Consider the following 57671-nt stretch of genomic DNA (forward strand, 5'->3'; position numbering starts at 1 on the left):
CGAAAGAACTTTTACCGCTTTCAGTTTATTTTTTGAAGAACTTGTTCTGGGTTCCATTTTTCTTCGCAAATCTTCGTTCATGGTGGGAATGCTTAACGAAACGGAAACCAGATTTTGTTCAGCCAAAGGTTTTAAAATATCCAAATCTCTTAAAACAAGAGCATTTTTTGTCAGAATATTCACCGGATGTCTGTAATCTAAACATATCTGCAGCATCTTTCTTGTAATTTCAAATTGTCTTTCTGCAGGCTGATAACAATCCGTATTTCCGGAAAGTAAAATAGGTGCCGGTTTATACCCTTTTTTACGGAAAAATTTCTCTAATAATTCCGGAGCATTTTTCTTGACCATGATCTTTCTTTCAAAATCTACTCCTGCACTATATCCCCAATATTCATGCGTTGGTCTTGCAAAACAATACGAACATCCATGCTCACATCCCTGATAAGGATTCATAGAATACTCCATCGGCAAGTCTTCACTTTTCACCTGATTCACAATGGTTTTCGGAAACACTTCGGTAAAAGTAGTTTTAACCGTTTCCAACTCTTCATCATCAGGTTCAAAAGTATATCTGTCGAAACGGTTGATAACATTTCGCTGCGCGCCTTGACCTTTTATACTATTTTCGTTCTGCATTTCAGATGTAAAATTAGAATGGAAGTTTTTGAAAATAATGAGTTTTAACACTAAAGTTTTCCACAAAAAAACCGACCCTTTCAAAAGGACCGGTTTTAAACATAATTTAAATATATTCTTTTACTACTTCAATGCATAAAACTCTACCCCATGATAATCCTCATCATGATTTTTTCCATCAAAATGTCTGTGATAATCTGAGTAGGTGTCACTATATTTTTTATCTTTTTTTGTCAATATTTTTTTAATACTTATTAAACTTAATACTGCCAAAAAGCCAACTCCTCCTGCCAGTAATACTCCAACTTCTTTTTTCATATTCTCGTTTGATTTATTTTACTAATTCTTACAAAAAGTATACCTATTATTATTTTTAAATTATAAATTTTGTTAACATTGCTATCCGTTAAAGTATGGGTTTAATAACTACCTAATAGATATAAATGGTTTAATTCTTGTAGTAACTATAAAAAAATAATTATGGAAAACGCAGACAACATAGACAGAATGGCGACCCTGAGTCAGGTCATGACAAAGCTCAAAGAAAGGGGCATAGACAAAGAGTTAAGAATGAATGAGCAGGGTGAAATGAAATTTGAAAACTCTGACAGAAATTATGTGTCGTCCGATTTAATTATCCTAAAAACGTATCGTTTCGAAGGAGACAGCAGCCCGGATGACAATGCTGTTCTTTATGTGGTAAAAGATAACATGGGAAATCAGGGTATGATTATTGATTCTTACGGAGCAGACAGCAACTATTCCGGTGAAAAATTCGATAATTTTTTAAGAAATATTCCTGTAGAAGAAATTGATGATTATAATTTTTAAAAGATATACAACTCCTGAAATTATTCTGTTTCGGGAGTTTCTTTTTTCTTAAACACATTCTTTAAAAATCCTTTTTTCTTCCCTTTAGGAGGAATGTCTTCTTTGTGTTTTTGCTCTTTTGAGTTGTTAACCTCCTGCTTCAATTCATTTACAGAATGCTTCATATCCTTAACTGCAGAAACAGTCTTCTTTACTTTAGCTTCTGTTTTATCTGCATTTTTCCCAATTAAGGTTTTCTTTAATCCATCTTCAATTCCTCTCCAAAAGAGATTAAAGAATGATTTCGTAGGATCTCTTTCTATATTTTCAACAGCAACCTCTTCCGGGAATTTTCCGGAATTAGACTTGATAAATAAATTGGCAACAGCGGTAAGAACTCCTTTCTTTTCATGATTATGCTTATTCAGAATAGCGATCTTAAGATCTTTATGTTTTAAATTGAAAGTCCCGTTCAGTTCTTTAGGATTCCCTTTGAAATTAAAAAGCATCTCTTGAATGGTTCCGGAAGTCGCTGTCACATGTAAATAGGGTCTGATAAAAGGGTTTATTCCCTGAACCGGAAGATTAGTTGTCCTTCCTGAAATAGCAAAAACATCATTCGGATTCGCAACATCGAAATTCCAATTGACAGCCAATGGCGAAAGGTTCATAAATGAACAATTGATCTTAATATCTACCCGTGATGATTTCCCTTTTGTTTTTGCTGAATTCAGATTTTTAACATTCATATTAAAATTGCTGAAAGTAAGCTTTCCCGGACCTGCACTTTCTGGAGTATCTTCTTCGTATACCAAAACCGAATTCTTTACATCCAGATTATTGATTCGCATAGGAAATTTTATGGATCTTAGCATTTTAGAGTACAAAGCTTTTTCTTTCGGATCATCGTTCGGTATTTTACTCCTGAAAATATTGGCATCTGCAGACTGAACCAGCATGTTAGAAGCGTTGATAAATTTATCCTTTGAAAATAGACCCCAGCTTCCGTTCGCCAAAATTTGCGTTACTTTTAAGTCATACAAATCTCTTTCCACCGGAATCATTTTGATAAACTTCGCTCTGGAGACCAAAGGTTTCATCGCAAAATGATCCAATTTAATTTTATCACTCCCCAATTCAACATTAGCAACAGTCATGTTATAAAATTGGGTTTTGTATGCAAAATTCTTTGTTGAAATGGCATATGTTTTTACATCAAACGCCAATCCTGAGCCATCCGTTTTTTGTTTGATTTCCAATTGATGTATAGAGGCATTCAAATCATTGAATTTTAAAGGCTGATTTCCTTTTTCATAGACAATATTTGAATTCTTTAGTGTTACCTTCTTTACCATGAGAGGAAACTGGATTCCTTTTATCTCTGACTTTTTTTGTCCTGTTTTTTCCTGTGCCTTAACGAATCCACTGACGCGATCGATCAATGCGTCATTGACATCAAGATTTAATTTTTTATCAACAACTTCCCATTTACTAATTATAAAAGCAAGCTGATTTACTTTCAAATTTGTAGCCGTTTTAGCGGATGTAATTGCAAGATTTCTAAATGTGCCTTGTTTAGGAGTCAATCCAAAACTTTCACAAACAATGTTTTCAGCATTAGAATAAGCAATACCTCTTCCTGTAATGTTAAAATCTTTATATCGTACAGGAATCATTTCTTCCGAAGTTTCTTTACTGAATTTTAATTGTGTTACATTAAGGTTCAGTTCTTTAGCAGAAAAAAGCTTATTTCCATCAGGTTTTAAAACCTGAACGGTTGCATTCTCCAGCTTGATTCCGTTGAGATTAACGTCAAAATCGATTGGCTTTTTAGGGTTTGCTTTTGCCGCATTGGCTGTATAAATAATCAAATCAGGATCCTGAAAAAAAGCTTGAGAAAGTGAGATGGTATTCTTTTTTAAAACAACATCTTTAAAATCCATTTTAGGAATATTGAACTGAAAAAGCTGTTTTTTCTGAGGATAATTTTGTGTAAACTGATCAAAGGTAATCATCGGATCCAACCTGAAATTTTCCACAGACATTTGCCCGTTTGATGTCGTGATCTTATCTATTTTCAGGGCATAAATATCATCCGGCTGAAAGAAAAAATCTGTTCCTTTAATACTATAACGGTCAAACACTACCGGAAGTTTATTTTCAACGGATTCTTCTGTCATTTGTAGGTTTTCAACGTACAGATCAAGTTGACTCACCTTCAAAAACGGCTGTTTTGTATGTCTGAAAATGGTAATTGTTCCTTTATTAATTGTTATATTCTCAAACATGACGGGATTTTTCTTTTTGCCCGTCTTTTTATCAATAGGTTTAGCCAGAATAATATTAAGATTAGGCTTTCCCAACAAAAGATCTGTTGAACTTATCTTTTTGTTAAAAACAGCATCAAAAATTCCAAAACGGCTTATTTTTAAGGTATCGACTGTTCCCTGAATTCCTATAACTTCAGTATTTTGAGGATTTTTATTATTAACCGTAATTCCAGTCACAAAAATATTCCCGGTGGTAAGATCCACATCCAATGTTTTATAAGTAACCTTATAATCCGTATTTTTTTTGATATAATCGGGAAGCTTGTTTTTAAGCCAAAAATTAAACCCGAAGTTAGCTAGCAAAACAATCCCAAGTAGTATTGCAGTTGTCATCAAAAACTTTTTTACCCAGGATTTTTTCATAATTGTGATTTGGTTTATTCTATTTTCTTCAATTCCTCACATGCAGTTCTATTACATACCCTTCATGACCTCTTACATTAATAAAATTTCCACCTTCAAAACCAAGATACTGCCCTTTAATTCCAGTCAGTTTTCCAGTGAACTCAGGTTTTTTATCTAAAGTAAATGAACTTACTTTTCCCGGTTTTTCGAAAGGGTAATCGAACTTCCAAAGTTCTTCTCCTTCACTGTAGAATTTTTGAAAATCCTCAGGGAAATATTCTTTTATTTTTTGCTGAAAATTTGCCAGATCTATTTCATCTTCAAAATCATCCTGAAGCATTTTTCTCCAGTTGGTTTTATCAGGAAGATGTTCTTTTAATGCAACTTCTATCATTCCGGCTTCATAGCGGTTTTCCGTTCTTGCAATAGGCAGTGCAAAAGTTGCGCCCTGATCGATCCATCTCGTAGGAATTTGTGTATTTCGGGTTACTCCAACTTTTACATCTCCTGTATAAGCTAAATATACGGTGTGCGGCTGTAGCTGTATTTCTTTTTCAACCTCAAGATCACGTTCTGCAATTCCTAAATGCGCTGTTGAAAGCTCAGGACGAATGATTGTACCACTTGCATAAGGACTTTCAAAAAAACAGCTTTTACAAAACCCCATTCTGTAGATAGGTTTATTTTCACCGCAATTGACACACTGAAAACCCGTATGTTTTATCGTTAGTTCTTTACCCAACAATTCATTCATGTGAATTAAATCTCCGGAAAGATTAAGATAATATTGAATCGGCTCATCATTGAAGCTCGTCATTTTTAAAATTTGCCCTTGAAACTGCATAATATTTAATAGTATTACTTTTTTAAGTAAATTTAATGATTTAAAATTTGAAAACTTAAATTTATAGTTTTGTAAAAGTAAAAAAACGCAAATGAATTATCTTGTTACAGGAGGAAGTGGTTTTATTGGTTCTCATTTGGTTGAACGATTATTAAAAAATGGACATTCTGTCATAAACATTGACAACTTCGATGATTTTTACGATTATAAAATAAAAATCAGGAATACTTTAGAATCTATTGGCAATAATTCTGATTTTAAGTTTTCAGATAAGAAAAGTGATTTAATAAAGCTTGCATCCATTACCGAATCTCCTAATTATAAGATTTACATTGAAGATATCCGTAATAAAGATACGTTAAAAACCATATTTAAAGACCATTCCGTTGATCTGATCATTCATTTAGCCGCTTTGGCTGGAGTTCGCCCTTCAATAGAAAGACCTCTAGACTATGAAGAAGTGAATATCAAAGGAACAATGAATCTTTGGGAACTTTGTAAAGAATTCAATATCAATAAATTCATTAACGCTTCTTCATCAAGCGTCTATGGAAACAACGAAAAAATTCCTTTTGCAGAAACCGACAATGTTGACCATCCGATATCTCCTTACGCAGCTACCAAAAGATGCGTGGAGGTTCTTGGGCACGTCTATCATAATTTATACAATTTAGATTGCATTCATCTTCGTTTTTTCACGGTGTATGGTCCAAGACAAAGACCGGATCTTGCCATCTATAAATTTACAAAACTCATCGTTGAAGGGAAAGAAATACCTTTTTACGGGGAAGGAAATACTTCCAGAGATTATACTTATATCGATGATATTATCGACGGAATTACCAAATCTGTCAATTATATAGAAAACAATTCAAATATCTACGAAATCATCAACCTTGGAGAAAGTGAGGTCGTTAGTTTAAGCGAGATGCTTTCTACCCTAGAAAACACGCTTAAAAAATCTGCCATTAAAAAAAATCTGCCAATGCAACCCGGCGATGTCCTCAAAACTAGTGCAGATATTACAAAAGCTAGGACATTAATTGACTATAAACCTGACACCAACTTCCAAAATGGCATAAAAAAATTTGTGGAATGGTTTTTGAGAAATGACATCCCATAAGTCTTCAATAACGATTGGAAAGCAGTCTATACAAAGGAGAATGAACAAAAATTAATAAAAAGAGTTGAAAATCAAGTATAAAAAAGCATATAATATAAGCTATTTTTATACTTTTGCAAAAAATTAGAAAATTATGTACTGGACATTAGAATTAGCTTCTTACTTAAGTGACGCACCTTGGCCGATGACAAAGGCAGAGCTTATCGACTACGCGATCAGAACTGGTGCACCGATGGAAGTAGTGGAAAATCTTCAAGCGATCGAAGATGAGGGAGAAATTTATGACGCAATCGACGAAATCTGGAGCGATTATCCTACGGACGAAGATTATCTTTGGAACGAAGACGAATATTAATTAAAGCATTGAGCTTTAAGCAATAGCTTAGAGCTTTTTTGCCCTTTTTAAATATCAATTTTGCACGATAAGTGTTATTAAAACGCTTAAAGTATATCGCTTTAAGCATAAAGTAAAAATTTATGAGTTTTTTAAATAAAGTTCTAAAAGGGTTTTTGGGAGACAAAAAAGCGCAGGACCTAAAAGAAGTAAAAAAAGTTGTAACAAAAATCAAAGCTGTTGAACCGTCTATTCAGCAATTATCTGACGATGGTTTAAGAGAGAAAACTGCTGAGTTTAAAGAAAATATTAAATCTGCAACCAGCAAAATCACAGCTCAGATAGAACAGATTCAAGAGCAGATAAAAAATTCGACAAATGTTGACGAAAAAGAAGCTCTTTTTTCAAAGATTGAGACTCTAAAGAAAGAATCATACGAAATTGAAGAAAAAGTTCTACTCCAAATTCTTCCTGAAGTTTTTGCTTTGGTAAAAGAAACAGCAAGAAGATGGGCTCAGAATGGAGAAATCCGTATAACAGCTTCTGATTGGGACAGACAATTGGCTGCTGCAGGTAAAGATTTCGTAGAAATTCAAGGAGATCAAGCGGTTTGGAAAAACTCATGGGATGCTGCCGGAACACCAGTAAACTGGGATATGGTACATTATGATGTTCAGTTTATCGGAGGGGTTATTCTTCACAGCGGTAAAATTGCCGAAATGGCAACCGGAGAAGGTAAAACTTTGGTAGGAACATTACCTATTTTCTTAAATGCACTTCCTGCAAGAGGAGTTCATGTGGTAACAGTAAACGACTACCTTGCCAAAAGAGACTCGGCTTGGATGGGACCATTGTACCAATTCCACGGAATGTCGATCGACTGTATCGATAACCACCAGCCGAACTCAGACGGAAGAAGAAAAGCATACAACTCAGATATTACTTACGGAACCAATAACGAATTTGGATTCGATTATCTGAGAGATAATATGGTAACTTCACCTTCAGAACTGGTACAAAGAGAATTAAACTTTGCTATCGTCGACGAGGTTGACTCTGTTTTAGTAGATGACGCAAGAACACCATTAATTATTTCTGGTCCTGTTCCACAAGGAGACAGACAGGAATTTGATGTTCTTAAACCTTCTATCGACAGAATTGTTGAAGTTCAGAAAAAAACAGTTTCCACGATTTTTAATGAAGCGAAAAAATTAATCGCTGTAGGAAACACAAAAGAAGGAGGATTTAAGTTGCTTCAGGCTTACAGAGGTCTTCCTAAAAACAGACAATTAATCAAATTCTTATCGGAAAGCGGAAACCGTGCATTGCTTCAGAAAGTTGAGGCTCAGTATATGCAGGACAACAACCGTGATATGCCGATCGTAGATAAAGATCTATACTTCGTAATTGAAGAAAAGAACAATCAGGTTGATTTAACGGACAAAGGTGTTGAATACATGTCTCAAGGAAACTCTGATGCTAATTTCTTCGTTCTTCCTGATATCGGAACTGAAATCGCTGAACTTGAAGCTAAAAATTTAACTAAAGAAGAAGAATTTGAAGCTAAAGAAAGACTTTTCTCTGATTTTGCTGAAAAATCTGAGAGAGTTCACACGATGAGCCAATTGCTTAAAGCGTATACATTATTCGAAAAAGATGATGAATATGTAGTCATTGACGGTGAAGTAAAAATCGTTGACGAGCAAACAGGTCGTATCATGGAAGGAAGACGTTATTCAGACGGTCTTCACCAGGCAATCGAAGCGAAAGAAAACGTAAAAATTGAAGCTGCCACTCAAACTTTTGCAACAGTTACCCTTCAGAACTATTTCCGTATGTACAACAAACTTGCGGGGATGACAGGTACTGCTGAAACGGAAGCGGGTGAGCTTTGGGAAATCTACAAATTAGACGTTGTGGTAATTCCTACCAACCGTCCGATTTTAAGACATGACAGACAAGATTTAGTTTACAAGACTAACAGAGAAAAATATAACGCAGTAATTGAAGAAGTTGAAAAATTAACAGCTGCAGGAAGACCAGTATTGGTTGGTACGACTTCAGTTGAAATTTCACAGTTATTATCAAAAGCTCTTCAATTAAGAAAAATTAATCACCAGGTTCTTAACGCGAAGCTTCACAAAAAAGAAGCGGAAATCGTTGCCGGAGCAGGACAACCTGGAGTTGTAACTATTGCAACCAACATGGCAGGTCGTGGTACGGATATTAAGCTTTCTAAAGCGGTAAAAGAAGCAGGAGGTTTAGCAATTATTGGTACCGAAAGACACGATTCAAGACGTGTTGACAGACAGTTGAGAGGTAGAGCGGGACGTCAGGGAGATCCGGGAAGTTCTCAGTTCTATGTGTCTTTGGAAGACAACTTGATGCGTCTATTCGGTTCTGAAAGAATAGCTAAAATGATGGACAGAATGGGTCATAAAGATGGTGAAGTTATTCAGCATTCTATGATCTCTAAATCTATCGAAAGAGCTCAGAAAAAAGTAGAAGAGAACAACTTCGGAACAAGAAAGAGACTTCTTGAGTATGACGACGTAATGAACAAACAGCGTGACGTAATCTATAAGAGAAGAAAGAATGCTTTATTTGGAGATCACTTGAAGTATGATATTACAAATATGATCTTTGATGTGGCCAATTCTATCGTTGCGAAAGGAAAAGCTACAGGAAGCTTTAAAGATTTCGAATACGAAATTATCAAGACTTTCACAATGGAATCTCCTGTTTCTGAGAATGACTTCAAGGGTAAAAATATTCAGGATTTAACGAATATTTTATTCAAGGCTGCTCAGGAAGATTATCAGATGAAACTGAACTTATTGAAAGAAAAATCATTCCCTATCATTGAGAATGTTTATCAAAACCAAGGTTCAATGTTCAAAATGATTCAGGTTCCTTTCACAGATGGCCACAAAACGATGACCATCGTAGCAGATCTTAAAGAAGCATATGACACTCAGTGTGAAAGTTTAGTTAATGATTTTGAAAAGAATATCACTTTATCCATCATCGACGAAAACTGGAAACTTCACCTTCGTGAGATGGATGATCTAAGAAGATCTTCTCAGGGAGCTGTTTATGAGCAAAAAGATCCGCTTGTTATTTACAAACAAGAATCTTTCCACTTATTCAGTGAAATGATCGACAAATTGAACAAAGAAATTATTTCGTTCTTATATAAAGGAGAAATTCCAGCGTAAGAAACTACTTAATTCACAATACAAAAACCGCATCAACACAGTTTGTTGCGGTTTTTTGTTATTTATTGTATAATAATTTTATGATAAATATCAATATTATAATTTATTTAGAATAATTAAAAACAATATATTTGCAGAAAATTTTTGTTTCATGAAAAATGTACTGATCTGTGCTTCACTGTTAGGTTCTATGCTAACTTTTGCTCAGGAAAAAGATTCAATAAAATCTAATGATATTGAAGAGGTAATCGTAAACGGGAAATATTATCAAAAATATAAACTGAATGAAGTTTCAGGATCTTTAAGACTGCAAACTCCAATTATTGAACTTCCTCAAAATGTTCAATCGATAAGTGCGGGAATTTTAGCAGATCAGATCACATTAAATATGTCCGAAGGTATCGTAAGAAACGTAAGTGGAGCAAGAAAAGTAGAACATTGGGATAATGTTTATTCGAATGTATTTATGAGAGGAGCAAGTATTGCAACTTACATGAACGGAATGAATGTTACCTCTACTTGGGGACCAATAAACCCCGATGCTTCAATCATTGACAGGATAGAATTCGTGAAAGGCCCGGCTGGATTTATGGGCTCTATGGGAGATCCTGCAGGCTTCTACAATATTGTTACAAAAAAACCAACTGGAAAGTTTCAAAATTCTGTAAGGTTCACAACGGGAAGTTACAATCTTTTTAGAGGTGAAGCTGATTTAGACGGAGTCCTTGTAAAGAATGGAGTTTTAGATTATCGTCTCAATGTAATGGGCAGTACAAACGGATCTTGGGTAGAAAATGATAAAACAAAAAAAATCATTGTGGCTCCTTCCATTACTTTTAGACCAACTAAAACCACAACACTTACTGCACAATATAATTACCAATTTTTAAAATTTTCTCAACCCGGAGCTTACTTAATGTCTAAAGATGGATACGCTTCTTTAAACGTTCATACCAACTTTAATGACAAAAACTTTAAAGAAACTGAAGTAAGAGATCAAAGTTTATTCCTGACATTAGATCAAAAATTATCCAAAGACTGGCTGTGGAGCACGCAGTATGCTTACATGGATATGAATTATGACGGTGGTTCTTGGTGGGGAAACTTCGACACTCAAAACAGCAACATTTTTAACAGAACATTAAGCAATTGGCAAGCTGTCGGAAAAAATCATATTTTCCAAACCTATATTAGAGGAAGTTTGAAAACAGGCAATATCACTCACAAAATTATTGCAGGATTTGATTATGGAGACAGAAAATATAATGCTGATTTCTCAGGATACGCAAATGGTGTTTATCCTATAAATATTTACAACCCTCAATACGGTGTAGATCCTTCAACATTGCCTTCTAATGATTTTTACACACTAAATCCATCTGCAGCTTTTTATAATGATCAGGGAGTAAAATACACATCATATTATGCTCAGGATCAGATTGAAATGTTCAACAACAAATTACGTTTAACATTAGGAGGAAGATATACAAACGGGACAACATACGCCGGTTACCCGTATTATTCTGAAAACAATATTGTTCCGAAAGATAAAGCTGATGAATTCACCCCTAGAGTTGGTCTAAGCTATTCTATTAAAGACGATTTTTCTGTATATGGGGTTTTTGATAAAACGTTTGCTCCTCAATCAGGATTAGGTAAAAACAATACTTCAATTACAGATCCTTTCAAAGGTCAAAACATTGAATTCGGAATGAAAAAGGACTGGTTCAATGGAAAATGGAATACAACAATTGCATTTTACGAAATCAGAAGAAAAAACATTTTGGTTGCAGGAAACTCTAACGAGAATAATGGCATAGGTTTTCAAGTTCCAACAGGAGAACAACGAGCTAGAGGTTTTGAAACCGATATTAAAGGAGAGATCATAAAAGGATTAAATGTAGTAATCAATTATGCTTACACGGATGCCAAAACAGTGGAAGATACAGATCTTACAAGAATTGGTGTTCAATCTCCAGGTAACGCAAAAAATGTCCAAAATACATGGTTAAGCTATAGATTTGAGAATGGCAAACTAAAAGGATTCGGTATTTCAGCAGGTTATCAATATCAAGGCGGGAGACAGTCTTGGTTTGGAACAACAGCTAAATATGACCAACGTTTAGAAGATTATTTCGATACTAACTTCGGAATCTCTTACGCTGCCAAAAAATTTGACATTAATTTCCTATTAAATAACACCTTAAACCGAAAGTTATACAGCGGCTACAGATCAGATGATGGTTCATATGCATGGATTTATAATGCTCCAAGAAACTTCAGATTATCAATCGGATACAAATTCTAAAAAAGCAAAAGCTAGCCACTCAAATGGTTAGCTTTTTACCATGAAGAAGAAACATCACCATAAGAAAAAACCTTCATTGATAAAAAAATGGTCTGCCAAACTGCATTTGTGGTTTGGCTTATCCGTAGGTCTCATTGTTTTTATTGTTTCCTTATCGGGTACAATGTATGTTTTCAAGGATGAAATTCAGGACATCCTTCGAAAAGATGCCATTTATATCAATCCCCAAGCGAAACAAAATCCCTTGTCTATAGACGTTCTTAAAGAAAAAGTTTCGTTAGAGATCAATGAAAAATACCCGATAAGTTCTGTTGAAATTCCTTTAGCTCCAAACAAATCTTACGAATTCTTTATTTATGAAAAAGATAAAAAAGGATGGAATTATTTCAACGAGGTAAAGGTTAACAAACTGATTTATGTAAACCAATACACCGGGGAAATTCTAGGGATTTACAATGAAAAGTATGACCTCTTCCCTATTTTAAAATCAATTCACTGGGGTTTATTGTTGAAATCAGATTGGGGGAAATATACCGTTGGAATTCCGGTGATATTGTTCATCATTATGCTTATTACAGGAATTGTACTTTGGTGGCCTAAAAATAAAAAAGCAAGAAAAGGACGCTTTTCATTTGACTGGAAAAATGTAAAAACATGGAAGCGAAAAAACTATGATCTTCATAATGTTTTGGGCTTTTATGTTTCTTTTATTGCTTTATTGATGAGCCTTACAGGAATTTACTTTGCTTATCCTTGGGTTAAAAACACATTTAACGTCACTTTATCAGGTTCTTGGGAACTTCCAAAAGAAAAAGAAATCAAATCACCGGATTCACTTTTGGCAAAAAGCAATTCAGTTTATGATTTTACAGTTCAGCAGACTAAAGCATTATATCCGGGATCATCAAGTTTCAGAATTCCTTTGAATGGAAAAAACAAAAAAGGAAAAGAATTAAAAAATATCCCTGTCACCGTTTATCAGAAAGACGGAAGATTCAGTGAAAGAAATCTGCTTGCTTTTGACAAATATTCAGGAAAACTATTATCAAATAAACCTCATCAAAGCTTAACCAACGCCGAAAAATACTCCAATGCCAATTATGACGTTCATACAGGTTCATATTTTGGATTGTTTGGAAAAATCATTTGGTTTTTAGCAGGATTAATTTGCACGTCATTACCCGTTACAGGATTTTTGATATGGTGGGGAAAACAAAAAAAGGAAAGAAAAAAAATATCATGAAAAAGGCTCTTTTATCAGTAGCTTGCCTAGGATCAGTTACTATTTTTGCACAGAAAGCAGACAGCGTAAAAACATCTAATGTAGAGGAAGTAGTACTTACCGCTTCACGAAAAAAAGAAAACATTAAAGAAGTACCCAGCTCTATTACCATTGTAGGCGAGAAACAAATTCAGTCTCAATTGTCGGTAAATTCTGACATTTCCAGTATTTTACAATATACAGTTCCTAGTTTAGGTCCAAGTTCAGGACAAACATCAAATTCAGGACAAACCTTAAGAGGAAGACAGGTTCTGGTATTAATTGACGGCGTTCCACAATCTACTCCTCTAAGAAACGGAGCAAGAGATATTCGTTCTATCGATCCTTCTGTAATTGAAAGAATTGAAGTTATAAAAGGAGCTTCTTCTATCTACGGAAACGGTGCAGATGGAGGTATAATCAATTACATCACCAAAAAAAACACATCTGACAAAAAAATAATGGGAGTTTCTCAGGTTGGTATTACAGGACAACCTTATGGAGGAACTTTGGGAGCAAGAGCCAGCCAGTTTTTAGCCGGAAAATCCGGAAAGTTTGATTATGCCCTTTCATTAGCCTATGAAAGAACAGGTAATATGAAAGACGGGGACGGAGTACATCTTACACCTACATACAGCCCGGCAAAAATGGATAACTATAATGGAATGCTGAAGATTGGTTTTGATATTAATAAAAACCAGAGAGTAGAAGCTTCTTACATTGGATATGCTTCAAAATCTGACCTCAATCTGGGTCTTAAAACCGGAAAATATGGTGTTACCCCTTCCATTGGTGAAGGCGAAGGTCAAGGATTAGAAACTACTCCGCAAGGAACCCCTAGAAATCACAATTTCAGACTGACTTATGACAATAGCCAAATCTTCAGAAACACCTCTTTAAATATTAATTTATACTCTCAGGATTTCAGAACGGTATATGGATACAGCAATACTTTTCTAAATGGAGGACAATCTAATATTATCTCCAAGAAATATGGAGTAAGAGCCAATTTTGACACTCAAATTTTTAATCATCAAAATGCTCAGCTTGAAGTGATGTACGGAGCGGATATCCTGAATGACCAAACCGTTCAGAAACTTGAAGACGGAAGATATTGGACACCTGACATGAGCATGACCAATATTGCTCCTTTTGCCTTAATTAAATTAGATTTATTTAAAAAATTAACCATTAAAGGAGGTTTGAGATATGAAAACATGAAGGTGAATGTAGGCGATTTCAACACTTTACCCAGCCTGAAAGCAGATAATACTTTCACCAAGAGTATTTTTGTAAAAGGAGGAGATTTGGAATACAATGCTCTTGTAGGAAATATCGGAGTACGTTATAATATTAACAACGCATTGAATCTTTTCTCCAGTTTCTCACAGTCATATTCAATTAATGAATTAGGGCGTATTTTAAGAACTTCCACAGAATCTACAATTGCCAACCTGGAAACAAAGCCTATCATTGTCAACAACTATGAACTAGGTGCTACTGGACAAATTACAAAATGGTTGAACTATGAAGTGACTTCTTATGTAAGTACTTCAAAACTTGGAGCCTCTTTCATCCAAAGCGCAGACAGAGCAATAACCATTCAGCGCTCTCCGGAAGTTGTATATGGTGTTGAAGGATACCTTCACTTCTCTCCATCCAGATGGATTAATTTCGGAGGAAGCTACAGCTGGCTGGAAGGGATCACTTCTCTTAATGATGATGGTGATTACTCTGCAAAAATCAACAACTCCAGAATTTCAGCTCCAAAAATACTTGCCTACGTACAAGTACGTCCGACTAAAGCACTTTCTTTAGGTCTAGATATGCTTCATTCTTTCGAACAAGACCGATTCACTCCAAATGCTAAAACAGGGCTTTATACGTATGGAGAAGGATATGTACCTGAAACTACCATTTTTAACTTCAGATCGTCTTACCAAATCAATTCTAACTGGAAAGCTTCTTTAGGAATAGAAAACCTATTTAACAAGACTTATCAGCCTGCAATTGCATGGTGGAATGCAAGAGATACAGAATTTGTGAATGCTTTAGGAATGAGAGGAACTTTCATGGTTGAATATAAATTTTAATTAAACCAAATAAAAATTTAAAACTTACCTTTATTGAACTTACAATAAGCATGAGGAAAAAACATCATCATAAAAAAAAGTCAGGCACATTCAAAAAATGGACTGGAAAACTGCATTTGTGGTTCGGTTTGGGGATCGGATTCCTAATCTTCATCATCTCTATTACAGGAGCATTATATGTTTTCAAGGACGAAATTGAAAACGTAACGAGAAAGGATGTAATTTACCACAACGAACAGAATATAGATCAGAAACAAATTCTTCCCATTCGCGTCTTAGAAAAAGCAGTGGTGGAACAGGTGAAAGAGAAATACCCTGTTCATTGGGTGAATATCCCGATTGATAAAAAGATGTCTTATCTTTTTTATTGGTATGAACACAATCCGAAAGGCTGGAATTATTTTGATGAATTTCCTATTTATAAAGTAGCGTATGTCAACCCTTACAACGGTAAAGTGTTAAGAACCTACGATGAAAAAAACGGATTCTTCCAGATCGTGAAGATGATTCACTGGAGCTATCTTTTAAAACAGGAATGGGGAACCTATCTTGTCGGAATTCCGGTAGTTATTTTTGTGATCATGCTCATTTCCGGGATTATCCTTTGGTGGCCAAAAAACAAAGCAGCAAGAAAGCAACGTTTCTCATTCAAATGGAAGAACGTAAAAAACTGGAAAAGAAAGAATTATGACATTCATAATATTTTAGGATTTTATGCCTCTATTTTTGCTTTAATCTTTTCATTAACAGGGTTATTTTATGCATTCTTTATTGTTCAGGCTGCGTTTTATTTCATTTTTTCAGGAGGAAAAACCGTCTATCCTGACTTTTCATCAATTAAAACCAAAGCTCCTATTGAATTAAGAACAGAAGGAACTTTAGACAAGATCAGCAATACCGTGAAAGCAAAATACCCTGATTCTTATGGTTTCTCTATTGATTTGGGTCATGAGCATATGGACGATCACGAACATCCTAATTTTGAAGTGTATGTAAAACATCTGTCCTATTCTTATCATAAAAGCAGTAGCCTTATTTTTGATGAAAATTCAGGAGAATTGCTTCATACTCACGATATGAAAGACAAAAATTTCGGCGAAAAAACAGTGGGAGCCAACTATGACATCCATGTTGGGTCTATTCTTGGCCTTCCTACAAAGATTATCGCTTTCATTGTAAGTTTGATATGTGCCTCATTACCAGTAACCGGCTTCATGATTTGGTGGGGAAGAAGAAAAAAGAAAACGATCAAAACGGTTTAAAAAGTTTTTTAAATAATTGTTTAATTAATAAGTTATTAATACAATCTTTTTTATAATTTTAACGTTTTAGAATTTTAAAAATAGAAATGTCATTAGTAGATTTGTCAAAACACGTTGCGCTGGGAATTGATATTGGCGGAACAAATACAAAATTTGGGGTAGTAAACCACCGAGGTGAAGTCCTTGAAAAAGGAAATATCCGAACCGATGCCTATCCTACTGTAGAAGAATATATTGATGCTTTATACGAAGCTGTTCGCCCACTGATCGACAGCCACGGGAAGGAGAAAAATTTTGATGGAATAGGTGTAGGAGCTCCAAATGCCAACTACTATACAGGTACTATAGAACATGCACCCAATTTACCATGGAAGGGCATTATTCCTTTTGCAGAATTGATGAACGCTAAATTTGGACTTCCATGTACCATAACCAATGATGCTAATGCTGCTGCTATAGGAGAAATGCTTTTCGGAGCAGCCAGAGGAATGAAAGATTTCATTATGATTACTTTGGGAACAGGAGTAGGAAGCGGAATCATTGCCGGAGGTAAATTAATCTACGGACATGATGGGTTTGCAGGAGAATTAGGACATACCATTGTAAAACCAGGCGGAAGAAAACATTGGAGCACAGGTTCTGAAGGTTGCCTTGAAGCTTATGCTTCTGCAACAGGTATTGCCATTACTGCAAAGAAAATGCGTGCTGAATTTCCGGAATCTATGCTCAATCAATATCCTGAAGAAGTAATCAATTCTAAAACGGTACATGAATGTGCTCTGAAAGGAGATCCTATTTCAATGGAAGTTTTCAGATATACAGGGCAGAAATTAGGAGAAGCATTAGCAAATTTTGTTATGTTTTCTTCTCCGGAAGCCATTCTTTTATTTGGAGGAGTAATTAAAGCAGGCGATTTTATTTTAAAGCCCACCAAACTTCATATGGAAAGAAACCTTCTTCCTATCTTCAGAAATAAAGTAAAATTGGTTTTCAGCGAACTGGACGAAGCAGACGCTGCCATTCTGGGAGCAAGTGCCTTAGTTTGGGAAAAGTAATTAAAAACTATTTTAATAATATTAAGCATCCTTTTCAGGGTGCTTTTTTGTTTTTCCTCGGATTACACTGATCTCTGTATTTTATTCTTTTAACGCAAAGTTTTAACTTAAAATACAATCTATTCAATTTGGCAAAGAAGAATCAACAAGTTGATTTGATGAAGCTATAACGTTAGCTTTGTGTAGCAAATTTATTTGTCTTTTCTTTCTTAAAATTAGAAGTTTAATAATAAACATCTTTGCGTTAAAAATTTCTCACAGGTTTTGTAGATCTCTCAAATGTTTATTTTTTATTTATAATCATTGTCTTTAAAACAATTAGTCTTATCTATAACAACAATTTGTATTTGGGGAATCTCTAAGAGCATACATTGCAAAAGTTTTTCATACTTTTGATCTGCTTTTCTCGACAAATTCAAATGATAAAAGAGAAAATAGGTAAATAAAACAATCTACTAAAATGGACAACAATAATTTAGAGCAAATCACTTTTGGCGGCGGATGTTTCTGGTGCGTCGAAAGCTGTTTTAATATGCTGAAAGGTGTAGAATCTGCCCTATCCGGATATTCCGGAGGACACAAAGACAATCCGACTTATCAGGAAGTTTGTACAGGAGAAACGGGACACGCAGAAGTAGTACAAATTACTTACAATCCTTCAATGATTTCCTATGAACAGTTGATGGATGTTTTCTTCTTCCTTCACGACCCTACCCAATTAAACCGACAAGGAAATGACATCGGAACTCAATATCGTTCTGTCATCTATTATAAAGACGAGGCTGAAAAAGCAAAAGCAGAAGAAGCCATCAAAACATCTCAGGAATCCGGAAGATGGTCAGGAACTTATGTTACCGAACTTACAAAATTCAGCAAATTCTGGCCTGCTGAACAATATCATCAAGGTTATTATAATGAAAACCCGACTCAGCCTTATTGCAGTGCCGTAGTTGGTCCAAAAATTCAAAAATTCAAAAAGCATTTTGGCGAACTGGGAATGCTGAATGCAGAATAATTTCTCATTATTAATCGAAAAAACAAAAGCGAAGAGAACAACCTCCTCGCTTTTTGTTTATGTAAAATCCCCTTATTCATCTTAAAAAGATCAAAACCAGAGGAATATTCAGCCATTTTTTTCAATTGAATTTTAAAGGATAGTTACTCCTCCATTTCCGTTGTATCTTTTGGCCTTCCTGCATATTTATAAAGAATAAGAGGGGTTGATTTTCTTAATTCTCTTCCATTCTCTGGATCTACACCATCCTCTGTAAAAAACTCCACTACATTATTATATTTTGAATACCAAGTTCTCCCAAGAGCATTGACTTCATTCAAAGTATCTTTTCTCATAATTTTCTGAAAATATAGATACTTATGTTCATTCATTGCCATTACATCAAAACCAGGACCGACAAAACTACTATCCGTCGCTATATATCTTTCTCCATTCCAATACATATAATCTTTCTCAACAGCACGTTTTTTACTCGACAATAAAGTAAATGGCATTGCAGTTCCTTTGTTTGTGCTCTTATTATTCGAAAAAACAATATTGCTTGTAAGAAGTAAAGTGACTAGAAAGAAACCCATAATTCCCAAACCATTTTGCTTAATTCCATCCGGAATTTTAAATGCTTGTCCGCTATCGTTAGAATTGTTGTTGGTAATATTTACGATAACATTTGAACATTTTTCTGACAAGGTCTCACTATTATCATCGAAATCTATTTTTACTATTGTTTTACTGACTTCTTCCCCCTTTTTAATAAAAGTTCTGGAAAACTCCATAAAATTTTTGTACCCAATGTATTCACTTAGCTTATCTAATATTTGAGAATCAACATTCAAATCTTTATCATCTCTTAAAAAAGCATCATAATAACGTACTAATGTTTTATCTGCAATAACAAATTTTAAATTTTCTTCTAAATACACACATAAATAAAGAGCTTGCCCACTTTTCGATTCTTTGCCAGATTCTCTTCTTGCCTGTTCAAACACCTCATTGATTAATAGTTTCTTCTTGAACATAATTAGTTTTTAAAAGCAATTACAAAATAGGTGAATTTCCCCCGTGTCGCATTACGGTTTCCCGTAACCAATTCCTGTCCATGTTTTGTCCGTCGATGTCTATGTTTTATCTAACACATACATCACTCTTTATTACATCTTTGCTTCAGAAAATCAGTTGATAAACAATCAATTAAAACAAAAACTACAACAAATTCACAAAACTGTTTTTCAAAAAAACAACCGAAGAAAACAGAAGAAAACTTTGGGTTGGGAAGCTGATGTTTCTCTTCCGTTTTTGAAGGTTCACTTCCCAAAAAAAATTAAGAAGCGCTTCGAAATTTTAATCGTGTACAGCTCAGAATCAAGATTCTGAGAGGAAGAAGAACAATTTCAACTTCAAATTTTTACGGAAATGATCCAGTTTATTGTAATGCTATTGAGTTTAGCATTCGGACACAATAATGCAAATACTACAACATCCAATAATAATCAAACAACAGTAACCATACTGAGTGATTCTGATCCAGGAGAGGGAATAGATCCAGATGGACCAGGAAGCGGTGGCGGAACTACAGGAGACACAGGGCAACTGCCTCCGCCATTTACAAATCCATAAATAATTCAAGGATAGGTTTTATAAATCTGTCCTTTTTTATTGCTATTTTGCAAAGAAAACTAAAATGATGAAAAAGATATTATTTTTAATACTATTAATATCTCTTATATCTTGTTCAAAAAAAACACCCGAGCAACATAACACTGTAAAAAATACTTATCATAAGAAGGGTGAAAAATTTAGAGATTCTAAAGACCTTGATTCCGCATTTTATTATTACTCTCTTGCCAAAGAAAAATACATTAAGAACAATGATTCTGTTAAGTCCGCAGAATCATTAATAAACATGGCTCTCATACAAACGACAAAAGGTGATTTCTACGGAAGTCTTGAAACGTCTTTAGATGCCAATAAACTTTTGATTAATGAAAAAAGTGCAATAATAAGAAGAGATTTAGCTATTAGTTATAATAATATGGGTATTGCATCTGGTTTTTTATACAATCATAATGATGCTATCCGGTTTTATAAAAAAGCCGCTCAGTTTACATCAAATAAAGAAGATGCACTGGTTTGCTACAATAATATAGCAGTAGCTTATCTATACAAAAAGAATATTGAGCTTGCCAAAAAATATTTAAGTTTAGCCATCCAAGCTAAAAATACCCAAAACTATTCCCGAGCTTTAAATAATCTAGGAAAATTAAAATTGCTTAAAAATCCTGATTATAATCCTCTTCCCGAATTTTATAAAGCGTTGGAGATTAGAATGAGTTCAAATGATTTAGAAGGTTTAAATTCAAGCTATTCTACTTTGACTGATTACTTTAAAGATAAAGAAAAAAACAGATCATTATTCTTCGCAAAAAAAATGTTAGAAACTTCAGTAAAGGTCAAAAACCCTGAAGACCAGATGCAGGCATTACAAAAACTTATTGAACTGGATCATACAAACTACTTAAAATATTTTAAAGACTTCCAATCTCTTAATGATAGCCTTATTATTTCTAGAGGAAAAGCAAAAAACCAATTTGCCCTGATTAGATATGAAACGGAAAAAAATAAAACGAATTTTTTAAAATCTGAAGCCGAAAATTCAGAAAATAAAATTAAAATCTTAAAACTATATTTTGGATTGGCTATTTTAGGGATTTGCTTGATTGCGTTATTTTCTCTCTATAAAAGAAGACAAAAAGTTCTAAAGAAAGAGAAAGAACTCGAGATCAAAGAAACACAACTCAAAATTTCGAAAAAAATACATGATGTTGTTGCTAACGGAATTTATCTGGTGATGACCAAGATTGAAAATCAGGAACATTTTGATAAAGATAAGACGTTAGATGAACTGGAATTCGTCTACGAAAAATCCAGAGATATTTCTTACGAGAAATCAGAGTTTTTGACTGAAGAAAAAAGTTTTAATGAAAAAATTTCTGAAATGGTTAGCTCATTTAAAAATAATGAAGTCAATACTTATTTGGCAGGAAATGATGAAAGTATTTGGAAAAATTTGGATTCAAAAAAACAAAGCGAGGTCTATCAAGTGATCCGTGAATTGTTAGTAAACATGAAAAAACACAGTAAGGCGGATCGTGTTGTTTTCAGATTTGAAAGAGAAAATAATCTCATTAGAATATTCTATACAGATAATGGAATAGGGATTTCTGGAGATGTGATTTATAAAAACGGACTGTCTTCTACGGTTTTCCGTATTGAAAGTATCAAGGGAGAAATTACTTTTGACACCAAAATCGAAAAAGGATTGAAAATTAATATCTCATTTCCTGTTTTCTAAAAAATTAAAAAAATGTTCAAAAAAGTTTTAATCGCCGAAGACCACGAAATGGGCAGTTACTCTGTCCAAAAGACATTAGAAGATTTCAATGTTCCAAAAGTTGATTATGTATATTATTGTGACGACGCATTGGCAAAAGTTCAAAAAGCCATCCGTGAGAATGAACCTTATGATCTCTTGATTACAGATCTTTCTTTCGAAGAAGACCATTATAAACAAAATATCAAAGGTGGAGAAGAATTGATTCAAAAAGTAAAGGAAATTCACCCTTCTCTGAAGGTCATTGTATTTTCCGGTGAACATAAATCCGGAATTATAGATTCCCTTTTTAAGGATTATCATATCAACGGCTATGTTCGTAAAGCAAGACATGATTCAAAAGAATTAAAAAAATCCATCGCTTCCGTTTTTATTGATGAAGATTATTTGTCATTTGATTTAAAAAAAGGGGTAAAAAAGCTTAATAGTTATGAATTTACGGCTTATGATATTACACTTGTTTCATTATTATCCAAAGGAGTATTGCAGAAAAACATTCCGGCTCATCTTCAGGAAAAAGGAATCAAGCCCAATAGCTTAAGCAGTGTTGAGAAAAAACTAAACAGTTTAAAAGAAGATCTTGAGGTGACGAGCAACGAACAGTTAGTCGCATTTTGTAAGGATATTGGGATTATTTAATATGATTCGGATCATATTTAATCTAAACCTTTCATTTTTTGAGAGGTTTTTGCTTTTACGGAAATCCGTAAGGATTCTAGGTTTTATCGATCTATTTTTGAGTAATAAACAATATGTTGACAGATCTTATTGTTCTGAATGTAATTAAACTAATAACCATAAAAACACATTACATATAAAACTGTCAAAAAAAGCGAGGGAATTTATTTCCTCGCTTATCTTTTATTTTCTTAACATTTCCGTATGTGGAATGTTGTCTTCCAGATATTTTTTCCCGGTGTCCTCAAACCCGAAACCACCATAGAATTTCAATAAATAATCCTGTGCTGAAATCCTGATTTCCGAAGTATGGAAACGGTTTTCTATGGTTTCAACAGCATATTGTATTAATAATTTCCCTAAGCTTTTTCCTCGGGCTTTCTCAGTTGTTAAAACTCTTCCGATCGAAGCTTCATCATATTTTATTCCTCTGTCAAAAATCCTGCAGTTGGCCAAAACTTCCCCATCCTCTTCAGCCCAGATATGAACTGCCTTCTGATCATAATTATCCAAATCAGGATAAGGACAGTTTTGCTCGATTACAAAAACATCAATTCTCGCTTTTAAAACTACATACAATTCAGGAACGGTAAATTCATCAAAAGTTTTAATTTTCCAGATAATATTACTCATCAAAACTCACATTATTATTAAACAAAAACTCATTTGTTTTCTGAATAAAGCTTAAAATTTCGTCTCCTCCTAGTTTCTTTTCCGCAGAAGTCACATACAACTCCGGAAGATCTTCCCAGGTTTTATGAAGCTCAGCCTTATAATCCTCTACATTTTTAATCGCAATATTAGGTTTTAACTTATCCACTTTTGTAAAAACAATTGAAAACGGAACTCCGCTTTCTCCACACCATTGAATAAACTCCAAATCAATTGCTTGAGGTTTATGTCTGGAATCTACCAATACAAAAAGATTCACTAAATTTCTTCTGTTTAAAATATAATTGGTGATGAGTTTTTCAAAATCTTTTCTGATGGACTTGGAAACTTTTGCATATCCGTATCCCGGCAAATCCGTCAGATACCAACTGTCATTAACGATAAAATGATTAATAAGCTGAGTTTTTCCGGGAGTCTGTGAAGTTTTTGCCAAATCCTTATGATTCATCATTGCATTAATCAGTGATGATTTTCCAACATTAGATCTTCCGATAAAAGCATATTCGGGAAGTGTAGGTTCCGGGCAATCTTGCCATTTTCCACTACTTTTTACAAACGTTGCTGTTTTAATAACCATTTTTTAGAGTATTTTAGAAAAACAAACCATTAAGAAAAAGCTCTTAATGGTCATTTTTATTTTAATTTTAAACTTTATCTTTTATCCAGCTATAAAGAATTTCATTGAATTCATCTGGTTTTTCCATCATTGCTGCATGACCACATTTATCGATCCAGAACAAATCTGAATTTGGAATAAATTTGTGCATATCCTCAGCAACTTCAGGAGGCGTTACATTATCCTGCTTTCCCCAAATCAGACACGTTGGTGTCAGAATTTTAGGTAAATCGTTCAACATATTGTGTTTAATCGCGCTTCTTGCCAGCATTACCGTTTTGATTCCCTTCATTCTGTCATTCACCACACCAAAAACTTCATCTACCAAATCTTCCGTAGCAACAGAAGGATCATAAAAAACCTCTTCTGTTTTCTTTCTGATATAAGAACGATCATTCTTTCTTGGGAAACTATCTCCGAAAGTTCTTTCATACAAACCGGAGCTTCCTGTAAGAACAAGATTTTTAACCAAATCAGGTCTTGCTAAGGTCAAAATTAACCCAACATGGCCACCCATTGAATTTCCGACAATGGTAACAGGTCCCTGAACATGGCTCTCAATAAACTTTATTATATATTTTGCTAAAGTCGTAAGATTGGTATTGAGTACCGGCAAATCGTAGATCGGTAACTGAGGAACATATACTTTGAATCCTCTGTTTGAAAAAAAATCTACCATTTTATCGAAATTACTCAAACCACCCATTAAGCCGTGTAACAGCACCAATGAATGTCCTTCCCCCGCTTCTACAAAGGTATATTTCTTTTCTTTTTTTGTACTAAATATCATATTATGCCTGTAATAAAGCCTTGCAAAAATACAAATTAAACCTCAAAAAAATTTTGATTACCCTAATTTAAAATAAAAATAATATAATAATCCTTTTTTTAATCATTTTTTTGAAAATCTCTTTATTATGGCTTGAATAACAACAAACACAACCTTCATCATATCAAACAATTACCCCCTAAAAACTCAATCTTTAATAAAACTTATTAACATTAAGGGAAAAAGTGGGAAAAAGTGGGAAATTTTGGAAATTATTATATAAATTTGCTCCAAATGAAAAGTTTCATTGGAACATATGAGTGTAAAATTGACGACAAAGGCCGCCTAAAAGTTCCTTCATCTTTAATCAAACAGATGGAAAACTTCGACGACAAGGCGTTTGTAGTCAAAAGATCTGTGTTCCAACCTTGTCTGGAAGTTTACCCTATGAACGCATGGGATAAAGTGATGGGCAAAATTAATAAACTTAACAGATTCATTAAAAAGAATGCTGATTTCATTAGAATGTTTACGGCAGGAGTAAAAACAGTAGAACTGGACAATGCGGGAAGATTACAGATCTCAAAAGATCTGACCCACTTTGCAGGCCTTCAGAAAGATATTGTAATTACAAGTGCAGGAGAATTGTTTGAAATTTGGGACAAAGAAGCCTACGAAAAGGTAATTTCCACCAATGAAGCCGATTTCGCCAGTCTTGCCGAAGATGTGATGGGCTCTTTCGATGAAGAATAATTACGCTGATTATTAAAAGCGAAAAAAAACACAACTAAAGTATGTATCATAACCCCGTTTTGTTGAAGCAAAGTGTAGATGATTTGGTAACGAATCCGGACGGAATATATGTGGACTGTACTTTTGGAGGAGGCGGTCATTCCAGAGAAATATTGAGCAGACTTTCAGACAAAGGAAGATTGTTCAGTTTTGATCAGGACTTAGACGCTCTTAAAAATACAATAGACGATCCTAGATTTACATTAATCAATCAGAATTTCAGATTTCTGGAAAACTCTTTATTAATGTATGGAATTTCTCAGATTGACGGAGTTCTGGCCGACTTAGGAGTTTCTTCCCACCAGTTCGATGAAGCTGAAAGAGGTTTCTCAACGAGAAGCAATGCTCCTTTGGATATGAGAATGAACGTCATGCAAGGTCTTGACGCAAAAAGAGTCATTAACGACTATGATGAGGAACAGCTTGCCGACATTTTTTACTATTACGGTGAACTGAGAGAAGCTAGAAAACTGGCAAGAGACATCGTTCATCACAGAAAAACTAAAAGCATAGAAACAACAGAAGATCTGAAAAAACTATTCAGCTATCTTCCACCGCATAAAGTGAACAAGTTTTATGCACAGTTGTTTCAGGCTATCAGAATTGAAGTCAACCAAGAGCTTGAAGTTTTAAAAGAAATGCTAGTTCAGGCATATAATGTTTTAAAACCGGAAGGAAGGCTGGTTGTAATCTCTTATCATTCTCTAGAAGACAGACTGGTAAAAAGATTTTTGAAAAACGGAATGTTTGAGGGAGAACCCGAAAGAGACATTTACGGAAACTATAAAAAAGCATTTGAATTGGTAAAGAGCAAAGCGATCATTCCGGACGACCAGGAGATTGAAGAAAACTCAAGAGCCAGAAGTGCTAAAATGAGAACAGGAATAAAAGTGTAAGGATTATCCACTCTTAAAATTCCCCTCCTCCGGAGGGGTGGCGAAAATTCAGAGAATTTTTGACGGGGTGGTTAAAAACTACGATTAATAATAAAAAATCAGACAAAGTCTGTGGCAAAAAGAACAACAAATCGTCCTCAGAAAAGATTAACTTTTATAGACATTATAAAAGGAAACTTTCTGAATCGTGACGAGGTTAAAATACATTATAAGTATTTCCTCCTGTTGTTTGTTCTGATGATGGCGATGATTTACAGCAATCATCTCGTCAACAAAAAGATAAAAATTGTCAACGCTTTAAAAGAAGAAACAGAAGAATATAAATCACGAAACGCTTACGCCCAAAGTAAGCTGATAAAAGTAAAAATGGAATCGGAATTGGGGAAAGAAGTTGCACGGGATTCTTTAATGACCTTGGAAAACCATCCTCATAAACTGCTAATAAAACTGGACAGTACAGATGCAAAAGCCAAATGAATACGACAACAAACGTAAAAAAACGTTAAGATGGGGCTACCTCTTCGCAGTGGTAGCTTTGTGCGTGTTTGTAATGTTTTTGGCAAGAATTATAATCTTACAAAACACTAATGTTCAGGAAATTAAAGACGATTACATTAATAAAAATTACCGGGAAGCAACTCTAAAAGCTGCCCGAGGAAACCTTTTCGCGTCCGATGGCTCAATTCTCGCAACCACGGTAATGCGCTACGATATCTATCTTGATTTCAAAACAATGAAAGACACTGTTTACACCAACAATATTGGTGCATTAACAGATTCTTTAAGCAAAATGTTCGGAAAACCAAGAGGAGAATTCAGAAAGAAGTTTGACGAACAGAGAAAAAAGAAAAACCAGTACTATACTTTAGTAAAAGGGCTGGATTTTGATCAATACGACAGGGTTCGAAAATTCCCAATCTTTAAAAAAGGAAAAAATAAAGGTGGGTTCATTGTAGACAGAAACTACAAAAGAGAACTGGCAACTTCGGAAATCGGAGCAGGAACCATCGGAATGGATGACGGCGAACATAAAGCAGGTCTTGAAGGTGCTTTTTCAAAATATTTACGCGGAACAGACGGGAAAAGACTAGAACAAAGAATTAATTCTTCCCAATGGAAACCTATTGACTTCTGGAAAGTTCAGGAACCCGTTGATGGAGAAGATGTATATACAACTTTAGACCTTAGAATCCAGGACATTGCACATTCTGCTCTTCAAAAGCAGCTGATCAATTTCGAAGCAAAACACGGAACTGTGATTGTGATGGAAGTTGAAACAGGGAAAGTTCGAGCCATGGTTAATTTAAGAAGAAATGATGACCGAGACTATGTTGATTCTTACAATTACGCTTTAAAAGACAATATTGAACCGGGTTCAACTTTTAAAACCATTTCATTATTAGCTGCCATGGATGATGGTTTTATCGATGAAAACACAACGGTAAATGTTGGAAACGGAGTTTGGGTGTATGCAAAACAAAGAATTTCGGATGGTCACGGCGGCGGAACTTATGATATCAGTGATGTTTTAGCAAAATCAAGTAACGTAGGATCTGCTAAACTGATTACAAAATATTATGCAGACAAGCCTCAAATTTTTCTGGATCATCTAAAACGCTGGAAACTATTCGACAAAATGAGCATCGAACTTCCAGGAATTACAAAACCGAAAATCGTAACCCCGGAAAATAAAAGATGGAATGCAGCAACATTAGCATCAATCGCTTACGGATATTCATCGAACATCAACCTTTTACAATTAGCAACTTTCTATAACGGAGTTGCTAATGGTGGTAAAATGCTGAAACCTCTGTTCATCGATAAAATCATGAAAGACGGGAAGGAAATGTACGTTGCCAAGCCTGAAGTAATGGTGAACAAAATGGCTTCTGAAAAAGCGATCAAAATGATGACCAGTGCATTGACCAAAGCCGTAGAAAAAGGAACAGCAAAGAGTATTTTCACTCCTAATTTAAAAATGGCAGGAAAAACCGGAACCGCAAGATTTGAGTATTGGTTGCCTGGTCCAATGAAATATCGTGCATCATTTGCAGGGTTTTATCCGGCAGACAATCCTAAATATACCTGCTATGTAATGATTAGCGAGCCTAATACAGCAAAAGGTTTTTATGGAGCAACTGTTGCAGCACCCGTTTTTAAAGAAATTGCAGGAAAAACTTTCTTAAAAACACCACAGAATATTGAAAGAGAAATGCTTGTGAACAATAAGGTAAACCTTAATAAAATGGTTGAGCCTAATGTGAAAATAGCAGTGAACAATAAACAAATGCCAAGTGTAGTAGGATTAATTGGTAAAAATGTAATCCCGCAGCTGGAAAATTTGGGTTATCGTGTAGATTACAAAGGAGTTGGAAGAATCAAAGAACAATTCCCATTGGAAGGCACGACAATAAGTAAGAACCAGAGAATTTATTTATCTCTACAGAATTAAAAATATAAAGCATCAAAGAAATGCAATTAATTGAATTATTAAAAAGAATCCCAGTTTTAGAAATTCACGGTGAAAACACTTGTGAAGTTTCCGAATTGGTTTTCGACAGCAGAAAGATTACTGAAGGCTCTTTGTATATTGCAATGAGAGGAACGGTTGTGGATGGACATTCATTTATTGCATCTTCAGTTGAAAAAGGAGCAAAAGCAATTGTTTGTGAAGAATTTCCCGAAAGTCTTAATGAAAATGTTACCTATGTTAAAGTAAAAGATTCATCTAAGGCATTAGGACAATTAGCGTCTAATTTCTACGGAAATCCATCTGAAAAATTAAAGCTGATTGGAGTTACAGGAACAAACGGAAAGACTTCTGTTTCTACCCTGCTTTTTGATGTTTTTAAAAATTTAGGATATGATTCTGCTTTGCTTTCTACTGTTGAGATCAGAATTGGAGAACAAGTAATTCCGGCAACTCACACTACTCCGGATGTGATTACCATTAATAAAATTTTAGCTCAGGCTGTTGAAGAAGGCTGTGAATTTGCTTTTATGGAAGTAAGTTCTCACGGAATTGCTCAAAACAGAATTGAAGGACTACATTTTAAAATTGCCGGTTTCACCAATCTTACTCACGATCATTTAGATTATCATAAAACATTCGACGAATATTTAAAAACGAAGAAAAGATTTTTTGATCAATTGGAAGATACAGCCGTTGCAATCACTAATGTTGATGATAAAAACGGAAATGTGATGCTTCAAAACACAAAGGCTACAAAAAGGTCTTATGCTTTGAAAACAATGGCGGATTTTCACGGAAAATTATTGGAAGTGGATTTCAACGGAATGTTATTGAATTTCAACGGAAAAGAATTCTGGACAACATTGACAGGAAAATTCAATGTTTACAACTTATTATTAGTTTTCGGAATTGCTTCTGAGCTTGGTTTTGAGCAGGATGAAATTCTTCAGGCAATCAGTCAGCTGAAAAGAGTTTCAGGAAGATTTGAAACCTTTAAATCTGATGGCGGAATTTTCTTTATTGTAGATTATGCACACACTCCGGATGCTTTGGAAAACATCTTGGACAGCATTAATGATATCAGAACGAAAAACGAAAGATTAATTACGGTTTTCGGTTGCGGAGGCGACAGAGATCACTCAAAAAGACCTGAAATGGGAAATATTGCCACCAAAAAATCAACGTTGGCAATCATCACTTCAGACAATCCAAGAACAGAAGATCCGGCTGTAATTATTAAAGAAATTGAAACAGGTGTTGAACCTCAGAACTTCAGCAAGTATACTTCAATTCCGGACAGAAGAGAAGCCATAAAAATGGCAATAAAGTTTGCAGAACCTAAAGATATTGTTCTCGTAGCCGGAAAAGGTCACGAAACCTATCAGGAGATTAATGGTGTAAAACATCATTTTGACGACAAGGAGACAATCAATGAGCTTTGGAAATTAATGAGTAAGTAAAATTTAAATTAAAAAATTTAGGAATTCAGAGATTAAGACATTACGAATTTCTAAATACCTTAATTTCTTAATCTTTAAATTAAATAGAAAATGTTATACTATCTATACGAATATCTAACCAGCCAAGGAATTCACGTTCCCGGATTAGGAATGTTGAAATACATCTCTTTCCGAGCAGGAATGGCTGTTTTACTTTCTTTGATCATTGCTCTTGTCTATGGAAAAAGAATCATCAACTATTTGAGATCAAAACAAATGGGCGAATTGGTTCGTGATCTTGGATTAGACGGCCAGAAACAAAAAGAAGGAACTCCTACAATGGGAGGTCTTATTATTATTTTGGCTACCATTATTCCGGTATTACTATTCACAAGAATTACCAATATTTACATTGTTCTTCTCTTGGTTTCAATGCTTTGGATGGGTGCGATTGGCTTTTTGGATGACTATTTAAAGAAAATCAAGAAAAACAAAGACGGTTTAAGCGGAAAGTTCAAGATTGTAGGACAGGTTGGATTAGGATTAATTATCGGAGTTACTATGTATTTTCATCCTGATATTACAGTGAAAAGAAAATACGCAGATGCGAAAGTCGTGAACAGAAACAATGTTGAGCAAAACTTCATGCCTACAGAAAAAATCACTGTTTCTACTGTTCCTTTTGCTAAAAATAACGAATTCGACTACAGCGGAATGTTATTCTGGATGAATGATAAAGATGCTCACGAATGGGCATGGATCGTATTCATTCCTATCGTAATTTTCATTGTAACAGCCGTTTCAAACGGAGCGAATATCACCGATGGAATTGATGGTCTTGCAGCAGGAACAAGCGCTGTGATACTCCTTGTTTTAGCCTTGTTTGCCTACTTATCAGGAAACATCATTTTTGCAGATTACCTCAACATTATGTTCCTTCCGAATATGGGTGAAACCACCATTTTTGCCGTGGCAATGGTAGGTGCGGTAATTGGATTTTTCTGGTACAACACCTATCCCGCACAGGTTTTCATGGGTGATACCGGAAGTTTGATGTTAGGAGGTGTTATTGCTGTTTTAGCTATTATTTTAAGAAAAGAATTGTTGATTCCTGTATTATGCGGGATCTTCTTAATCGAAAACTTGTCAGTAATGCTTCAGGTTGTCGTTTTCAAATACAGAAAGAAAAAATTCGGGTTGGAATATGCCCAAAACAATAGATTATTCAGAATGTCACCATTGCACCACCATTATCAGAAAGGCGGTTTCCACGAAAGTAAAATCGTAAACAGGATGATCATCATTGGGGTAATTTTGGCAATTGTGTGTCTAATCACGTTAAAAATGAGATAAATTTTGTGAATAGTAAAAAGTACTTAATATAAAAAACACCAAATACACTGTACGTTTTACATTTTACATTTTACAAAAGAATACATATGAAAATAGTTGTTTTAGGAGGAGGAGAAAGCGGTTGCGGAGCTGCTTATTTGGCTAAAAAACAAGGTTTGGAAGTTTTTCTTTCAGACAAAGGTGCCATTAAGGATAACTATAAGCAGTTTCTTAAAGATCATGACATTGAGTTTGAAGAAAACAATCATGATGAAGAAAGGATTTTAAATGCAAACTGGATTGTAAAAAGTCCGGGAATTCCGAAAAAAGCAGAGATCATTCATAAAATTCATGAGAAAGGAATCAGACTTTCTTCTGAAATTGAATTTGCTTCGGAGTTCACAGATGCAAAAATCATCGCGATCACAGGAAGTAACGGAAAAACAACGACTACCTCTTTAATCTATTACATTTTAAAAAATGACGGATTGAATGTAGGTTTAGGTGGAAACATCGGATACAGCTTTGCAAAACAGGTTGCGGATGAAAACCATGAATATTATGTATTGGAAGTAAGCTCTTTCCAATTAGATGATATTCAGAATTTCAGACCTTATATTTCTTTGTTATTGAACTTGTCTCAGGACCATTTGGACCAGTACAATTACAATTATGAAGAATATGCTTTAGCAAAGTTCAGAATCACCGAAAATCAAGAAAATGATAACTTCTTCATCTACAACAAAGATGATGAAATGAGTAAAAATCTTCTTGAAAAGTTAGAAATAAAGGCAAAAATGATTCCTTTCTCCACAAAAGAAAAATTGTCTGAAGGAGGCTTTGTTAACGGAGAAAATATTGAAGTAGATTTTCAGGATAAGTTCTCCATGAAGATTGAAGAATTGTCCTTGCTAGGAAATCATAATGTTGCCAACAGCTTAGCCGCTTCAATTGCCGGTAAAATACTGAAGATCAACAATGAAAGTATCAGAAATTCATTAATGACTTTCCAGGCGGTTGAACACAGACTCGAGTTTGTCACTGAAATTGAAGGAGTTAAATACATCAATGACAGTAAAGCAACGAACGTTAATGCAACGTATTATGCATTAGAAAGTATGAAAAACCCAACCGTTTGGATTGTTGGAGGGCTGGATAAAGGAAACGACTATACCGAAATTGAGGATTTAGTTAAAAGAAAAGTAAAAACGATTGTCTGCTTAGGAATTGACAACCAAAAGATTATCAATTTCTTTAAAGGCAAAAAAGAATTAATCTATGACACATCAAGCATGGAAGAAGCCGTGAAAATTTCAAAATCTCTGGCTAAAAAAGGAGATACGGTCTTACTTTCTCCATGTTGTGCAAGTTTTGATTTATTCAAAAGCTATGAGGACAGAGGTCGTCAGTTTAAAGAACAGGTGTTAAAAAATTAATAGTTAACAATGAATAATTAAAAGTGAAATTGCTTTTTTCATTATTAATTTCTCATTATTCATTAAATAACATGAACGAACAAGACACAGAAAACAGATTTGAATTTCTAAAGGGCGATAAAGTACTTTGGATGGTCATTCTTGTGATCTCCATTTTCTCTATTTTCCCTGTATATTCTGCAAGCTCGAATCTGGAATATATCGTGAATAACGGGACCACAACAGGTCACGTCATCAAGCATATGTTCTTTGTGATCTTAGGTTTGGGAATCATGAGAGTAGTCGGAATGGTAAAATATGAGTATATAGGAAAACTTAGCAGTATTTTGCTCGGTTTAATGATTATCTTATTGGTTCTTACGATGTTTACCGGACAAACCATTGACGGAGCAAGTGCTTCAAGATGGTTGAAAATTCCAGGAACCCCAATTTCCTTTCAGCCTTCTTCATTTGCCTTTTTAATGCTGATTATTTATCTGTGCAGGTATTTAACCAAGAAAATCACCCGAGAAAGACTTCCGATTGAGAATATCATGTATATTTTCGGACCTATTTTATTGGTTTTTGTATTGGTAGCAAAAGATAACGGTTCTACCGCATTAATGATTTTAATGGTTTCCGTAGTTGTTTTGATTATTGGACAATTACATTGGAAATACATTGCAGGATTTATTTCATCATCACTTGTTGCGATCGTTCTCTTTTTATTGGTGGCTTTAAATACAAACCTCATCGGAGGGAACCGTGTTCATACATGGATGAGCCGTATTGAGACCTTTACCTCAAGCAAAGCTAAAGCTGCTGATGTGGATGACGAAAGCATAAAAGCCAAAAACTATCAGGTAATGATGGCAAAAGCAGCGATCGTTCACGGAGGAGTTACAGGAATGGGGCCCGGAAAAAGTGCCCTAAAGCAAATGCTTCCACAATCTGCATCCGATTTCATCTTTGCGGTAATTGTTGAAGAATATGGAGTAATTGGTGCCGCTTTTTTGATTAGTTTATATTTAATTATGATGATTCGTATCGTAATGATAGCCAGTAAGATGCCCGCTTTTTTCGGATCTCTGCTTGTTCTCAGTCTCGGTGTGATGATTTTCATACAACTTTCTGTAAATATTGCAGTTGCGGTTAATTTAATCCCCGTAACTGGACAACCACTTCCTTTAATAAGTTATGGAGGTACTTCAATGTTGGTAACGTATTTGCAATTGGGAATTATTTTAAATATCAGCTCAAGAATTCAGATTTATGATGAAGAAGGAATGGGCAAAAAACAGAGTATTGCTGAAATTAATGATATAGCATAAAGATGAGCAAAAAACTAAAAGTATTATTATCCGGCGGAGGAACAGGAGGTCACATCTTCCCTGCCATTGCTATTGCAGACGAAATCAAGAAAAGATTTCCTGATGCTGAGTTTTTGTTTATCGGTGCCAACGGAAAAATGGAAATGGAAAAAGTTCCGCAGGCAGGCTATAGAATTGAAGGAATTGATATCGCCGGAATTGACAGAGGAAATATGTTGTCGAATTTAGGGTTGCCTTTTAAAATCTTAAAAAGCTTATCTAAATCAAAAAAGATCATTAAAAAATTCGCTCCGGATTTTGCAGTGGGAACAGGAGGTTTCGCAAGTGGTCCTGCTCTATATGAAGCAAGCAAGCTTGGGATTCCGATTTTTATTCAGGAGCAGAATGCGCATGCAGGTGTAACGAATAAAATTTTAAGTAAAAAAGCAAAAGCCGTATTTACAGCCTATCCGAAAGTGGAAGGTTTCCCGGCTGAAAAAATAAAGTTCTTGGGTAATCCGATTCGTGAAAATATTGTTTCAGGAATGCAGGAAACAGCTCAGGCAAAGGGAAAAATGGGTTTAGACAAAGATAAACTGACCATTTTATCGGTTGGAGGATCTTTGGGCTCAAGAACATTAAACAACGGTTGGAAAGACAACTTGGAAAACCTGAAAGAAAAAGGGTACCAATTGATCTGGCAAACCGGAAAACTGGATTATAAAGAACTAAGCAACGAATCTGGAATCTCGGACCTCGGATCTCAAATTCAGTTGAAAGAATTCATCAAAGATATGGAAACAGCCTATTCTGCAGCGGATGTAATTGTTTCCAGAGCAGGCGCAATTGCCATTTCAGAATTGGCAGTAGCTCAGAAGCCCGTTTTGTTGGTGCCCTTCCCTTTTGCAGCGGAAGACCATCAAACGAAAAACGCGATGAATCTGGTTGAAAAAAATGCAGCCAGAATGGTAAAAGACTCTGAAATGCAGGAAAAATTCTGGAATACCCTTTCAGAAATCTGCGAAAATGAAAAGATAAGAAAAGAAATGTCTGACAATCTTAAATATTTTGCCAAGCCAAACGCCGCAAAAGAGATTGTGGATGAGATATTGAATAAAATAGTAATAACTAATACCCATTGAATATGAAAACAAGATTTTTAATACTCCTGCTGGTCGTTTTTTTTACTAATCTATTGACCGCACAGACTCTGGTAAAGCCTGCTGATTTTAAATTTTCTGACATCGCTTCTTATCTTAAGGGAAAAGGATATACCATTGTGGAAGAAACTCCTGAGTATATTGAGCTTAAAACAAAAAACAATGCTGATGTTTTTTTGGATATTGATGCTAAAAACCAAGCTATATACTACTCTACCAATATTCTTACAACGACTACTGCTAGTAGAGATAAAATTCAAAGCTATGTAGAGAAAGCTAATAATGACATACCTATGCTTAAAGCAATATATGTAGAAGAAAAAAAGAAAGTCATGTTTGAATATTGTTTTTGGATAAAATACGGATTTACGAAGGAAACGTTTGAGCATTCTCTTTCAGAATTTGCCCTGTATGTAGGGGATGCCTTAGGATTAGATAAAGAACAGCAGATATTACAATAATAGAAATGAAAATTTTAGAAACATATCAAACCTTTTATTTTGTTGGAATCGGAGGTATCGGAATGAGTGCTTTGGCTCGTTACTTCAATGCATCCGGTAAAAAAGTTTTAGGCTATGACAAAACCAACACCAAACTCACTCAAGCTTTAATGAATGAGGGAATTGATATTGTTTTTGAAGATACCATTGATGAAAAAATCATTTCGCTTCAGAATGAAAATACATTGGTAATCTATACTCCTGCAATTAAAAAACTAGGGATTTTAGATTATTTTATTGTTAATGAATTTGAGGTATTAAAACGCGCAAAAGTTTTAGGCTTAATCACAGAAAATACAGATTGTATCGCTGTTGCAGGAACACATGGTAAAACAACAACTTCTACCCTGGTTTCCCATTTGTGCAAAGAAGCAGATTTACCTTTCTCATGTTTCTTAGGAGGAATTTCCGAGAATTTTAAATCCAACTTTCTTTACAACGGTTCACAATATTCTGTGGTTGAAGCAGATGAGTATGACAGAAGCTTCCTAAACCTTTCTCCGGATTGGGCAGTGATCACTTCCACAGATGCAGATCATTTGGATATTTATGGTGATAAAAGCCATATTGAAGAGGGGTTCAGACAATTTGCTGCTTTAGTTCCGAAAAACAAACAGCTTTTTGTAAGAAAAGGAATTGAGATCGGAAGACCTTCTTTGACCTATGCAGTAAATGAAGTTGCTGATTATTATTCAGATAACCTGAGAATGGAAGGAGACAAAAATTATTTTGACTTCCATACTCCAACAGAAACTATTAAAGATTTTATCTGGGAAATTCCGGGTATTCACAATGTCGAAAATGCAACTGTTGCGTTGGCAATTTTAAACAATTTAGGCGTGGATTTTGAAACCCTGAAAAAAGCAATTGCCAATTTTAAAGGAATTAAGAGAAGATATACCAAACACAGATACGAAAACGGTAAAATTTATATCGACGATTATGCTCACCATCCTACAGAAATTAATGCAGTGATGAGCTCGATCCGAACTTTTTACCCTGAGAAGAAACTGTTGGTGGTTTTCCAACCTCATCTTTTCAGCAGAACAAGAGATTTTGTAGACGGATTTGCAGAAAGTTTGAGCCAGTCTGATGAGTTGATTTTGCTTGATATTTATCCGGCTAGAGAGCTTCAAGAAAATTTTGAAGGTATTACTTCAAGCTGGTTGTTGGAAAAAGTAACATTAGAAAAAAAGGAAGTATCTACTTTAGGTGATGCTTTCAGTAAAATAAAAGAAAAAGATTTTGATATCCTTCTTACAGTAGGTGCAGGAAATATTGATACCCTGTATGACCCTATTTGTGAGTGGTTGGGCAAAAATTAAAACTCGGAACCCGAAACTCAGTTATGAAAAATAAATACAGAATATTAAAAATTGCCATCACAGTAATCATTCTAGGATTCCTGTTGAGCTTCTCATTGAAGAAATTCAGCGGGCAGAAGATTACGGACAATAAAATTTCTGTAAAAATGAATGAAAAAACTCCGGTGTATTTTATTGATGAGAAAGATATCCGTGAGATTGTAAAAAAAGAAAACCCTTCGGGAAAAGTTGGCGATCTGAATATTCCGGCTTTGGAAAAGAAAATCAATAATCTTCCGGCTGTTGATAGTGCCAATGTGTATTTAAACTTAAACGGGAAATTAAACTTGGATATTAAGCAGAGAGTTCCGGTTTTCAGATTGAATAAAGACGGAAGAGATTTTTATGTAGATGAAAAAGGTGTTGAATTTCCTATTTCAAAAACCTATTCACATCCGTGTATGTTGGTAACGGGAGATGTACAAAAAGATGAGTATCCAAAACTGGCTGAACTGATTGAAAAAATTGACAAAGATGATTTCAGTAAAAAATACTTTATCGGAATTTCAAAAAACTATAAAGGAGATTATAATCTTTTGACCAGCGAAGGAAATTATAAAGTAGAAATCGGTGATCTAGACAATATAGAATTTAAAGTAAAAGGATTTAAAACCTTTGTAGAAAAATATTTGGTATATCAGGATCCTCAAAAATACAACAGAATTTCTGTAAAATATCAGAATCAGATTGTAACCACTTTAAATCCTAATTTTAAAGAAAACGACAGTATTCTGAATGTAGGAAATAAAGAGCTGACCAAAGCATCGATTGCTCCTGCAGCCAAGAAGATAACGGAAATACCACCTAAAACGGTAGAAGTAAAGAAATCAAATACAACTTCGAAACCGAAGGAAAGCACAAAGCCCAAAGCAGCAACCACGCCAAAGGAAATAAAGAAAAAAGAGAAAAAAGCAACGGAAACAAAACCGAAAGCAAAAGTTAAAATAGAATAAAAAATCAAATCGATATAAACAAATGGAAAATCAAGAGTATTCAGTAGGTCTGGACATTGGGACAACAAAGATTGTCGCCATTGTCGGAAGGAGGAATGCACACGGGAAAATAGAAGTTCTCGGTGTCGGGAAGGCTAAGAGTCTTGGTGTTCACAAAGGTATTGTGAATAATATTTCGCAAACCATTAATTCAATCAAAGCCGCTGTGTCTGAAGCACAGTCCAGCGCTGGAGTTCCTATCCGTAAAGTAACGGTAGGAATTGCAGGAAAACATATCCGTTCTCTGCAACACTCCGATTATATTATGCGTGAACATCCGGATAAATTCATTACAGATGACGATATTGAAGCATTGAAAGACCAGGTCAAGAAACTGGTAATGCTTCCTGGTGAAGAAATTATCCATGTCCTTCCTCAAGAATATAAAGTGGATTCCGAAGGCGAAATTCAGGAACCTGTCGGAATGCACGGAAAACGTTTAGAGGCCAATTTCCACGTTGTAGTCGGGCAAATGGGAAGCATTAGAAACATTGCAAGATGCGTTCGTGAAGCCGGATTAGAAATGGAAGCCCTTACTTTGGAACCTTTGGCGTCTTCAGAAGCTGTTCTTACAAAAGAAGAAAAAGAAGCAGGTGTAGCTATCGTAGATATCGGTGGCGGAACGACGGATATTGCTATTTTTAAAGATAATATCATTCGTCATACCTGTGTAATTCCTTACGGGGGTGGAATTATTACAGAAGATATTAAAGAAGGCTGTTCAATTATTGAAAAGCATGCCGAGCAATTAAAGGTTAAGTTCGGTTCTGCAGTTCCTGAGTTGGAAAAAGACAGTACGTATGTGACCATTCCAGGACTTCATGGAAGACCTGATAAAGAAATTTCATTAAAAACTTTAGCACAGATTATCAATGCCAGAGTGGAAGAAATTTTGGAAATGGTGAATACAGAATTAAAAGCCTACGGTGCTTTCGAACAAAAGAAAAAACTGATTGCAGGAATTGTCCTTACCGGTGGTGGATCAAATTTGAAACATCTTCGTCAGCTGGCCAACTATACAACAGGTTTCGACAGCAGAATCGGTTTTGCTAATGAATATATTGCGAACGATAAAAATCAATATCTTAAAGGACCTGAATTTGCAACTTCTATTGGATTATTAATGGAAAGTTTAAAAATTAGAGATAAAAAGATTATTATTGCTGAAGAAGAACCTGTTTTGGAACAAACTCAACCTAAGGCAGAAGTTGTAACAGATCAAGCAGAAACAGCTCAGCAATCCGTCCAGCCCATTGAAACAGTTCAGCAGCAGGAAGTTACAACCGAACAAAGCGAAAGCAGAAGAGCAGCAAAACTCACTTTTGGTCAGTCGCTTATGGAAAAAGTGAAAAAATTCTTCGAAGAAGTAGAATAAAAATATAAATGGTAGGTGATAAAAGGTAAAGGATTTATCAAAAATTATCACTCATCAATTATCAACTATTAAAAGAACAGTTATGGAAAATATAGGTACACAAGGATTTTCATTTGATTTGCCAAAAGGAAATTCATCGATCATCAAAGTAATTGGTGTAGGTGGTGGCGGAAACAACGCACTGAAACACATGTACGAGAAAGGAATTCACGGAGTAGATTTCGTGATATGTAATACAGATGCTCAGACATTAGACAATAACCCGGTTGCCAACAAAGTACAGTTGGGAACAACAATTACTGAAGGTCTCGGAGCAGGTGCAGATCCGGAAGTAGGTGAAAAATCGGCTATCGAAAGCATCGAAGACATCAAAGCGGCAATGGGACAAAATACCAAAATGGTATTTATCACTGCCGGAATGGGCGGTGGAACAGGAACCGGAGCAGCTCCCGTTATTGCTAAAGTAGCAAAAGACATGGGAATTCTTACCGTAGGAATCGTGACAGTTCCTTTCAGCTTTGAAGGTAAAAGAAGATTAGAACAAGCCGAAACCGGCCTTGATAAATTAAGAAATAATGTTGACTCTTTAATTGTCATCAACAACGATAAGCTAAGACAACAATTCGGAAACCTTGGATTTAAACAGGGATTCTCAAAAGCCGATGAAGTTTTAACAAACGCTGCAAAAGGGATGGCGGAAGTTATTACAGGTTACTTTGATGTCAACATTGACTTTAGAGATGCTAAATCTGTGCTTCAAAATTCCGGTACGGCATTGATGTCTACAGGAACAGCTTCAGGCGAAAATAAAGCAGAAGAAGCGGTAAGAAAAGCTCTTGATTCTCCATTGTTAAATGATAACAAAATTACGGGTGCTAAAAATGTACTATTATTGATCAGAAGTGGTGCAGAAGAAGTAACGATGGACGAGATCGGTATCATTATGGACCATATCCAGAAAGAGGCAGGACATACTGCAGATATCATTTTTGGAGTTGGTGCAGATGAAGAATTAGGAGATGCTGTAAGTGTTCTTGTCATTGCAACTGGTTTTTCAAATGATAATAAAAAGTTTTCAGGACCTACTGAGAAAATCAAAATCAGTTTAAATGATACTTTTGACAGTCCTAAAGCTTCTCCATTCAAAACAAGAGAAGAAAGAGAAGTAACGACAGAAGAGACGCATGATTTTGGAGGAAAAAACCTTTTCAGGCTGGATGATGACAACGATACTCCACAGTTCGGATCTATGGCTGCTGAAAAAAAAATGATTGTTGACAATGAGGAAGTAAAAACTGAAATAAAATTCTTTGATAAAGAGGAAGATACATTAGATAACCCTGCTCAGAACTGGAGAAGTGAGGGAGAACAGGAGGAATCTTTTAGTTTATTTTCTCTGGATGAAGAGGTAGAAGATCCGAACGATCTTGAAATTGAATCTTTTAAGTTTGACTTTGATCATAAAAAAGAAGAGCCTCAAACGAATACTTTTAGTAACTCTTATTCAGAAGAGAAACCGGTAGAGTTTAACTTCTTTGTCAATGAAACTATTAATGAGCCTAAAGCTGATTTCGGGCAACCAAAAACAGACTTTACAACTCCCACAAACACTATAGTTCAAGAGCCTGCTCAAAAAATTGAAACTTTTTTCCAGGTAAAAGAAGAGCCTAAAACAGAAAACAGACCTACTTTTGAAAATAAAGCAGAGGTTGAAATTTCAAAACCGGAAGAAGAAGAGTTCACGTTTGTGAATAAAACGATTGATCAGGACAGAGTAATTGAAAGAAGAAACAAATTAAAAGAATTTAATTCCCGTTATCAAAGCTTTGATAGCTCAAGTGAATTTGAATCCGTTCCTGCATTTAAAAGAAAGAATATTTCTATTGATGGTACAAATGCTTCAGATCAGAACATCAACACCTATCTTTCTGATAATAACGGAAATATTCAAATTAGAGAAAACAGATTTTTAAATAAAGACGTAGACTAAAATAATGAGTTTAGAAAATATAATAAGCGAAGCTATAAAAACAGCAATGAGAGCCAAAGATAAAATTGCTTTGGATTCTCTTCGAGCTGTGAAGTCTCAGATATTATTGCTAAAAACGGAAGCTGTAGGAGCGGAAGTTTCAGCAGAACAGGAAATTGCCATTCTTCAGAGAATGGTAAAACAACGTAAGGATTCTTACGATCAATTTACTGCACAGGGAAGAAATGACCTAGCAGAGGTAGAAGATGCTCAAATGAAAATAATTGAGCAGTTTTTACCTAAACAACTTTCTGCAGAAGAACTTGAAGCAGAAATGAAAAACATTATCGCTGAAACCGGCGCTGAATCTATGAAAGATTTAGGAAAGGTAATGGGAGTAGCCTCAAAGACATTAGCCGGAAAATCTGACGGAAAAAGTATTTCTGAAATGGCTAAAAAGCTGCTTTCTTAGTTGTTGGTTAGTAGTTGTTTGTTGTTGGATTAATACTGCCAACCATCAACTAAAACCCATCAACCAATTTTAAAAACGGATATTCAACCTTTGCATATCGATTTGATTAAAGAAGCCCGGAATGATTGTTCCGGGCTTCATTTTTGTAATAATTGATTTCAATTTTGAGTAAGATATTACCTATCAAAATAAAAAACCTGCAACAAATTGTTACAGGCTTTATCTTAAATCCTCTATAAAATCCGATGTTAATTCTAAAAACATATTGACGGATTAATACAAAGGCGAGGGAATTACACTATCAATCAGGTTTTTACACTGATCATGATTCTTATATTCTAATTATAAGTTTTTTTTCATGGAAGCTTGTTTTTAGAATCTTTTCAAAATTAATAAATATTTTCCAATATTAACACATATAAATCAAACATTAATGAAATTTATTACTGTTTTGATATCCTAAGCCAATCAACTATTTTGTTTAATAAATTGAATGATAGTTATTATAAATTAATGAAACATTTAGAAATGTTGTAAATTTGCATAGAATTATAAAAAATAAAAAATGTATCCAACAGATTTAGTAATGCCTATGAAGGCTGAACTTACAGATAAAGGCTTCCAAGATTTGACAACTCCGGTTCAGGTAGAGGAAGCTTTAAAACAATCAGGAACCACTCTATTGGTGATCAACTCTGTTTGCGGATGTGCTGCAGGAGCTGCAAGACCGGGAGTAGTATATTCTTTAACAGGAGATAAAAAACCTGACCATTTAACAACTGTTTTCGCAGGATTCGATACAGAAGCTGTAGTAGAAGCTAGAAAACATTTAGCACCATTCCCTCCTAGCTCACCTTGTGTAGCTCTTTTCAAAGACGGAGAATTGGTTCATATGCTAGAAAGACACCACATTGAAGGAAACCCTGCAGGAGCAATCGCAGCAAACCTTCAGGCAGCTTATGACGAATATTGCTAAAAAGCAATACATCTAAATATCAAACCGTTACAAAATTTGTAGCGGTTTTTTTATTTATCTTCCTAAAAAATTTTTAGGAAATCCAAATATCATTATATTTGTTGGAATGGCAACTAAAGCACTATTCAATACTGTGGTCAACTGGTTTATCCGCCAAAGGATGGATCAGATTCAGAATTTTATGAATCATCCTATTGAGACTCAAAAGGGTATTCTTTTTTCTCAGTTATTTCATGCTGAAGATACAGAGTATGGCAAAAAGTATGGTTTTAATTCCATCTCAAGTTATCAGGATTTTAAAAATAAAGTTCCGATTGTTACTTATGAAGACTTTGAACCCTATATTGAAAAAGCAAGACAGGGGCAAAAAGATGTAAGCTGGCCCGGATATATTAAATATTTTGCCAAATCATCTGGAACAACTAATGCTAAGAGTAAGTTTATCCCTATTTCTGATGAAAGTTTAGAGTACTGCCACATGAAGGCCGGAAAAGATATGGTTTCTATTTATGCCAATAATCATCCGGAAAATCAACTTTTTAATTATAAAAATTTACGTTTAGGAGGAAGCTCAGAATTGCATGCAGATTTTAACACAAAATTCGGCGATTTATCAGCTATTTTGATCGATAATTTACCTTTTTGGGTAGAAATTACTACTACTCCAAGTAAAAAGGTTTCTCTGATGGGAGAATGGGAAAGCAAGCTCAACGCGATTACCTCTGAAGTTAAAAATGAAGATGTAGGAAGTATTTTAGGAGTACCTAGCTGGATGATGGTTCTTTTACAAAGAGTTGTAAAGGAAACTGAGGTCGAAAGTATCTCAGCATTGTGGCCTAATCTGGAAGTATTTTTCCATGGCGGAATCAGCTTTAAGCCTTATAAAGAACAATTCAAACAGATTATAGGCAAAGACATTAATTATTACGAGATTTATAATGCTTCTGAAGGCTTCTTCGGGATCCAGGATAAACCGAATAGCGATGAAATGCTGCTCATGCTTGATTATGGTATTTTCTATGAATTTATTCCCATGGACGAATTCCACTTTTCAAACCCGAAAGTAGTAAGCCTTGAAGATGTAGAAGTGGGGAAAAACTACGCTATGGTCATTACAACCAACGGAGGTTTATGGAGATATTTGATTGGGGATACTGTTATTTTTACTTCAATTAATCCTTTCAGAATAAAAATTACCGGAAGAACAAAACATTATATCAATGCTTTTGGAGAAGAGCTTATGATCACCAATGTAGAATCGGCACTTAGCCGGGCATGTGAACTTACCCATGCAACGATCACAGAATTTACAGGAGCACCTGTCTTTATGAAAAATAATGAAGGCGGAGCTCATGAATGGCTATTTGAATTTTGTAAGCAACCAGACAATTTGGATCAGTTTATTGATATTTTTGATCAGCATTTAAAATCAATAAATTCTGATTACGAAGCTAAAAGGTACAATAATATCACCTTAAAAAGGCCAATCGTACATATTGCAAAAACAAATTTATTCTACAATTGGCTGGAATCAAAAGGTAAACTAGGCGGGCAAAATAAGGTTCCAAGGTTAAGTAATGATCGAGAATATATCGACCCTTTATTGGATATGAATAAATAAAAACGCCACCGCAAATTAATATGCGGTGGTGTTTAGATTATTTGGTTTTCTACAAACCATTTTTATTTCTTTTATTACTGTGCTTCCAAAAAGATGATTTTATTCATTTGTTTATTGCTCTTTTTGTTTCCAAAAAAAGAATGACAATGTTGCGAAAGTGATACTGGCAATTCCAGAGCAAATCATTTTTAAATTAAGGTTTTCTGTACTAAAGTTCAGTTTAAAAATATAAAAAGATAATAAAGCTGCCAAACTCAATGATACTACAGAAATCAGTTTTATTCTATTTGTTTTCATACATTTAAAATTTAGAAAACCCCTGCTGAAAGACAGCAGAGGTTTAATTGTTTAATCATGATTGACTGTCATCAATGTTTCTTCGTAAACATTATATTCTCCTTTCTTGTAAACATCTTTACTTGAAAGTAAAATTTCATATTGGTATATGGCTTTGGGAAGATTATAAGTACACTCTTTTCCGTCTTTCTGTATCACCAATTCTTTTGTCACGGTTTCTCCTTCTGGTTTACCTGTAAGCTTAATCGTGATCTTTTCTTCCATTTTATTTTTAAAACAAAAGCTGTCTACCGTCTTTGCTGTTGGATCCGGTTTTTTTTCACCACTCCCTCTTATTGCCTGATAGCCCTGAATAAGGATATTTCCAATTACAAGACCTTTATCTAGTGCTGATAGAGCTTGGGCTGATGTCATTACCGTCCCTGCAAAGAAGAAACCTACGGCTATTTTCTTAGCATTCATAACTATTATTTTTTATAGTTAAGAATATTGAAGATAAAATATCCTGAAAAAGAAACTAATGCTCCAAGGCTTACAATTGATTCAGCGCTCCATATGTCCCGGTGATGTTCCGCAAAAATAACAGCGGAGGTCTGGGCTCCTAATAAAATAAATAATAATTTCATGATTTTTTTATTTTTATGGTTAATATTTTTAATATTTAATGAAAAAACTCAGCTATATATAAAGTCTTAATTAAGATAGAATGCATTATTAATAGTTTTTATTTACAGTTTTTAATCCCTCCGATAGTTCCTCCTATAAGTCCTCCAACAACAGCTCCTGCAGTAGTTCCTATTGCTGGAATTGCAGATCCTACCGCCGCTCCTGTCGCTGCTCCTACAAGTGTTCCACCTAGAATTCCGCTTATGCATCCCCATCCGAATTTGCTAGCCTGATAATTTACACCTGAATTTTGTAGAATTTGTAGTTGATATTCCCATCCGATATAAAATTCAAGCATTTTTCCATCTTTTTCGTTTTTGATAGCTGTTCTGATGTTAGCTCTTAAATCATCAATGGAAGTTGATTTGTCAACCATTGATTTTGGAAGTTGATAATATGCTGTTTGTGAAGATTGTTCAATAATATCGATCAAATTTTGAGAAACAGTAGTTCCTCCTGAAGAATATTTGGAAAGACTCTCTTTGAAATTGAGCAAATTCTCTGCAATCTCTTGATTTCTGAATGCTGCATCAGGATTTCCTAGGATGTCTTTCGGAATCGGATCTTTAATTAAAATTTTTATAGGATCAGGAATACATCCGTCGGGATTATATTGTGCAAAAGTAAGACTGCTGATTAATAACATTAATAGACTTGCGATTTTTAATAGTTTTTTCATGGTAATTTTTTTTATTTGATAATGATTGGTTTGTTATTGTTTAATAAACTGGAGATAAGTAAGATGTCACCCATCTCCAGAGAAATATTTTATTTTTGTTTCGTTAATAGTTTTTTAAATAAAAGTATAGCTGCGGCGATACTTGCTCCGAAAAAAATGCCCCACGAGAGAGATTTTCTCACATACTCCTGTATTACATCTACATTAGATGTAGAAAGAATATTGTAAACGGATGAATCGAAGAATCGTATTAGAGCAATAAGTAATACTGCTAAAAACGCTATAATTGAAACATTTCCTTTTTTCATAATGATTTAGTTTCTTTTGCTTTAATAGCATTACTAATAAAATTTAGCTCATTCTCTTTTTCTTAAAATAAAATGCTAGGAATATAATAGGTCCTAATAGTGGAAATATAAATAGAATTACATACCAAAATAGCCTCATAGGATCTTTACTATCTATCTTTATAATAGTCCATACGTACAAAATCAATGATAGAATAATAAAAGAAAATGCAAAAATTTCCATATCAAATTATTTAAAATTAGTGTAAAGTACAATGAGCAACTGCAACAATCATCATCTGTGAATGGCATGAAGGAACAAGATCGCACATAAAATCACAAGTCAAATCTGCCTCACAAGTACTTTTAATATAATTATAAGTTTTTGTCAAACATGGTCCTCCTCGTTGTGTTAATGAACCACTTATACCCAAACGAACACTAGAATCAACATCATTTATTTTGAACGAATACAGATTTCCTTTAGCTTTAGTAACAATAAAATCTGCATAGAAATTACCATTTTCATCATAATGTTCAAAATACCCAGAAGTATTGCTACTATCTAAATTATTTTTTTCATATACCACCATAAAATCCTGAGTCCCATTAACTTTATAAAATGTTGCAAAATTTACTTTTGAATCTGAATTAACTTGAACTTTAAAATATTCTACATTGCCATTTTCTAACACTTGCTTATCGTAAGTTTTTAAGTCAAAATTTGTATCATTCAAAGCAAAGGTCTTTTTAAGCTGAGTATATTGGTTTGAACTTAAAAATTGATTTAGTGTTGAATCAGACGTTTGTGCAAATGCAAAGCTGGTAAGTAATAACATTAACAGACTTCCAAATCTTAATAGTTTTTTCATAATGATTTAGTTTGTTTTCTTTTTTTAATAGTTTAATAAATTGGAGATAAGCAAGATGCAACCCATCTCCAGAGAAAAATTTTTATTTTTTTTGATATACCCCTTTTACAACCAACCCAAGTAAAAGATTAAATAAAATGAGACCTCCTAAAGAAGCATAGAGTCTCCAGTTATTTGGATGATCTAAATTTTTCAAAAATGTAAAAAGGCTCCATACTGTTAATGCAACAAGTATTAAGATTGTGATAGTCTTATTCATATAATTTTTTTTGATTGATTGATAGTAGGCAAGCCAATTAAAATTTAATGTTATGGCTTGCCATATTTTTCAGATATAAATGAATTTGCAATTTTGCAATGAAATTAACATGCTTGAGATGCACCGGTTAAACCTCCTGCAATACCTCCAATAATAGCTCCTGGGATAGCTCCAACTCCTGCTACTGGTGCTCCAGCTGCCGCTCCTCCTAATGCTCCTCCTGCTGCTCCACCTACAATTCCTGCAGCACATTTACCCCAACAAGACCACCATCCTGAACATTTTGACAAAGGGCTTACTGTTCCTTTAAAAGTATTGTTTACCATTTGTAACTGGTAGCTTGTAATTACCAAGATGTTTAATTCCTCAACATTCTTCGTAGCAGTAATTTGTTTCCCTATTTTTTCAAGAAAAATATCGAAGGTAGCGCTCGTTTCAGCAGCTTGGTTGATCCATATAACAGTTGCATTATTCGCTGACATTTTTTTGAAGTCGCTTAATTTTGTGTAATCATCTGCTGTAGGTGCTTTACCTGAGGTTAACGCATTATCAAATTCCTCCAAATATTGGATTACGGCCATTTGCTTAGCATTGTCTTGACCAAATTGATTAATCGTGGTGTCATAATTAATATCAATTTTATCTTTGATATGCTTTGGAAGCATTGGGAAAGTTGGTGTACAACCTCCTGTTTGAGCGAATGTGAAGCTACTGATGAATAACATTAATAAGCTTCCAAGTTTTAATAGTTTTTTCATGGTTAATTTATTTTTAAAGTTTTTATTTAGAATTTTATATAAAAAGGATTTTTGATCCTCCTTTCTCAGAAATGAGTTTGTAATTGGTTTTAAATATTCTATTCTTATTGATCCTTATCAATTGAGAACTTTAAGGAGGTAGTCTTTTTCTTTCCAAAATTTTTAATTTTTTAATGGTTATTAATTTTTCTAGGTTAGTCGTTTTTTTCATGGTTGTTATAGTTCTAATAATGTATTTTATTTTAAGCCTTACGGGGCTAGAAAATAAAACCATTTTGTTTTTTTATTGCTGATCTTACGGGATCAGACTTTTATTCTTTAGCTTTTGTTGATGGTTTTGTTTAAGCCTTACGGGACTTGGAAATAAAACCACTTTGTTTTTTATTGCTGATCTTACGGGATCAGGCTTGTGTTCTCATGGGTTAGTTTTTGTTGATGATTCTGTCTAAGCCTTACGGGGCTAGGAAATAAAACCATTTTGTTTTTTCTTGCTGATCTTACGGGATCAGGCTTGTATTCTCATGGGTTAGTTTTTGTTGATGATTCTGTCTAAGCCTTACGGGGTTAGGAAATAAAACCATTTTGTTTTTTTATTGCTGATCTTACGGGGTCAGGCTTGCATTCTTTAGTTTCTATTATCTACTCACTTTTTTCAATGAATCTAAAACAGCTTTATGCGTTCCTCCTGGTTTTATTGTATCAAAAGAAGTTTGATCACCATTTGTTGTATTATAAATACTATCTTTTATTTCTCTTGATGCTTGTAGTTCAATATTTTCAACCTTTCTATTCATATTAAAATTATCCGCATTATCCTCATCATCATTTCTACAAGATAAAATTGTTGTTAAAGCTCCTAGTACTAAAAAAGCCGTTTTTAAAATTTTCATAGTTTATTTTTGTTTTAGTTTTTGGTTTTAGTTTTTATCGAAAATGTCAATGATCTTTTAAAATGAAAAACACTTGTGATGTTTTGTTATTCCAAATATATGTTCACAACTAAGGGAGAAACAAAATTCCTTTTTTAGAGAGTATTTTAAGAAAGACAATTTAGTTTCTCTAAAAGGAAAAAAACTTTGTAATAAGGAAAATAAGCTTTGTAAAACGAAAAAACACAAAAAATAACAAACTGATTTACAGCTAATTAAAAAAAATTTGTTTATAAAAGAAATATTTCCTTATTTTGAAATAAAAACATTAGAAAAAATGAAAAAAAAGTATAATTATTTACTTTTACTAAATACTATTATTCTCATATTTTGCTGTTCTTTTACAGTTCAAAATGATATATCATCAAAAAAAATAGATTTTGAAAATTTTCGAAATAGAATAAGTGCTATTTCGAAAGATAGAAAACAAGCATTCTACTTAACAAAAAAATATATAGAGCTCGCAAAAAACAATAACCGTGTTGAGGAATTAATAGCCGGTTATGGATTTGCCACAACATTTGCTCCTGATAATGAAAAAGCAAAATATGGGGATAGTTTGATTATAGAATCTGTCAAGACAAAAGACAATCGGTATATCGGTATGGCTTATGCAAGTGCTGCCAATGCAAATTTTAAAAATTATGATTATAAAAAAGCATTAGAAATGGCAATTATAGCGAATGACTATCTTAAAAATGATACTTCCAGGGAATTCGCTTATGAAGGCTTATTTACAATTGCCAGACTTAAAAATAAAATCGGGGATAATATCGAAGCCCAAAAGATTGCAAAGGAAATATATGAATATTACAAATGGAAAAAAGATAAGAAAAATACCGCCGATATCAGATCCTCATATATTTATACCTTAAATAACTTGATAAGAATAAATTCTGCAATAAATAATTTTGATAAGAATACTATTCTGTTAAAAGAAGGTTATACGTTTATTAAAAACAATCAAGATGTTGCTTTTTATTTAACCGATCTCATCTCATCTGATGCGTTTAATGACTATTCGCAAAGAAAATACCTTTCTGCTATTCAAAAATTAGAAAAATCTTTACGTTTATATAATGACTCTGATAAGCATTTCTATGAAAAATTTTATCTGGGAATGTGCTATTGGAAATTAAATGAAGACGAGAAAGCACTGCCTTTTTTTCAAGAAATTATTGATGATTATAAAAAAACAGGTAGAATTTCTTTAGAATTTCGACCTGCATTTGAGTTTTTTATAGATTATTATAAGAAAAAAGGAAATAGAGAAAAGCAACTTAATGCAGTAGATGAGCTTTTGCGATATGAGAAAAAATTTAAAGAAGAGCAAAACAATATTGCTCAAAAATTAAAAACTGATTATGATGAAAAAAGGCTCGTAGAAGAAAAAGAAAACCTACTTTCCGACCAGAAAAAGGAACGATGGAGCTTTATCAGCATTGGAGTTTTAGGAATTATTGCAGCTACAGGGTTTTTCATCTATCAGAATAAAAAGAATAAAAAACCGCAAGAACCCATTCAAACGAATCCTATAAAGGAGCTAGAAAAGACAGAATATTCCGACACTAATAGTATTAATAATATCGAGAATGAAGAAATACCTGTTGTAAAAACCAGTTCCCTTTCTGCTCCTTCTGAAAAAACAGATCAGGATAATTCATCAGAAACAGCACCCGATGAAGAGGAAATTCCTATTGTTTACAGCCAACAAAATCAACAAAAAAATAGTCCTCCGGAGATTGATTATGAAGCTTATTTGCCCATCAATAAATTTACCGTTAAGCAACTCCTTAAAAGCTTAGACGACTTCGAAAAATCAAATAAATACCTCACTTCGGATCTAAGATTGAATATTCTTGCCGAAAAGTTTAATACGAATGACAAATATCTGAGCCGCGTTATAAAAGTTAAAACAGGAAAAACTTTTAACAATTATATCAACGACCTTCGCTTCAGCCATCTTGACAATGTTTTAAAGAGCAATACTGATTTCAAAGAAAGAAAAATAAAAGAAATTGCTAAATATCTGGGATTTGGAACCCCCGAATTCTTTGCTACTGCATTTAAAGAAAAATATGGGAAAACACCAAGAGAGTATTTTGAAAAATCTTGATCTTAAAAATTTGTTTTACCTATTACATAAAAACACAAAAAAGCCCAATTCTGGGCTTTTTTGTGTTTTATAATAAGTTTATATCAATTTATTTCTTTAAATCTTCTTTTAGCTTTTTAGCTCCAGTCTCTACTTTTTCAGCTCCTTTTGCTGCAGCATCTTTTACATCCTTTCCAATTTCCTGAGCCCCTTGCTTGATGTCTTTTCCTGCATTATGAATATCTTCTTTAGCCTTCTGAGTCGTATTATCCAGTTTTTTGCCTGTTTCTTCTACTTTTTCGTGTATTTCTTTTTTCGTTTCATTGATTTTCGTAGAATCTACTCCTGTAGAAGTTTCAGTCACGGTGGTTGTAGTGGTTGTTACAGATCCGTCTGGATTTTCTACCTGTTCTGTTTTAGTAGTAGATTTAGTACAAGAAACCGCTAAAAGGCAAATAGCGAATGCTGATAAAATTTGTTTTTTCATATTTATATAATTTTAGTTTTATTCCGTTTTTACTTCCGAAGATTCCGATGCTTTCTTTTGTTTCTCTTCATTGGCCTTCTTCTTTTCCTCTTCTTGTTTCTTCTTATTTTCTTTCTCCAATTCTTCTGTAATTCGTTTTTCCTCAGCCTGAAGCCTTGCCGCTTCTTTTATAGAATCCTGATATTTTTGAGAAGACATTTTTATTTTCCTAATCACATCTTCTGATGTAGCTCCTGCAGAAAAAGAATCTATTGCCGTGGTATCATAATGAGGTTTCAAATCTTGTGAATTATCTACATATACCGGATCTTTTTTTGAACAGGCACTGAAAATGAATACAAGAAGTATTACCGAGAAAGTATTTTTCATGGAACTAATTTAGCAGAAATTCTGCAATTACCGGATAATGATCTGATAATTTAACCGAATGATCTACTTTATAGCTCAAAGGAATTATTGATTTTGAACTAAATATATAATCAATTCTAAGTGGAACTTTATAGTCATGAAAGCTTGTAGAAATTCCGTTTCCTACCGTTAAATAGGCATCCTGGAGATCTTTCCCCAGATTATAATATTCATAAGAATTAGGGACAGAATTAAAATCTCCGGCCAAAATCACAGGATAAGGAGACAAATCAACAACTTTACGGATTTTTTTAATCTGGTTTTCGTGAGCCTGAAACGTAGGAATCATATGGGAAAGAAGCTGGTGTATTTTATTTTCTTTTCCGATATCTGCTAAATTAAACATCGCTTTATTCAGTCTAAACGGTTCCAGATATACATTCACCACCCGAATAATTTTTCCGTTGATATCTACATCTGCGTAAAAAGAATTTCCTCTTGATTTATCCGTAATCAGCTCTTCTTGTCTTACAATTCTATGCTTGGTTTTTAATATCACCGTAGGATATTTTACCATATCTTTCCGCAAAGCCCTGTTGGTATCTTTTTCCTGAACTAAGATAATATCTGCATTTTGGTCTCTGATATATTTCTTTACTTTTTCCCATCCAAAATCTCCGTACTTTACATTAAAAGTCAATACTTTAATATCTCTGATACTTCTGACATTATCTGTTTTTGGAGAAAAATTGATCCATCTCCGGATAGGATTTAAAAAAATAAGTGTTCCTAAGGCAAACACTAAAGCAATTTTTTTTCTTTTAAAAATCCAGATTATTGTAAATACAATATGGACAACTATAAGATATGGAAACCCTAAGGAAAGTAGATTTAAGTTACCTAATAAGTTAGGTGCAATCCATGCATTTCCTAAAGTACATAACAATAGAATGGCAACAAGGATATGAAAAAACAGCAATATCTGGTTCGGCTTCATTAAAAACGGTGTAATCACGTTTAGTTTAACAAAAACCCTACCAATTGAGTTTATTTAACTATTTTTATGATTTTTAATCGGTTAGTTTAAAGGTAGTTATTACCGGAAAATGATCTGAAATCTGCACATTACGATCTACTTTATAACTTACAGGCTGTATTGCTTTCGAGACAAAAAAATAATCTATACGCAACGGGAATTTAAAGTCGTGAAAACTTGTACCACTTCCTCTCCCTACTTCTACAAAAGCATCTTTAAGACCATCGGAAATCTTATAATATTCATAAGAATTGGGTACAGCATTAAAATCCCCTATTACGAATACCGGATAAGGCGAATTATCGATTTCTTTTTTTATAATCTCTATCTGCTCCTGATGATCTTTAAAAGTTGGGATTAATCTTTTAACTATATTTTTAACTTTTGTTTCATCCTCATCACTGTTTCCATTGAGTTTTATCATATTCTTTTCAAACTTAAATGGCTGCAAGTATATATTGATGAATCTATATGTTTTTCCTTTTATTTCAATATCGATACGATCTGCAAATGCATTAAAATTCTGATAAAGCTGTAAATCTTTATAGTCTATCACTTTAAACTTTGAATAAAGCGAAACAATAGATATTTTTTTCTCCTTTTTAAATCCTTCAAACTGATAGTCTCCTTCTCCATCTTCCTGTAAAAAAACCAAGTCCGCATTTTGTTGGTTGATATAATCCTGAATCTTATCAACACCCAGCTTTCCCCCTTTCGCATTTAAAGAAACAATTTTAAGATCTGCTTCCTGATTTTTTTCTGAAGAATAGTTCACCCATCTTATAATGGGTTTAAAAAACAATAATCCAAGCAAAAGAAATACAAAAGCTCGTTTTTTCCAGCTTACAATCCAGAAAAAAGTAAGCAAAATATAAGCACTGATTAATACAGGAAACCCCAAAGGAAGCAAATTGAACCAAGGAAATACTTTAGGAGGAACAAAACTATTCATCAATACTCCTAGTAAGAGAATGAATATTCCTAAATGCAGTATTAAAAGGATCAGACGAAAAACTTTCACAGAATGTTTTTAATTAAATCTATACAAATGTTTTCTCCAAATTCTGGCTAAAATCCAACCCACCAACGCTCCACCAACGTGAGCAAGATGAGCAATTCCTCCTCCATTTCCTGAAACTCCTAAATAGATAGAGATAACAATTACTATTGGCATTACATATTTTACTTTCATAGGAACCGGAATAAACATGATTCCGATTTTCGCATCAGGATAAAGCGTTGCAAATGCTGTCACAACTCCAAAGATAGCACCGGAAGCTCCAACCATAGGAGTTCTTAAAACATCATAAAGCTGTTGTGAAAGCTCTTTTCCTTCTTGGGTTGTTGCACTAATATTCATGTTTCCGGAATAGCCAATTTCTGCTTTTGAATATATTTCAGAAGCATTTATTCCCAAATTTTCCAACCCAGAAACAATCTGCTGAACTTCAATAAAACTCCAAAGATTAAACAAAAAGAAAGCTCCTAAACCACTTAGAAAATAGAGAATCAGATATTTCTTTTCTCCTAATGACTGTTCTAAAATTGGTCCAAAACTAAATAATGTCAACATATTAAAAATAATATGCATATAACCACCATGCATAAACATATGCGTAATAATCTGCCAAGATTTAAAGTTTGGAGAAAAAGGATAAAATCCTGAAAGTGTATTATATAATTGTGGCATCATAAAAAATGTCACAATAAAAACAATCACATTGATAATGATAATATTTCTTGTAATCGGTGGTATATTATTAAACATCTTTAAAATTTGTTTTTAAAATCATTAAACGGAATTTCGTAGAAACATCTCTTTCCATTGGGAAGAAACTCCGGAAAACCTAATGCCGTAAAGTCTTTAATAAGCTGTTCTGCATCTTTTTTGTAGATGAAATCGAAACGGGATTTTGATTGCATTTTATTCCATTGATTCTGATAAAAATGCATAAACTCTTCTTCGGTCTTATACTCCAGAATATCAAAAAGGTTTTCCAAAAACTTCATTACCTGAGTTTCTTTCAATCCTTCAGGAACTGCATCTATTCTCAATACATTTTCATGAGCGATACTCATCTCAAATCCAAGCTCCGGAAGGTATTTTTTTATCGATTTGTATTTATTTTTCTCAATCTCATTCATGTGATATTCCAAAGAGAAAAGAAGGGCATGACTCAGTGAAGAACCTTTTTTATCCGACTTATTATTTTCTGAAACCGTTAATCGGTGCATTCTTCCAAGATCCAACATCAGTGTTCTATCTCCTTTATTGAACACCCAATATCCGTTGGGCAACCTCATCAGGTCTTCATCAAAATCTTCATCTTCAAATAAATTGATTTTTGACGGTTCTGCAGCGATATTCTGATGATACATTTCCGCTAGATTTTGAATTTCCGCCTGCTTTATAGCTCCTCTTTCTTCCAAAAACGGATTGTAATCTTTATCTACAATGATTTCCGGCATTTTAATAAATCCGCTTCCTCCTCCGCTGTTGCTTTTACTTGGAAAAGTTTTCTGCAGCATTTCATCCAACTGAGGATCTTTTTCAAAATCAAGACTTGGGGCTACATTATAAATTCCCAGTGATCTTTTAATTGTCGAACGTAATAAGGCGAAAATAAGATGCTCATCTTCAAACTTTACCTCCGTTTTTTGCGGATGAATATTAACGTCAATTTTTTCAGGATCAAGCTCTAAGAAAAGGAAGAATGTAGGGATATAACCCGGTAAAAGCAGTCCTTCAAACGCTTCCTGCACCGCTTTATTGAAATATGGGCTCTTAAAATATCTTCCATTAACGAAAAGAAATTGTTCGCCTCTTGTTTTTTTGGCGCCTTCCGGTTTTGCAACAAACCCATGAAGCTTACACCAGATAATATCTTCTTTGATCGGGATTAATTGTGGCTGCAGTTTTCTTCCGAAAATATCTACAATACGCTGCATCTGGCTTCCTTTTCTCAGTCTGAAAACCGCTTCATCATCATGAAATAAAGAAAATTCTAAGTTTTCATGAGCCAAAGCCACTCGTTGAAATTCGTCGATTACATGTCTGAATTCAATATTATTGTTTTTTAGAAACTTTCTTCTCGCCGGAACGTTATAAAATAGGTTTTTGACTAAGAAATTAGATCCGTCAGCTGTTTGCACAGGATCCTGAAACTGGAAAACACCTCCTTCAATATAAATATTTGTTCCGATGGTCGTGTCTTTCTGCTTGGTTCTTAATTCAACCTGAGAAACCGCTGCAATAGAAGCCAAAGCCTCGCCTCTGAACCCTTTTGTGGCAATTTTAAAAATATCTTCCGTCCCTCTGATCTTTGAAGTAGCGTGTCTTTCGAAAGCCAGTCTTGCATCTGTCTCAGACATTCCCTTTCCATCATCAACGACCTGGATAAGGTTTTTTCCTGCATCTCTTATAATCAATTCTACTTTGGTAGCATCTGCATCTATTGCATTTTCTAAAAGTTCTTTCACAATAGACGCCGGTCGCTGCACGACTTCTCCTGCTGCAATTTGATTGGCTACATGATCCGGTAAAAGCTGAATAATATCTGACATAAAAAACGTAAAATCAACTTACAAAAATAAGTAATGAAAACGGGAATAAAAACTTTCTATCCCCGAATTAAAATTTAATTATTAACATATCAACAACCTAGCCACCTTTAAATGTGAGCCAAATTGACAATACAATACTATTTTTCTTAAAAATGCAATCCCCTAATTGCACGATACAATTAGAGGATTGATTCACAGCTAGTTTACACAAAATTAATACTGAAGTATTTTTATTTTTCTATTATTAGTCGTCAAATACAAGTTTTCTTTTTTCTTTACTTTTTGGAATCCCATGAATCTTATCATATAAATAAGCGACAAGATTAGGTCTTTTATAGATTTTCGCATATCTGTATCTTGTATTGAAATGCCTTACGTGAATTTTATAGGCATCATAACCAATGACCACCAGAAGACATAAACTTATCACATAAAATACCCTAAATTCGAGATAGTAATAGGTAAGTCCGGAAAATACAGCTCCCAAAACATACGCCATCATGATACTCATCAATAGCTTAGCTCTTGCAATTAACTCTGGGTTTTTT

Annotated in this window: 54 protein-coding genes (2 of these 54 running past the window's edge); 31 read left to right on the top strand and 23 right to left on the bottom strand. The window is 34.2% G+C overall.

What is annotated here, in order from left to right:
• Both LV842_RS04490 and LV842_RS04495 read right to left on the bottom strand, forming a co-directional pair.
• Positions 1–639 carry the 5' portion of a PA0069 family radical SAM protein gene (locus tag LV842_RS04490; protein WP_233110262.1) on the bottom strand. Its footprint begins 405 nt before the window's first position, so the window shows 639 of its 1044 coding nt (coding positions 1–639); it begins with the start codon at positions 637–639; its stop codon lies beyond the left edge, outside the window.
• Between the two features lie 123 nt (positions 640–762).
• Positions 763–957 (bottom strand): hypothetical protein, encoded by a 195-nt coding sequence (locus tag LV842_RS04495; protein WP_233110263.1) that lies wholly within the window; start codon positions 955–957, stop codon positions 763–765.
• Positions 958–1119: 162 nt separating this feature from the next.
• On the opposite strand from LV842_RS04495, the gene LV842_RS04500 reads away from it, so the two are divergent.
• Complete coding sequence (locus LV842_RS04500; protein ID WP_233110264.1) at positions 1120–1470, top strand: hypothetical protein; 351 nt, start codon at positions 1120–1122, stop codon at positions 1468–1470.
• Between the two features lie 20 nt (positions 1471–1490).
• Here LV842_RS04500 and LV842_RS04505 read toward each other — a convergent pair whose 3' ends face one another.
• Both LV842_RS04505 and LV842_RS04510 read right to left on the bottom strand, forming a co-directional pair.
• Positions 1491–4142: a DUF748 domain-containing protein gene (locus LV842_RS04505; protein ID WP_233110265.1), complete on the bottom strand. Its 2652-nt coding sequence runs from the start codon at positions 4140–4142 to the stop codon at positions 1491–1493.
• A gap of 28 nt (positions 4143–4170) precedes the next feature.
• The gene (locus tag LV842_RS04510; RefSeq protein ID WP_233110266.1) at positions 4171–4968 is read right to left on the bottom strand and encodes a DUF2797 domain-containing protein; all 798 of its coding nucleotides are present in this window, start codon (positions 4966–4968) and stop codon (positions 4171–4173) included.
• 91 nt (positions 4969–5059) lie between these two features.
• Here LV842_RS04510 and LV842_RS04515 point away from each other — a divergent pair, with 91 nt between their 5' ends.
• The 9 genes from LV842_RS04515 to msrA all read left to right on the top strand — a co-directional run bounded on the left by LV842_RS04515 (position 5060) and on the right by msrA (position 18637).
• Complete coding sequence (locus LV842_RS04515; RefSeq protein ID WP_233110267.1) at positions 5060–6091, top strand: GDP-mannose 4,6-dehydratase; 1032 nt, start codon at positions 5060–5062, stop codon at positions 6089–6091.
• Positions 6092–6224: 133 nt separating this feature from the next.
• Positions 6225–6446: a DUF2795 domain-containing protein gene (locus tag LV842_RS04520; RefSeq protein WP_027382805.1), complete on the top strand. Its 222-nt coding sequence runs from the start codon at positions 6225–6227 to the stop codon at positions 6444–6446.
• Between the two features lie 122 nt (positions 6447–6568).
• Positions 6569–9643, top strand: a complete 3075-nt coding sequence (gene secA, locus LV842_RS04525) for a preprotein translocase subunit SecA (RefSeq protein ID WP_233110268.1) — start codon at positions 6569–6571, stop codon at positions 9641–9643.
• 151 nt (positions 9644–9794) lie between these two features.
• Positions 9795–11951, top strand: a complete 2157-nt coding sequence (locus tag LV842_RS04530; protein ID WP_233110269.1) for a TonB-dependent siderophore receptor — start codon at positions 9795–9797, stop codon at positions 11949–11951.
• A 40-nt stretch (positions 11952–11991) separates the two neighbouring features.
• Positions 11992–13194: a PepSY-associated TM helix domain-containing protein gene (locus tag LV842_RS04535; protein ID WP_233110270.1), complete on the top strand. Its 1203-nt coding sequence runs from the start codon at positions 11992–11994 to the stop codon at positions 13192–13194.
• Positions 13191–15305, top strand: coding sequence for a TonB-dependent receptor (locus LV842_RS04540; RefSeq protein ID WP_233110271.1), 2115 nt, complete (start codon positions 13191–13193; stop codon positions 15303–15305). Before LV842_RS04535 ends, LV842_RS04540 begins: the two co-directional genes overlap by 4 nt.
• 50 nt (positions 15306–15355) lie before the next feature.
• Complete coding sequence (locus LV842_RS04545) at positions 15356–16567, top strand: PepSY-associated TM helix domain-containing protein (RefSeq protein ID WP_233110272.1); 1212 nt, start codon at positions 15356–15358, stop codon at positions 16565–16567.
• 86 nt (positions 16568–16653) lie between these two features.
• The gene (locus tag LV842_RS04550) at positions 16654–17622 is read left to right on the top strand and encodes an ROK family protein (RefSeq protein WP_233110273.1); all 969 of its coding nucleotides are present in this window, start codon (positions 16654–16656) and stop codon (positions 17620–17622) included.
• 460 nt (positions 17623–18082) lie between these two features.
• Positions 18083–18637: a peptide-methionine (S)-S-oxide reductase MsrA gene (gene msrA, locus LV842_RS04555; RefSeq protein ID WP_233110274.1), complete on the top strand. Its 555-nt coding sequence runs from the start codon at positions 18083–18085 to the stop codon at positions 18635–18637.
• A gap of 143 nt (positions 18638–18780) precedes the next feature.
• On the opposite strand, the gene LV842_RS04560 is transcribed toward msrA, so the two are convergent.
• On the bottom strand, positions 18781–19653 hold the full coding sequence (locus tag LV842_RS04560) for a hypothetical protein (RefSeq protein ID WP_233110275.1): 873 nt from the start codon (positions 19651–19653) through the stop codon (positions 18781–18783).
• Between the two features lie 394 nt (positions 19654–20047).
• Here LV842_RS04560 and LV842_RS04565 point away from each other — a divergent pair, with 394 nt between their 5' ends.
• From LV842_RS04565 to LV842_RS04575, 3 genes are all read left to right on the top strand, one after another.
• Complete coding sequence (locus LV842_RS04565; protein ID WP_233110276.1) at positions 20048–20251, top strand: hypothetical protein; 204 nt, start codon at positions 20048–20050, stop codon at positions 20249–20251.
• A 286-nt stretch (positions 20252–20537) separates the two neighbouring features.
• Entirely contained in the window at positions 20538–21986 is a 1449-nt protein-coding gene (locus LV842_RS04570; protein WP_233110277.1) for a tetratricopeptide repeat-containing sensor histidine kinase, read from the top strand.
• Between the two features lie 12 nt (positions 21987–21998).
• Positions 21999–22664 (top strand): response regulator, encoded by a 666-nt coding sequence (locus LV842_RS04575; protein ID WP_233110278.1) that lies wholly within the window; start codon positions 21999–22001, stop codon positions 22662–22664.
• Between the two features lie 222 nt (positions 22665–22886).
• On the opposite strand, the gene LV842_RS04580 is transcribed toward LV842_RS04575, so the two are convergent.
• The 3 genes from LV842_RS04580 to LV842_RS04590 all read right to left on the bottom strand — a co-directional run bounded on the left by LV842_RS04580 (position 22887) and on the right by LV842_RS04590 (position 24781).
• Positions 22887–23336, bottom strand: coding sequence for a GNAT family N-acetyltransferase (locus tag LV842_RS04580; protein ID WP_233110279.1), 450 nt, complete (start codon positions 23334–23336; stop codon positions 22887–22889).
• Complete coding sequence (gene yihA / locus LV842_RS04585) at positions 23329–23952, bottom strand: ribosome biogenesis GTP-binding protein YihA/YsxC (RefSeq protein ID WP_233110280.1); 624 nt, start codon at positions 23950–23952, stop codon at positions 23329–23331. Before yihA ends, LV842_RS04580 begins: the two co-directional genes overlap by 8 nt.
• Positions 23953–24019: 67 nt before the next feature.
• Positions 24020–24781 (bottom strand): alpha/beta fold hydrolase, encoded by a 762-nt coding sequence (locus LV842_RS04590; RefSeq protein ID WP_233110281.1) that lies wholly within the window; start codon positions 24779–24781, stop codon positions 24020–24022.
• A gap of 273 nt (positions 24782–25054) precedes the next feature.
• Between LV842_RS04590 and mraZ the strand changes: the two genes are divergently transcribed.
• From mraZ to LV842_RS04675, 17 genes are all read left to right on the top strand, one after another.
• Entirely contained in the window at positions 25055–25513 is a 459-nt protein-coding gene (gene mraZ / locus LV842_RS04595) for a division/cell wall cluster transcriptional repressor MraZ (protein WP_233110282.1), read from the top strand.
• Between the two features lie 41 nt (positions 25514–25554).
• Complete coding sequence (gene rsmH, locus LV842_RS04600) at positions 25555–26448, top strand: 16S rRNA (cytosine(1402)-N(4))-methyltransferase RsmH (RefSeq protein ID WP_233110283.1); 894 nt, start codon at positions 25555–25557, stop codon at positions 26446–26448.
• 111 nt (positions 26449–26559) lie between these two features.
• Positions 26560–26925 (top strand): FtsL-like putative cell division protein, encoded by a 366-nt coding sequence (locus tag LV842_RS04605; RefSeq protein WP_123944191.1) that lies wholly within the window; start codon positions 26560–26562, stop codon positions 26923–26925.
• A complete protein-coding gene (locus LV842_RS04610) occupies positions 26909–28900 on the top strand; it encodes a penicillin-binding transpeptidase domain-containing protein (RefSeq protein WP_233110284.1) in 1992 nt (663 codons plus the stop codon). The genes LV842_RS04605 and LV842_RS04610 overlap by 17 nt, the downstream gene beginning before the upstream one ends.
• 20 nt (positions 28901–28920) lie before the next feature.
• On the top strand, positions 28921–30381 hold the full coding sequence (locus tag LV842_RS04615) for a UDP-N-acetylmuramoyl-L-alanyl-D-glutamate--2,6-diaminopimelate ligase (RefSeq protein ID WP_233110285.1): 1461 nt from the start codon (positions 28921–28923) through the stop codon (positions 30379–30381).
• 90 nt (positions 30382–30471) lie between these two features.
• Positions 30472–31713 carry a phospho-N-acetylmuramoyl-pentapeptide-transferase gene (gene mraY, locus LV842_RS04620; RefSeq protein WP_233110286.1) on the top strand — a complete coding sequence of 414 codons (1242 nt, stop codon included), beginning with the start codon at positions 30472–30474 and terminating at the stop codon, positions 31711–31713.
• An 86-nt stretch (positions 31714–31799) separates the two neighbouring features.
• Positions 31800–33128: a UDP-N-acetylmuramoyl-L-alanine--D-glutamate ligase gene (gene murD / locus LV842_RS04625; protein WP_233110287.1), complete on the top strand. Its 1329-nt coding sequence runs from the start codon at positions 31800–31802 to the stop codon at positions 33126–33128.
• A 71-nt stretch (positions 33129–33199) separates the two neighbouring features.
• A complete protein-coding gene (locus LV842_RS04630) occupies positions 33200–34438 on the top strand; it encodes an FtsW/RodA/SpoVE family cell cycle protein (RefSeq protein ID WP_233110288.1) in 1239 nt (412 codons plus the stop codon).
• A 2-nt stretch (positions 34439–34440) separates the two neighbouring features.
• Positions 34441–35559: an undecaprenyldiphospho-muramoylpentapeptide beta-N-acetylglucosaminyltransferase gene (gene murG / locus LV842_RS04635; RefSeq protein WP_233110289.1), complete on the top strand. Its 1119-nt coding sequence runs from the start codon at positions 34441–34443 to the stop codon at positions 35557–35559.
• 53 nt (positions 35560–35612) lie between these two features.
• Positions 35613–36038, top strand: coding sequence for a hypothetical protein (locus LV842_RS04640; RefSeq protein ID WP_233110290.1), 426 nt, complete (start codon positions 35613–35615; stop codon positions 36036–36038).
• Positions 36039–36043: 5 nt separating this feature from the next.
• Positions 36044–37402: a UDP-N-acetylmuramate--L-alanine ligase gene (gene murC / locus LV842_RS04645; protein WP_233110291.1), complete on the top strand. Its 1359-nt coding sequence runs from the start codon at positions 36044–36046 to the stop codon at positions 37400–37402.
• 23 nt (positions 37403–37425) lie between these two features.
• A complete protein-coding gene (locus LV842_RS04650; RefSeq protein WP_233110292.1) occupies positions 37426–38394 on the top strand; it encodes a cell division protein FtsQ/DivIB in 969 nt (322 codons plus the stop codon).
• Between the two features lie 22 nt (positions 38395–38416).
• A complete protein-coding gene (gene ftsA, locus LV842_RS04655) occupies positions 38417–39808 on the top strand; it encodes a cell division protein FtsA (protein WP_233110293.1) in 1392 nt (463 codons plus the stop codon).
• 82 nt (positions 39809–39890) lie between these two features.
• Complete coding sequence (gene ftsZ, locus LV842_RS04660; protein WP_233110294.1) at positions 39891–41798, top strand: cell division protein FtsZ; 1908 nt, start codon at positions 39891–39893, stop codon at positions 41796–41798.
• Between the two features lie 4 nt (positions 41799–41802).
• The gene (locus LV842_RS04665) at positions 41803–42249 is read left to right on the top strand and encodes a GatB/YqeY domain-containing protein (RefSeq protein ID WP_233110295.1); all 447 of its coding nucleotides are present in this window, start codon (positions 41803–41805) and stop codon (positions 42247–42249) included.
• 565 nt (positions 42250–42814) lie between these two features.
• The gene (locus LV842_RS04670; RefSeq protein ID WP_233110296.1) at positions 42815–43225 is read left to right on the top strand and encodes a BrxA/BrxB family bacilliredoxin; all 411 of its coding nucleotides are present in this window, start codon (positions 42815–42817) and stop codon (positions 43223–43225) included.
• Positions 43226–43331: 106 nt separating this feature from the next.
• Positions 43332–44846, top strand: a complete 1515-nt coding sequence (locus LV842_RS04675; protein WP_233110297.1) for a GH3 auxin-responsive promoter family protein — start codon at positions 43332–43334, stop codon at positions 44844–44846.
• Between the two features lie 111 nt (positions 44847–44957).
• Here LV842_RS04675 and LV842_RS04680 read toward each other — a convergent pair whose 3' ends face one another.
• The 8 genes from LV842_RS04680 to LV842_RS04715 all read right to left on the bottom strand — a co-directional run bounded on the left by LV842_RS04680 (position 44958) and on the right by LV842_RS04715 (position 49554).
• Positions 44958–45143 carry a hypothetical protein gene (locus LV842_RS04680; protein WP_233110298.1) on the bottom strand — a complete coding sequence of 62 codons (186 nt, stop codon included), beginning with the start codon at positions 45141–45143 and terminating at the stop codon, positions 44958–44960.
• A gap of 51 nt (positions 45144–45194) precedes the next feature.
• Entirely contained in the window at positions 45195–45605 is a 411-nt protein-coding gene (locus LV842_RS04685; protein ID WP_233110299.1) for a hypothetical protein, read from the bottom strand.
• A gap of 5 nt (positions 45606–45610) precedes the next feature.
• Positions 45611–45769 carry a hypothetical protein gene (locus LV842_RS04690; protein ID WP_233110300.1) on the bottom strand — a complete coding sequence of 53 codons (159 nt, stop codon included), beginning with the start codon at positions 45767–45769 and terminating at the stop codon, positions 45611–45613.
• Between the two features lie 98 nt (positions 45770–45867).
• Entirely contained in the window at positions 45868–46488 is a 621-nt protein-coding gene (locus LV842_RS04695) for a hypothetical protein (protein ID WP_233110301.1), read from the bottom strand.
• Between the two features lie 547 nt (positions 46489–47035).
• Complete coding sequence (locus LV842_RS04700; RefSeq protein WP_233110302.1) at positions 47036–47647, bottom strand: hypothetical protein; 612 nt, start codon at positions 47645–47647, stop codon at positions 47036–47038.
• Between the two features lie 82 nt (positions 47648–47729).
• Positions 47730–47906 carry a hypothetical protein gene (locus LV842_RS04705; RefSeq protein ID WP_233110303.1) on the bottom strand — a complete coding sequence of 59 codons (177 nt, stop codon included), beginning with the start codon at positions 47904–47906 and terminating at the stop codon, positions 47730–47732.
• Between the two features lie 104 nt (positions 47907–48010).
• Positions 48011–48664 carry a hypothetical protein gene (locus LV842_RS04710; protein WP_233110304.1) on the bottom strand — a complete coding sequence of 218 codons (654 nt, stop codon included), beginning with the start codon at positions 48662–48664 and terminating at the stop codon, positions 48011–48013.
• Between the two features lie 635 nt (positions 48665–49299).
• Positions 49300–49554: a hypothetical protein gene (locus LV842_RS04715; protein ID WP_233110305.1), complete on the bottom strand. Its 255-nt coding sequence runs from the start codon at positions 49552–49554 to the stop codon at positions 49300–49302.
• 316 nt (positions 49555–49870) lie between these two features.
• Here LV842_RS04715 and LV842_RS04720 point away from each other — a divergent pair, with 316 nt between their 5' ends.
• Entirely contained in the window at positions 49871–51709 is a 1839-nt protein-coding gene (locus LV842_RS04720) for a helix-turn-helix domain-containing protein (RefSeq protein ID WP_233110306.1), read from the top strand.
• Between the two features lie 88 nt (positions 51710–51797).
• Here the strand turns inward: LV842_RS04720 and LV842_RS04725 are convergent, their stop codons facing one another.
• The 7 genes from LV842_RS04725 to LV842_RS04755 all read right to left on the bottom strand — a co-directional run.
• The gene (locus tag LV842_RS04725) at positions 51798–52175 is read right to left on the bottom strand and encodes a hypothetical protein (protein ID WP_233110307.1); all 378 of its coding nucleotides are present in this window, start codon (positions 52173–52175) and stop codon (positions 51798–51800) included.
• 18 nt (positions 52176–52193) lie between these two features.
• Positions 52194–52544 (bottom strand): hypothetical protein, encoded by a 351-nt coding sequence (locus LV842_RS04730; RefSeq protein WP_233110308.1) that lies wholly within the window; start codon positions 52542–52544, stop codon positions 52194–52196.
• A gap of 4 nt (positions 52545–52548) precedes the next feature.
• Positions 52549–53520: an endonuclease/exonuclease/phosphatase family protein gene (locus LV842_RS04735; protein WP_233110309.1), complete on the bottom strand. Its 972-nt coding sequence runs from the start codon at positions 53518–53520 to the stop codon at positions 52549–52551.
• A gap of 73 nt (positions 53521–53593) precedes the next feature.
• On the bottom strand, positions 53594–54580 hold the full coding sequence (locus LV842_RS04740) for an endonuclease/exonuclease/phosphatase family protein (protein ID WP_233110310.1): 987 nt from the start codon (positions 54578–54580) through the stop codon (positions 53594–53596).
• Between the two features lie 9 nt (positions 54581–54589).
• Positions 54590–55327: a rhomboid family intramembrane serine protease gene (locus LV842_RS04745; protein WP_233110311.1), complete on the bottom strand. Its 738-nt coding sequence runs from the start codon at positions 55325–55327 to the stop codon at positions 54590–54592.
• A gap of 2 nt (positions 55328–55329) precedes the next feature.
• On the bottom strand, positions 55330–57123 hold the full coding sequence (gene mutL / locus LV842_RS04750; RefSeq protein ID WP_233110312.1) for a DNA mismatch repair endonuclease MutL: 1794 nt from the start codon (positions 57121–57123) through the stop codon (positions 55330–55332).
• A 244-nt stretch (positions 57124–57367) separates the two neighbouring features.
• Positions 57368–57671: the end of a YoaK family protein gene (locus LV842_RS04755; RefSeq protein WP_233110313.1), read on the bottom strand. Its footprint extends 524 nt past the window's final position; only the last 304 of its 828 coding nucleotides appear in the window; its start codon lies off the right edge, out of view; its stop codon occupies positions 57368–57370.

Origin of the sequence: Chryseobacterium gwangjuense, from assembly GCF_021311115.1 — a bacterium.
GTDB lineage: Bacteria > Bacteroidota > Bacteroidia > Flavobacteriales > Weeksellaceae > Chryseobacterium > Chryseobacterium gwangjuense.

Bases quoted from the DNA above. Each gene is read 5' to 3' on its own strand.
- LV842_RS04495 (WP_233110263.1), bottom strand. From the start codon at position 957: ATGAAAAAAGAAGTTGGAGTATTACTGGCAGGAGGAGTTGGCTTTTTG.
- LV842_RS04500 (WP_233110264.1), top strand. From the start codon at position 1,120: ATGGAAAACGCAGACAACATAGACAGAATGGCGACCCTGAGTCAGGTC.
- LV842_RS04505 (WP_233110265.1), bottom strand. From the start codon at position 4,142: ATGAAAAAATCCTGGGTAAAAAAGTTTTTGATGACAACTGCAATACTA.
- LV842_RS04510 (WP_233110266.1), bottom strand. From the start codon at position 4,968: ATGCAGTTTCAAGGGCAAATTTTAAAAATGACGAGCTTCAATGATGAG.
- LV842_RS04515 (WP_233110267.1), top strand. From the start codon at position 5,060: ATGAATTATCTTGTTACAGGAGGAAGTGGTTTTATTGGTTCTCATTTG.
- LV842_RS04520 (WP_027382805.1), top strand. From the start codon at position 6,225: ATGTACTGGACATTAGAATTAGCTTCTTACTTAAGTGACGCACCTTGG.
- secA (WP_233110268.1), top strand. From the start codon at position 6,569: ATGAGTTTTTTAAATAAAGTTCTAAAAGGGTTTTTGGGAGACAAAAAA.
- LV842_RS04530 (WP_233110269.1), top strand. From the start codon at position 9,795: ATGAAAAATGTACTGATCTGTGCTTCACTGTTAGGTTCTATGCTAACT.
- LV842_RS04535 (WP_233110270.1), top strand. From the start codon at position 11,992: ATGAAGAAGAAACATCACCATAAGAAAAAACCTTCATTGATAAAAAAA.
- LV842_RS04540 (WP_233110271.1), top strand. From the start codon at position 13,191: ATGAAAAAGGCTCTTTTATCAGTAGCTTGCCTAGGATCAGTTACTATT.
- LV842_RS04545 (WP_233110272.1), top strand. From the start codon at position 15,356: ATGAGGAAAAAACATCATCATAAAAAAAAGTCAGGCACATTCAAAAAA.
- LV842_RS04550 (WP_233110273.1), top strand. From the start codon at position 16,654: ATGTCATTAGTAGATTTGTCAAAACACGTTGCGCTGGGAATTGATATT.
- msrA (WP_233110274.1), top strand. From the start codon at position 18,083: ATGGACAACAATAATTTAGAGCAAATCACTTTTGGCGGCGGATGTTTC.
- LV842_RS04560 (WP_233110275.1), bottom strand. From the start codon at position 19,653: ATGTTCAAGAAGAAACTATTAATCAATGAGGTGTTTGAACAGGCAAGA.
- LV842_RS04565 (WP_233110276.1), top strand. From the start codon at position 20,048: ATGATCCAGTTTATTGTAATGCTATTGAGTTTAGCATTCGGACACAAT.
- LV842_RS04570 (WP_233110277.1), top strand. From the start codon at position 20,538: ATGGCTCTCATACAAACGACAAAAGGTGATTTCTACGGAAGTCTTGAA.
- LV842_RS04575 (WP_233110278.1), top strand. From the start codon at position 21,999: ATGTTCAAAAAAGTTTTAATCGCCGAAGACCACGAAATGGGCAGTTAC.
- LV842_RS04580 (WP_233110279.1), bottom strand. From the start codon at position 23,336: ATGAGTAATATTATCTGGAAAATTAAAACTTTTGATGAATTTACCGTT.
- yihA (WP_233110280.1), bottom strand. From the start codon at position 23,952: ATGGTTATTAAAACAGCAACGTTTGTAAAAAGTAGTGGAAAATGGCAA.
- LV842_RS04590 (WP_233110281.1), bottom strand. From the start codon at position 24,781: ATGATATTTAGTACAAAAAAAGAAAAGAAATATACCTTTGTAGAAGCG.
- mraZ (WP_233110282.1), top strand. From the start codon at position 25,055: ATGAAAAGTTTCATTGGAACATATGAGTGTAAAATTGACGACAAAGGC.
- rsmH (WP_233110283.1), top strand. From the start codon at position 25,555: ATGTATCATAACCCCGTTTTGTTGAAGCAAAGTGTAGATGATTTGGTA.
- LV842_RS04610 (WP_233110284.1), top strand. From the start codon at position 26,909: ATGCAAAAGCCAAATGAATACGACAACAAACGTAAAAAAACGTTAAGA.
- LV842_RS04615 (WP_233110285.1), top strand. From the start codon at position 28,921: ATGCAATTAATTGAATTATTAAAAAGAATCCCAGTTTTAGAAATTCAC.
- mraY (WP_233110286.1), top strand. From the start codon at position 30,472: ATGTTATACTATCTATACGAATATCTAACCAGCCAAGGAATTCACGTT.
- murD (WP_233110287.1), top strand. From the start codon at position 31,800: ATGAAAATAGTTGTTTTAGGAGGAGGAGAAAGCGGTTGCGGAGCTGCT.
- LV842_RS04630 (WP_233110288.1), top strand. From the start codon at position 33,200: ATGAACGAACAAGACACAGAAAACAGATTTGAATTTCTAAAGGGCGAT.
- murG (WP_233110289.1), top strand. From the start codon at position 34,441: ATGAGCAAAAAACTAAAAGTATTATTATCCGGCGGAGGAACAGGAGGT.
- murC (WP_233110291.1), top strand. From the start codon at position 36,044: ATGAAAATTTTAGAAACATATCAAACCTTTTATTTTGTTGGAATCGGA.
- LV842_RS04650 (WP_233110292.1), top strand. From the start codon at position 37,426: ATGAAAAATAAATACAGAATATTAAAAATTGCCATCACAGTAATCATT.
- ftsA (WP_233110293.1), top strand. From the start codon at position 38,417: ATGGAAAATCAAGAGTATTCAGTAGGTCTGGACATTGGGACAACAAAG.
- ftsZ (WP_233110294.1), top strand. From the start codon at position 39,891: ATGGAAAATATAGGTACACAAGGATTTTCATTTGATTTGCCAAAAGGA.
- LV842_RS04665 (WP_233110295.1), top strand. From the start codon at position 41,803: ATGAGTTTAGAAAATATAATAAGCGAAGCTATAAAAACAGCAATGAGA.
- LV842_RS04670 (WP_233110296.1), top strand. From the start codon at position 42,815: ATGTATCCAACAGATTTAGTAATGCCTATGAAGGCTGAACTTACAGAT.
- LV842_RS04675 (WP_233110297.1), top strand. From the start codon at position 43,332: ATGGCAACTAAAGCACTATTCAATACTGTGGTCAACTGGTTTATCCGC.
- LV842_RS04680 (WP_233110298.1), bottom strand. From the start codon at position 45,143: ATGAAAACAAATAGAATAAAACTGATTTCTGTAGTATCATTGAGTTTG.
- LV842_RS04685 (WP_233110299.1), bottom strand. From the start codon at position 45,605: ATGAATGCTAAGAAAATAGCCGTAGGTTTCTTCTTTGCAGGGACGGTA.
- LV842_RS04690 (WP_233110300.1), bottom strand. From the start codon at position 45,769: ATGAAATTATTATTTATTTTATTAGGAGCCCAGACCTCCGCTGTTATT.
- LV842_RS04695 (WP_233110301.1), bottom strand. From the start codon at position 46,488: ATGAAAAAACTATTAAAAATCGCAAGTCTATTAATGTTATTAATCAGC.
- LV842_RS04700 (WP_233110302.1), bottom strand. From the start codon at position 47,647: ATGAAAAAACTATTAAGATTTGGAAGTCTGTTAATGTTATTACTTACC.
- LV842_RS04705 (WP_233110303.1), bottom strand. From the start codon at position 47,906: ATGAATAAGACTATCACAATCTTAATACTTGTTGCATTAACAGTATGG.
- LV842_RS04710 (WP_233110304.1), bottom strand. From the start codon at position 48,664: ATGAAAAAACTATTAAAACTTGGAAGCTTATTAATGTTATTCATCAGT.
- LV842_RS04715 (WP_233110305.1), bottom strand. From the start codon at position 49,554: ATGAAAATTTTAAAAACGGCTTTTTTAGTACTAGGAGCTTTAACAACA.
- LV842_RS04720 (WP_233110306.1), top strand. From the start codon at position 49,871: ATGAAAAAAAAGTATAATTATTTACTTTTACTAAATACTATTATTCTC.
- LV842_RS04725 (WP_233110307.1), bottom strand. From the start codon at position 52,175: ATGAAAAAACAAATTTTATCAGCATTCGCTATTTGCCTTTTAGCGGTT.
- LV842_RS04730 (WP_233110308.1), bottom strand. From the start codon at position 52,544: ATGAAAAATACTTTCTCGGTAATACTTCTTGTATTCATTTTCAGTGCC.
- LV842_RS04735 (WP_233110309.1), bottom strand. From the start codon at position 53,520: ATGAAGCCGAACCAGATATTGCTGTTTTTTCATATCCTTGTTGCCATT.
- LV842_RS04745 (WP_233110311.1), bottom strand. From the start codon at position 55,327: ATGTTTAATAATATACCACCGATTACAAGAAATATTATCATTATCAAT.
- mutL (WP_233110312.1), bottom strand. From the start codon at position 57,123: ATGTCAGATATTATTCAGCTTTTACCGGATCATGTAGCCAATCAAATT.